The organism is Spongiibacter sp. UBA1325, assembly GCF_002306875.1.
GTDB classification, from domain to species: Bacteria; Pseudomonadota; Gammaproteobacteria; order Pseudomonadales; family Spongiibacteraceae; genus Spongiibacter; species Spongiibacter marinus.
On sequence record NZ_DBTD01000009.1, the window covers coordinates 345,011 to 386,848 of the forward strand.

A 41,838-nucleotide genomic window follows, 5' to 3' on the forward strand; every position below is an offset into this window, starting at 1 on the left:
CAATCGGATATGGCAATGGCGTTGATCGGTGCCATCACGTCGCTGATCTGCTTGTCGCGCTGCCATGACCGTCAGTTGGTGGGTGGCCGATTTGTGTAGTCGCTGGGTGTTGGTTCACTGAGCTTTTCCATTTATAGCAAGTACTTACGTTCACCGCGCTGGTCGCGGTGGGCGGCATTCGTTACCATTCTCCTGTCGCCACGGTATTGAAGGGATCATCGGTGTCTTTAGAAGTCATTATCCTTGCAGCGGGTCAGGGTACTCGTATGCGTTCGGCCTTACCCAAAGTGTTGCACCCATTGGCGGGTAAGCCGATGTTGCAGCACGCCATCGATGCGGCCGCGCAAACTGATCCGGCCGCTATTCATGTGGTGGTGGGACACGGCGCCGAGCAGGTGAAGGCCGGGGTTTCGCACCCCAACTTACAGTGGGCCTTGCAGGCGGAGCAGAAGGGTACGGGTCACGCGGTGGCTCAAGGCTTGGCCTCGGTAGCCGAGGATGCCACGGTGCTGATTACCTACGGCGACGTGCCGCTGGTGCGCCCCGAAACCTTGCAGGCCATGGTTGCCCGCTGCCGCGACACGTTGGTGTTGCTCACCGCCACGCTGGACGACCCCACTGGTTATGGCCGCATTATTCGCAATACCGACGGTGCGGTGCAGGCCATTGTTGAGCAAAAAGATGCCAGCCCCGAGCAATTGGCCGTTCGGGAAGTGAACACCGGCATGATGGCCCTGCCAGCCAAGTATTTGCGGGAGTGGCTGCCCGCGCTGTCGGCCGACAATGCGCAGGGCGAGTACTACCTAACAGATATTATTGCCATGGCGGTGGCGGCGGGAGTTGCCGTTGACGTGGCTCAGCCCGAGGCGCTATGGGAAGTGGAGGGTGTGAACAATCGCCTGCAACTCAATGCGCTGGAGCGCCAGTACCAGCGTTTGATCGCCGAGCAGTTAATGACCGATGGCGCGACTCTGGCCGATGCCCAGCGTATTGATGTGCGCGGCACGCTGACCATTGGTCAGGATGTCAGCATTGATGTGAACTGCGTATTTGAGGGCGAGGTCGCGCTGGGTGATGGCGTCGAGATCGGCCCAAACTGTGTGATCAGCAACAGCCTCGTGGCGGCGGGTACGGTCATCAAGGCCAACTCGGTGTTAGAAGATGCAGTGGTCGGTCAGCAGTGCACCATTGGCCCCTTTGCGCGTTTGCGCCCTGGCACTGTGCTGGCCGATACGGCGCGCATTGGCAATTTTGTGGAAACCAAAAACGCGCAGGTGGGCGAGGGCAGCAAAATCAATCACCTTAGCTATGTTGGCGATGCCAGCCTTGGTGCGGGCGTAAATATTGGTGCGGGAACCATTACCTGCAACTATGATGGAGTGAACAAGTCGCGCACCGAGATTGGCGATGGCGCCTTTGTTGGCTCCAATACCGCGCTGGTCGCGCCGGTGTCGGTGGGCGAGGGCGCGACGGTGGCGGCGGGCTCAACCATCACCGGAAATGTCGCCGACGGCGAACTGGGCGTCGCCCGTGGCCGCCAACGCAATATCAAGGGCTGGAAGCGGCCCGTTAAAACATCCTGATCGCTACTATTTATTAGGGCTCGAATATGTGTGGAATCGTCGGTGCTGTTGCCCAACGAGAAGTTGCTGGAATTCTGCTTGAAGGCTTGCGTCGCCTCGAATACCGGGGCTACGACTCAGCCGGTATGGCGGTTATCTCAGCCAATGGCGACAACGACTGCCGCAAGCGTGTGGGTAAAGTCGAGGCGCTGGCACAGGCGCTGGGCGAGCAGCCGCTGCCGGGCCACACTGGCATTGCCCACACCCGCTGGGCCACCCACGGCGAACCCTCGGAAGCCAATGCCCACCCCCACAATTCCGGCAAGCTGTCGCTGGTACACAACGGCATTATCGAAAACCACGAAGCGCTGCGCAGTAAACTCAAAGCGCTGGGCTATACCTTTTTATCGGCCACTGACACGGAAACCATTGTTCATTTGGTCCACCACTATTACCAGCAGCAGCGCGACCTGCTCGGCGCGGTCAAGCTGGCGGTAACGGAGCTGGAGGGCGCCTATGGTCTGGCCGTTATCCACGCCGACCAACCCGACAAACTGGTGTGCGCGCGCAAGGGCAGCCCGCTGGTGATTGGTATGGGTATTGGCGAGAACTTTATCGCCTCTGACCAACTGGCGCTGCGCCAGGTGACCGATCGCTTTGTGTATCTGGAAGAGGGCGATATTGCCGAAGTGACCGTTGGTCACTACCGCATTTGGAATGCCGACCTGGAGCCGGTCACCCGCGAAGTCAGCCAGATCGATGCCGCCGCGGAATCCGCCGACAAGGGCCATTACCGCCACTACATGCTCAAGGAAATCTACGAGCAGCCCACGGTTATTCAGCGCTCACTGGCTGGGCGACTGGGCAGCAAAAAAGTGCTGGCCGAGGCAATGGGGCCGCGCGCTAACGACATTTTACAGTCGGTGTCCTCGGTGCAGATTGTGGCCTGTGGTACCAGCTATCACGCGGGCATGGTCGCCAAGTATTGGATCGAAGGCATCGCCGGTGTGCCCTGCCGGGTAGAAGTGGCCAGCGAGTTTCGCTACCGCAAATTCAAAGTGCAGGAAAACACCCTGTTCGTCACCATCAGTCAGTCCGGTGAAACGGCCGATACGCTGGCCGCCCTGCGGCTGGCCAAAACCCTTGGTTACAGCGCCAGCCTCACCATCTGCAATGTGGCGCTCAGCTCGCTGGTACGCGAGTCCGATCTCTATTTAATGACCGAGGCCGGCCCGGAAATCGGTGTGGCATCGACCAAAGCCTTCACCACCCAGTTGGTGGCACTGTTGCTGCTTACTGTTGCGCTGGGTCGCCACCACGACCTCACCGAAGAGGAAGAGCAAAGCATTGTTGCCGCCTTGCACCAACTGCCCGCTCGACTGGATGAAACCCTGACCCTGGATGCAGCGATCCAGCAAATGTCAGAAGCCTTTGCCGACAAGCACCACGCCTTATTCCTGGGGCGCGGTGCGCAGTGGCCGGTGGCGATGGAAGGTGCGCTTAAGCTGAAGGAAATTTCCTATATCCACGCCGAAAGTTATCCCGCTGGCGAGCTTAAACACGGTCCGCTGGCGCTGGTGGACAGCGACATGCCGGTTATCGCTGTGGCCCCTAACGACGAGCTGCTGGAAAAGCTGAAATCCAATCTTCAAGAAGTGCAGGCGCGCGGCGGACAGCTCTTCGTATTCGCCGACAAAGCTGCTGGCTTTAGCCCCGAGCCCAGCTTGCAGATTATTGAGCTGCCCCATGTCAGCGATATCGTCGCACCGATTTTGTACACCATTCCCCTGCAACTGCTGAGCTACCATGTGGCGATTTTAAAAGGCACCGATGTCGATCAGCCGAGAAACCTCGCCAAGTCGGTAACGGTGGAGTAAGCGCCCTTAGCGGCGCTCTCGCTCACGGCGCGGTGACCCGCCCGTGCAGTGGGTTGGAGTCACACCGCTTTTTCATATTCACCAGGTGTTTTACAGGCCGCTATGAAAAGAAGATGCCCACACTGCAAAGAGACGTGCATCGCCCCGCAAGACTTTAAAGTGGGCGTCTTATATCGCTGTCCACGCTGTCAGACCGGGGTGGAAGTGGGGAGGTTTTATACGGTGGCGCTATCACTGGTTCTGGCGTTGCTCTGCGCTTACTTTTTCAGTGTGGGTAAGCCAGAGGTGGGATTTTTACTCTTTACCCTAATACTATTCAGAGCGTTTTATTCAAAAGCGGTGGATGCCCTTTTTCTGCCCTTACAAAAAAGTGTGGATAATTAGCATTTGGCTCATTGCCTAAGTTGCTGTTTTTCTGAGCGGCCTCGGCGCTGGTAGGCCGTATTTATCACAGCTAGATAAATACAATAAATGGTAGGGATTTCCTCTGTTTATTGTATTGATGTCGGTACTCGTTATAGTAGCGCCTACCTTGCGACGCCCTGGCGCAGTGCTGGTGGGGCCTGTACGCTACCGTTGACTAAACAGGAGAGAATTTCATGACCCAAGATGTTGTTGTATTGAGCGCGGCCCGTTCGGGCATTGGGACTTACGGTGGCGGCCTGAGCGGTATCGAGCCCCATGAGTTGGGTGGCCAGATTATGAAGGCGGCCATTGATCGTTCTTCTGTTGATCCTCAGAACATTAACTACGTGACAGTGGGTAACTGTATTCCCACTGACTCTCGCTATGCCTACGTGGCGCGTGTGGCGTCAATTCAGGCTGGCCTGCCGATGGATTCTGTGGCGATGGGTGTAAACCGTCTGTGTAGCTCGGGCCTGCAAGCCATTGTCACCACTGCTCAAAACATTATGTTGGGCGATTGCGACTACGGTATTGGCGGTGGTGTGGAAGTCATGTCGCGCAGCGCTTACTTGTCACCCACCATGCGCAACGGTGCGCGCATGGGCAATGTGGAAATGCTCGACGCGATGACCTCGGCGTTGACCGACCCCTTCGGCGTGGGCCACATGGGTATTACCGCTGAAAACCTGGCGGACAAATGGGAGATCAGCCGCGAAGAGCAAGACGCCTTTGCCGCCGAGTCTCACCGCCGCGCTGCCGCTGCCATTGAAGCGGGTTACTTCAAAGAGCAAATCGCGCCGGTGACGCTGAAAACCCGCAAGGGTGAAGTGGTATTCGATACCGACGAGCACGTGAAGCCCGGCACCACCGTCGACACGCTGGCGAAACTGCGCCCCGCCTTTAAAAAGGATGGCACCGTAACCGCTGGTAATGCCTCTGGTCTGAATGACGGCGCTGCCTTTATGGTACTGGCCTCTGCACAGGCTGCTGAGAAAGCGGGTCAGAAGCCCATCGCGCGTATGGTGTCTTATGCGGTAGCAGGTGTGCCCAACCATATTATGGGTGAAGGTCCGATTCCGGCGTCGACTAAAGCGCTGGCCAAGGCCGGTTTGTCGATTGCCGATATGGACGTGATCGAATCCAACGAAGCCTTTGCATCACAAGCCCTGGCAGTGGCGAAAGGTCTGGGTCTGGATTTGAGCAAAACCAACCCCAACGGTGGTGCCATTGCACTGGGTCACCCAGTAGGTTGTTCTGGCGCGTTCATCGCCACTAAGGCGATCTACGAGCTGCAGCGCACCGGTGGTAAATATGCGCTGGTCACCATGTGTATTGGTGGTGGTCAGGGTATCGCGGTTATCTTCGAGCGCGTATAAGCCTTTCAACACCGGCGGCTGCAATAGCCGCCGGTGAATTCCACGCTTACTTCTCTCCGTTCAGTTTCCCCAACACGCTTTTTCAGCAAGCTAGGTGCGTCGTCTTAGTGTGCAAACCAGTGGCGCGTGCGATTCGCAAACCACACCAGCGACAGCATTACCGGCACTTCTACTAACACCCCAACCACTGTGGCGAGGGCGGCACCGGAATGCAGGCCAAACAGCGAGATCGCCACGGCCACTGCCAACTCGAAAAAATTGGAGGTGCCAATCATGCAGGCGGGGGCGGCGACATTGTGCGGCAACTTTAATTGCTTGGCGGCAAAGTAGGCGATGGCAAAGATGCCGTAGGTTTGTATGAGCAGGGGAACAGCGATTAACGCGATCACCATGGGTTTGGCGATAATGGTTTCTGCCTGAAAACCAAACAGCAGCACCACGGTTGCCAGCAAGCCGATAATTGACCAGGGTTTCAGTGTGGCAACAAAGTTATTCAGACGGCTGTGGTCGTTAGCGCTGTCCAGGCGGTGACGGGTAATCGCGCCGGCAATCAGCGGCAATACCACATACAGCACCACCGAAAGCAGCAGCGTTTCCCAGGGCACTTGAATATCGCTAATGCCAAGTAAAAACGCGGTAATCGGTGCGAAAGCGAAGATCATAATAATGTCGTTGATCGACACCTGCACCAGGGTGTAGTTGGCATCCCCTTTTGTGAGCTGGCTCCAGACAAATACCATCGCGGTGCAGGGTGCTACGCCGAGTAAAATCATCCCGGCGATATACTCGCCAGCAGATTGCGGGTCTACCCAGTCGGCGAATATCACCTTGAAGAACAGCCAGCCCAGCATAGCCATGGTAAAGGGCTTGATAAGCCAGTTAACGGTGAGTGTTAGCAGCAGCCCCTTGGGTTTTTTACCCACGTCTTTTAGCGAGGCGAAGTCGATCTGAATCATCATCGGATAGATCATCAGCCAGATCAGCACCGCCACCACCAGGTTGACGTGGGCAAGCTCAAGGGCGGCAACCTGTGCAAATACTCCGGGGATGGTATTGCCCAGTACAACACCGGCGGCGATACACAGCCCAACCCAAAGCGAAAGATAGCGCTCAAAAAGTCCCATGGTTTTTCTCTCTTTATTACAGCTTAATTGCGGCTTAAATAGAGCGTTGGTTAACGCGTTCCATTAATTTTTCGGCGCTTTCCACGCGCTCGGAATAGCGGTCGACCAGGTAGTCGCTGTTATCGCGGGTGAGCAGGGTGAACTTCATCAGTTCCTCCATGACATCCACAATGCGGTTGTAATAGCTGGAAGGCTTCATGCGGTTATTGTCGTCAAACTCGAGAAAGGCCTTGGCCACCGACGACTGGTTGGGGATGGTGATCATCCGCATCCAGCGGCCCAGTACCCGCAGTTGATTCACCACATTAAAAGACTGGGAGCCACCTTCCACCTGCATCACCGCCAGGGTTTTACCTTGGGTGGGCCGCACTGCGCCCTGCGACAGGGGGATCCAGTCGATCTGCGCCTTCATAATGCCGGTCATCGCGCCGTGGCGTTCGGGAGAGCACCACACCTGCCCTTCCGACCAGATGGCCAGTTCACGCAGTTCTTTTACCTTGGGGTGATTCTCGTCAGCGCCGTCAGGCAGTGGCAGGCCCTCGGGGTTGAAGATACGCACTTCGCCGCCCATATGGCTAAGCAGTCGCGCGCATTCTTCGACCACTAAGCGGCTAAAGGAGCGCTCGCGCAGTGAGCCATACAGCAGAAGAAAGCGCGGTTTGTGGCCGGAATAGTTCGCGTTAAATTGCGCTGTGCTCGGGCTGGCGAACTGGCTGTCATCCACATTGGGCAGAGACATATCATCAAGACTCATTACTTTGCTCCCAGGTCTGCCAGCGCGGCAGTCCATTCAGATTTATCGAGGGTGGCAATGGTTTTTAACGCCGCGACACGCTCACTGATCACCGCAATGCTGGCGCGGAATGCCGCGTCGATCTCTTCCTCTGTGCCGGTCAGTTTCGACGGGTCCTCCAGGCCCCAGTGCACTTTCAGTGCCTTGCCGAACCACAGCGGGCAGGACTCGCCAGCAGCGGAATCGCAAACGGTAACCACCAGGTCGGGGGCAAAGCTCTCCAGCTCGTTCCAGGACTGGCTTTGTAGGCCGCTGGTATCAATACCGGCGGCGCGCAGGGCTTTTAGTGAGGTGGGGTGCACTTCACCAGCGGGCTGGCTGCCGGCACTGCGCGCCTCGATAAGGTCGCTGGCAAGGTGGCGAGTGATCGCCTCGGAGAGGATGCTGCGACAGCGGTTGTGGGTGCAGATATATAAAATCTTCATAGTAGCCTCGTGACAATTAGCACTGGGAAGACAGCTCTTCCAGGCGGCTTTTTAGGTAGTTGGCATTGTTGCTAAGGGTGACCTTGAGTATGTCGTGGGCCCACTCAGGCAGTGCCGGATGAAGTTGGTAGTACACCCACTGCCCCTGCCGACGGTCCTGAAGAATGCCGCGCTTTCGCAGCTGCGCGAGATGGCGGGAGATCTTGGGTTGCGACTCGTTAAGTGCTTCCATCAGGTCGCACACGCAGAGCTCGCCGCGCTCGGTAATTAACAGCATTGACAGCAATCGGGTGTCATCCGCCAAGGCCTTAAAAAAGTCCACAGGGCTGAGCGGCGGTGTGCTGACCGTTTTGCTGTTCACCAATAAAAACAGCCGAATGCGTTCGCTGATCTCCTGCAGGGTGTGAGCGAAGGCCTGGGGTTGGTCGCTGGCTTTCGGGTCTGGAAAATCCCAGGCCATGACAACACCAGCACCTGGCCACTGCTGACAGGCATTGTGCGCTTTGTCGCAGAGCGTAATGACATAGTCAAAATGCTGATCGGCGAAGTTCTCCACTGGCTTTGACGACAGCCCAGCCGTGGACACCCCGGCGTCGGCGAGGGCGGACAGCGTTCTCGGGTCGATGGCCTGCGGCGCAGTGCCAGCACTAAAGACCTCTATGCCTTCGACTGCCTGGTGGCGAAGCACCGCTTCGGCCATTTGCGAGCGCACGGAATTGCCCGTGCACAGAAAGAGTACTTTCATGGTGATCTCAAGCTGAGAAATGACGTGATTCACATGCTATCAGCTATATATATGAATTTCCATATATATAGCTTTTGAAATATGGCATGCCAGATTTTGGCATTAGGTTTTGGTTCAGGGAGGGGTAAATGAGAGTTGAATAGTTGAACCAGTCGAAGCCGGGCAAAAATATTTTTTAATGAATTCGCCTTAACTGAAGTGTTTTCTTATTGCGGAGTACGACTCGGTTACAGGTCAGTAACCCGATTTTTCGTGATAGAAGCCAGCTATTTCGCACTAGTTCACGATTGTTAGCGCCTGCTATTACTCAGCATTTTTATTATCGCTGCGGTAACTACGTATCCCATTAAGGGTTACGGATTATTAACTTGTGCGCCGCTGAAAAAGCAAAAACCCATAAAAATTAGAAGTTTAACAACCCACTGACAAAATACTGGCAGGGAGAGTGAAAGTGAAATCTAACGAAAATGATAAGGGGTGGCTGTCGCTAGTGGCATTGCTGGCCGCGCCAATGGCCATGGCACAACCCGGCGACACCCACCGTTACGCATTGGAAGAGGTTGTTGTCACCGCGCAGAAAAAAGCAGAGTCACTGCAAGACGCGCCCATTTCGCTAACCGCGTTTGGCCAACAAGCACTGGAAAATAAGGGCATCAACAGCCTTGCTGATATCGGTGCCAATGTGCCGAGCATGAGTATTGAACCCTTCCCCATTAACAATGCGACCCTGCGTATTTTTATCCGTGGTATTGGTATTTCCGACGCGCAAATCACCCAAGACCCGCCGGTGGGCATCTACATGGACGGTGTGTACATCGCCCGTTCTACAGGCACTGCGCTGGACGTTGCCGACCTGGAGCGCATTGAGATTTTGCGTGGCCCACAGGGCACACTTTATGGCCGCAACACGACCGGCGGCGCTATCAACCTGGTTAGCAAGCAACCAAATACTGAAGCCTTCGAATTCGAGCAAAAATTCACAGTGGGCGACCGAGATCTATTCACCTCAAAAACCTCGGCCAATATCCCTGTGCTAGATAACCTGGCGCTCAAACTGGCCTATATGACGACCGAAAAAAGTGGTTTTGTCGAGAACGAAGGCCCCGGTGGCGACTTTGGCGATCGTGAAGTTCAGGGTTATCGGGTTGATATGCGTTGGGATCTCAGTGATCAACTGACTATGGATTATGCCTTCGATAAATCCAACCTCGCGTATTACAACTCTATGTACCAAGCGATTACGCCGCCGAACGGTGATAAAGGTCAGGCGGAACCTATCAAAGGTCACGCCAGTAAGCGCACGGTATATAGCGAAAGCCGCTTAGACAGCTTAAAAACAACTAAGCCTCTGGAAGAGTCGACCACGGAGATAAGTGGGCACGCTTTAACATTTGCCTATCAGCATGAAGACTTTGACCTCAAATATATTGCCGCATATCGCGAACTGACTGATGAGTCTTATGCAGACCTTGGAGGCGGTAAGGGTCGCTCTAAATTCCGGCTGGATAGTCACAGTTACTCCGGGCCCGAGGGTACAACGCCACTGGTGAAGCCAGTAGTGACACAGAAGCAGCTCTCACATGAACTACAGCTCAGTGGTGACGCTATGGACTCTCGTTTCGAGTACATGGTGGGCCTGTACTACTTTGACGAGTCTGCCGAGGAAGATAACTCGCCCCTTCATCATCAAATGAGTTCGCGAACAGAGGTACCCTGGTATGCGGCAGGGTTTAAGGGCTTTTTGGTTAACTTCTTATCTCAACACTACGAAGTGGATAACCAATCTATGGCCTTTTTCGGTCAAGGTACGTGGACACCCAATATACTTGAGGATCGACTCCATCTGACCTTTGGCGCGCGTCATTCTCGCGATGAGAGGAAAGCAATTAAAAACCAGACTGACATCAATAAAGTAAGTCTTTACGGCCATTTGTTTAACATTCACTACGGCGTCATCGACGCGACTGACCCATCTCGTCAGTTCGACAACGTAAAAGCGGAGAAGGATTTCACCGATAACTCCTTCAGCTTTGTGGCCGAGTATGACCTGAGCGACACCGTGAATATCTACGGCAAAATCAACGAGGCCTATAAGAGCGGCGGCTTTAATACCCGTGACCCACAGCGCGATGGTAACCAGGGGCCGGCCAGTGATGGCGTGAATTACGGCTTTGGTTTTGCTGAAGGCTTTGATGAAGAAAAAGTGCGCTCCATGGAGCTGGGTATTAAGAGCGAGCTGATGGATCGCCGCCTGCGGATCAACGCCGACATCTTCCGCAGTGTGTACAGCGATATGCAGCTGAACTTTATTCTGGCGGGCACCGTGGCGGACACCAAGATCACCAACGCGGGTGAAGCAGAAATGCAGGGCTTTGAAGCCGATATCACCTTCATGGCAACGCGCAATCTGTTGCTGATGCTCAACTACGCTTACCTGGATGCCGAGGTCACAAAAGCTGAAGACGTGTCTGGCAAGGATGTCAGCGACGAATTTGTATTCTTTGCTGCGCCTGAGCAGTCCTATACCGCAGCGGCGGATTGGACACTGGCCGATGCCGACTGGGGCCGTACCTCGTTGAACCTGAGCTACAACTACATGGATGAGCGCAACGGTGGCTCGCGGGCAGAAAATGTGAAAAACACGCGCCTGGAAGCCTACGGTGTGTGGAATGCGCGCTTCGGTGTGAGCGACATGCCCTTTGCGGGTGGCAACCTCAGTGTTGCGGCCTGGGGTAAAAACCTCACCGACGAGGAGTACGCGATTACTGCCATCGACAATCAGCCGCAATCCGACCGCTCGGTATTGTGGGGCGAGCCACGCAGCTACGGCCTCGACCTGATTTACCGCTACTAATCTCCCACCCATCACCCTTCGCCGCCTACGGGCGGCTTTTTTATGCCTGGGTGAAACGCGCGCGTGCATCGCCGCGGTGGCAGTTTAAAAATCTGCGCCCCGGGCGTATTTAGGCGCTGTGCGGCCGTTAAAGGTTTGACGGTGTTCACCATCGAAAATACAGTGCCGTAAGCAGATCAGGAATGGCCGCCCATAACCGAGCTAACTAGCTGAGCTCAATAATAGCTGCGCCAAATAATAATGGAGAATTGCGATGCAACTAGGCTTTACCTCAATGAATACCGTGCACGACCAACGCCCAGCGGAGCTGGCGCGCATTGTGGAAGATGCCGGCTTTGACTCACTTTGGTATGGCGAGCACAGTCATATTCCCATGTCGCGGAAAACACCCTATCCGCCCGGGGGTGAGTTGCCCGAACCCTATAAAGAAATGATGGACCCCTATATTTCCTTAATGGAAGCCGCTTCAGCGACCACAACGCTAAAGCTGGGTACTGGCATCGCCTTGCTTATGGAGCGCGAATTGCTCTCTCAGGCCAAAACCATCGCCACCCTGGATAGGTTGTCGGGTGGCCGGGTGATTATTGGCACCGGGGTTGGTTGGAATGAAGAGGAATTTACCAACGCCACCTCACTGCCCTGGAAAAAACGCTACAGCGGCTTGCGCGAAACCGTTCAAGCGACACGCGCCTTGTTTCGCGACCCTGCGCCGGAATTTCACGGCGACATGATCGACTTCGATCCCGTGTGGTTTGAGCCCAAGCCCGTGCAGGCGGGCGGCCCGAAGTTTCTGTTCGGTGCGATGGGGCCGCTGGGCATTAAACACGCTGCCGAGTGGGCCGACGGCTGGATGCCGGTGGATGTGGTGATGCCCGATGTCGGTGAGGGTATTGCCCAATTTCGCCAAGCCGTGCGCGACAACGGTCGCGATCCCGACCAAATAGACATCACTATGGTGGCCATGGGCGAGCTTAGCGTCGACCTGCTCAAGCGTTATCGCGATATGGGCATCAGCCGAGTGAACATCGGTGTGGGCATGGAAAACTGGAACAAGCCTGAAATTGTTATGCCGATGATCAGCAAGTTCTCAAAGATCATTCCGCAGCTATAAACCCCACGCGGAACGCCGCGGCTCGACAGGTGTCGTAATTCCAACACCAGAGAGAGCCGCCATGACCGTATTCCGCCGACCCTGGTGTGGCGCCGTTATTTTATGGCTGGCCGCACTGTTCTGTATGCTGGGTTTTCAGCAAATTGGCTCCTATGTGGATGAGCAGGGTGTTCTTCGCGAACCCTTTGGCCTGATTCCCCTCGGCTACCTGTTTGCCACTGCCGCACTGTGTTGGACGGTGTGCTTAGTAATCAGCGCGGTGCGGCGCCGCAATTGACGTCAAAACAAGCCAAGTAAATGATTCGGTATTGGCTGAGCACTAGCGGCACAGTTGCTGGTGCAGGGCGCGGCGATAGGCACTGATGCCGGGAATTAGCGCAATAACGACGGTGCTTAATAGTAGTAGCGCCAATACGATCGCGGCGGGTTTTGCCAGCAGCGCATAGTCGATAAACAAACTGAATTTCTCTGCCAGTAGCGGCGCGGCGAGCGCGGTAGTCGCCGTCAACGCGCCGCTCGCCAAAACAAAACCGCTCAGCGCAATCAGCGTGGCCTCGCCTTCAATTAATAGCAGTAAAAACCACGGCGGCGCGCCAATAGCGCGCATAACGGCAATTTCCTGCTGGCGCTCGCGAATGCTGGCAAGCAGCATCGCCGCCAGGCCAAGTAGCGCAGCAAAAAACACCAGTGCGGAAATCAGCCGCAGGGTATTTTCCATCACCGACATTAACTGCCAGAGCTGGCTGAGTGTTACCCCAGGCAAAATGGCCAGCAGTGGCTCCGCCTGAAAGCCGTTAATTTGTCGCTGTAGCGAGAAGGTGGCCATCTTAGATTGCAGCCCCACCATAAAGGCGGTGATGCTCTCGGGGGTAAGGTCAACATGCTGCGGCGCTTGATGTGCACTCAGATGGCGGGGCAATTGAACACCGTTTTGCCAGCCCAGATGAATCGCTTCGATCCCCTCGAGGCTAACGGTCAGCGTTTGGTCGACGGGGGTGCCGGTGGCGTTGAGAATGCCCACGACGGTAAAAGGCTTATCGCTGTGTTTGCTGAAACTGGTACGACCCAGGCCGTGGGCCAGAACAACCTCGTCGCCAAGTGTGTAGCCCAATGTTTTGGCGACTTCGCTGCCTAACACCAGGTCGAAGGTGTCGGCGAAGGCACTGCCTTTTGCAAAAGCCAGCGGCTGTTTTTGGCCATAGCGAAAGTGCTGAAAATAGTCGCTGCTGGTACCCATGACCCGATAGCCTTTGTGCGAGTCGCCCAGGGAGATGGGAATGGTCCAGGCCACTTCGGGCTTGTCGGCGATCTGCCGATAGCTTTCCCAGGAAATAGTATTGGTGGCGTTGCCAAGGTGAAACACCGAGTAAAGAAGAAGGTTGATGTCGCCGGTGCGCGCACCCACGATAAGGTCAATGCCGGAAACCGTATTATAAAAGCTGTTTTTCGCTTGGCCGCGTACCAGCTCGACCCCTAGCAATACGAATACGCTAACGGCGATGGCCAACAGAGTGAGCAGGGCTGACCCTTTGCGATTCCACAAACTGGCGATGGCGAGGCGTACTAGCATTACAGTGCAACCTCGGCGCGGTTGATATCGAGCAGCGACTCCACGCGTTCAAAGGGCTTGGCCAAACGCGGGTCGTGACTGACAAAAATCAGCGCGGTATTGCCCTCGCTCAACTGCTCCATTAATAGCCCCATAAACTTATCGGCATTTTTTTTATCCAGCGCCGAGGTGGGCTCGTCCACAATTAATAGCTCGGGCTGATTGATTAGCGCCCGCGCTATGGCGATGCGTTGTTGCTGACCAATACTCAGGCGGCCCGTGGCGCGGTGCTGATCGGACTCCGCCAAACCGAGTGCGGACAGCAACGCTTTGGCGCGGGCGGTGGTGTTTTTGTTGCCGGCGAAATGCCCGGCAAGCTTGATATTGTCTACCGCGCTAAGAAAGGGAATGAGATTAAACTGTTGAAAGACCACACCGATATGTTTGGCGCGCAGCGTATCGCGTTGGCGGCCGCTAAGCTGTGCGGTGTTGTTACCGAGTATCTCGATGCGGCCCTGACTCGGCAATAATACCCCGGCGATCAGGTTTAGCAGGGTCGATTTGCCGGTACCGGAGGGGCCGTGCAGGAACACCTGCTCACCGCTGGCGAGCTGCCAGTGAGGAATATTAAGAATGGCGGCGTGATCGGCGCGGTAGTGAAAACGCAGATCGTCAATCGTCACGAGCAAGGCCAGACTCCGGTTCTGATCGTTTGGCAAACTATGATATAACATTTCTTTTGTGAGATATCTCGCCACATAGGCCTGCGGTTACGATGCACTGCGCGGCCGGGGCCGAGCTTCGGAGTTACTTTGATAAACACACTGATAAAGATGCTCGCGGCGGTAGTGCTGCTGCCTGGTTTGCTGGCGCCCAACGCCGCCCTGGCGAAGGACTACCGCACCATAGAGTGGACGGATCTCATGCCAGCGGACGATCTGGATGCACTGCTGAACCCGCCGGAGTACCTGAACGAGATTGAAGACGGCTCTGAGGAAGACCGGATTGCCAGCCAAGTGTATTCAGCCGTTAAGCAGGCGAATGACAGTGCTTATCAACGCGCGCTCAGCTCGACCAGGGTCCGGCCCGAATTTGATGGCCAGTCACTGCGGGTGCCGGGGTTTATCGTGCCACTTGAATTTGGCGCCACAGAAAAACACGTAACGCGCTTTTTCTTAGTCCCGTATTTTGGCGCCTGTATTCACGTACCGCCGCCCCCGCCGAACCAGATTATCTACGCCGAATACGACAAGGGCTTTGTGCTGGAGTCGCTTTACGATCCGTATTGGATCTCGGGCGTACTGACGACCAGCCTCACCGAAAACGACACCGCGACCTCCGCTTACTCGATAAAGGTCGAGAGGGCGGCGCCCTATACCGAGTAAAGCGTTGACGGGGCCTGCTCAATAACGCAGTTCAACAGCGCGGCTTCCATGCCCTCAAATACAGCTGGGTCGGCGCTAATGCATTCCACGCGGCTATCCATACACTCATCCAGCGGCACCTCCGTTAGCACGTCGTCGGCTTTGTTGTAGGCGGTGATACCTCGGTCAGTAATAAACACGCCTTTTAGGCGCTCCGCGTTAATACCCAGCAGCAGGTCATAAAGTTGCTGACTGTTGAAGGTCCACTCCGGCTTGAATATCCAGCCGCGACTAAAGAAGCCCTCGCCCTGATTGTCGATACTGAGATAGCCCGCCTCGGGTATTTCCGGATCGATAACCGTCGCTTCGGCTTCATGGTGGTGATGGTGATGAGGGAGCTGATGTTCGCGGGCCGGCGCTGCCAACCACTCCAGCGCCAATTGCCCGTGGCTCACTTGAAAGACCGACTTCGCGTCCAGTCCGATGTCTGCTTCAAGAAAGCTCAGCAGGGCAGGAAAGTCCTCTGCCTGGTATTGGTCGGCCTTGTTGGCAACAATCACGTCGGCAATCGCCAATTGCTGCAAAAATGTCGGGTGTTGGGTGTAGCGCTCATCACTGACTTTGCGCGCATCTACCAGGGTAACGGTGGCGCGAAGATCGAGCAGGTCTTTGTAGTGGTCGGCAGACAACACCGCCAACACCTCTTTGGGGTGACCGAGTCCCGTGGGCTCGATAATGAGTCGATGGGGCCGAGAGCGGGACAGCAGTCGATTCATCGCGATCTGCATGGGCAGCCCCGCTGCACAACACATACAGCCGCCGGGTACTTCGCTGATGAATACGCCGGAGTCCTCCGACTCGCGGCCGCCTAATACACTGCCGTCGATACCGATTTCGCCAAATTCATTGACTAGTACCGCCCAGCGCTCATCGGCGGGTTTTTGCTTAAGCAAATGAAGAATGGCGGTGGACTTGCCCACGCCGAGAAAGCCGGTAATGACATTCGTGGGGATGGCGCTCAGTTTTTCTTTGCGGGAACTCATTACATACCTTTATGGCGGGTTGTCTTCGCGCCGTCGCTACAAAGACCGACCGCAGCATTTTTTGAATTTACGTCCATTGCCGCAGGGGCAGGGGTCGTTGCGGCCAACCTTGGGCTGGGCGCGGCGGCTGGGTTGGCTGGGGCAACAGCTACTAGTGCTGCAGCAAGATTGCGCGTTGGCCCCGTTAGTTTGCGTGTTCATACGTTGCTCGCGTGATGAGTGGTTTTTTGCAGCGGGAAAGTCCTACTCGCCATCGAGGGTGACGCTATTTTTGTGGCGATCAACAGATAAATAAAAACAGTTGGATCGGCCGGTATGACAGGCGGGGCTGACTTGCTCAACGTCGCACAGCAGGGTGTCTCCGTCGCAATCGATGCGCAGCTTGACCAGGCGCTGGTGATTGCCGCTGGTTTCGCCCTTGCGCCAAAGCTGAGCGCGTGAGCGCGACCAGTAAGTGACGTTGCCGCTCGCCAGGGTGTGTTCTAACGCCTCGCGATTCATCCATGCCATCATCAACACCTCGCGGCTGACGTGATCCTGGGCGATCACCGGCAGCAAGCCATCGCGGTTAAACGACAGCTCTGCCAATAAGGTGTCCAGCGGAAACTCAGTGCCTTTGGCAGAGTTCTCAATAGACCGAAAATAGCGGTTCTCCATCAGCTTACTCGCAGGGGCAGTTCTGTTGCTGGCAGAGTCGATGATTTATCCAGTGCCCGACAGCAATAAGTGACGCGCCCAGTAGCGACGCCAGTTTTTCCCCGGTTTCGCCCAGTAGGTCGTGGCCCCACAGCGCGGTGAAGGAAAGAATCAACAAGCCGGGAATACCCCAGCGCAAGGTGCTGAAATTGTGATGCCGGCGGCAGCCAAGGCCAAGTGCCACCACACTGATCGGCAACACGGCGATCAGTAGCCATTGGTGGAAAGCTTCGCTGGCAAAACCGGAGGCAGCCAGCGTTGGTGCCATTACCAGTGCTACAGGTAATAACAGGCAATGTATGGCGCAAAATAAAGAAAGGCCAATGGCCGTTTTATCCAAGGTGACAGCGGGTGTCTTCACATGGTCTCCAAAATCACGGGTAGAGGTATTTCGTATTCCCTTGCCACATCGTAGGTTGGGCTACTTAAATACAATGTGTTGTTGGTTGTGGTTTATGTTGGCCGCTCCCTGACGATGATTCAGTACCCACTGAACGTTCAGCGAATGTATGCTGGGAAAGACGCGTTGGATGCCGGTAGAAAGCGACTGCAATGTCTCGGCGCGCTTGCACTGATACACATAGCTTGCGACAACATCGTTGTGACGCTGATGGGCGCTGTCGTTTGACGAGCCCGCGATGTCGATCGACACCGTTGCGAGTTGGCAAGCCCCGCCTTCTAAGCGAAAAAGTGAACCGCTGTCAGACAGTTTTGCCCGCGCTTGCTCGGCGGCCTGCAAGTAGTCGGCGTGCTCTACCGGGTGTTCAAATCCCAAGATGTTCAGCGCTGGCGAGCGCAGCTCGATACTCAGCATTTCGCAATCTTGTAGTAGCTGAAGTTCCGCCACACCGTGAACGTGGGCATGGTGCTGAGCATGCAGCGGACTACCCGCTAGGGCGCAGACAGCAATGGCGAGATACGCGGTGTATCTCGCCACGCGTGTTGCTAACCGGGAGCCCGCCGGCCTCACTTAGAAGCTACCCCGAACGCCGAGGCTAAAGCCGCGGCCTGGCAGTGGTGCGCGATCCTTCAGGAAGGAGGAGTGCACGCGCGCTTCTTCATCAGTCAGGTTGCTGCCCTTTACGTAGACAGTGACGTCGCCGGGGTATACCGCAAAGGTATAGGCGAGCTCCGCATCGATCATGGTGTAGGCGCCGGTAACGGTTTCCAGCTCAGCCACTTGGTCTTGTTCCAGATAACGCGTGGCGCTGATCTCTGCATCCCAGCCATTGCTGCTGTAAGCCAACTGGCTGCCGAGTCGCGCGGGCGGAATGCGGGGCAGGTCGCCGCCGTCGTCGAGTTCACCCCAGGTGCGGTCCGCCCACAGGCTCAGTTTAAAGGGTGACGCGAGTTGCCATGCCAGCTGAGCTTCCATGCCGTACAGTGTGGCATCGGCCTGTTCAAATACGTAAAGGGGTAGCTCGCTGTGCGCGTGCTCTTCCTCTGCGCCGGCGTCGTGCTCGTCATGCTCATGGCCTTCAATATCTTCGCTGCTTAGGCCGGTATTGCGCTCGTAATAAAAGTTATCCACTTCGTTGTAGAACACATTCAGCACCCAGGCGACATTGCCGGTGTGTTTGCGAAGGCTTAGGTCAATGTTGTTTGAGGTTTCTTCTTCCACATCGTTTAGGTAGTGGAAGTGCGGATCGTCGCCTTCGTGTAAGCGCAGCAGGGCGCCGACTTCAAAATTGCCGGTGGCTATGTGCGGGCCGTAGGAAAACAACTCCGCAGCACTCGGCGCGCGCTGGGCATGGGTAAGCGAGATACCGGCGTTGTAGTCAGGTGCGAAGTCCCACACTACGCCAGCGGAAACACTGTAGGGCGTGAAGTCGAGGTCGTCGAAGTGCAGTAACTCGTGGTCATGCTCTTCTTCCTCCATTGCCTCTTCGCCGTGGTGGTGCTCCTCCCATTCAATGGGGTCGGCTTCAATGCTGACTTTCTCGACGCGTGCACCCAGTTGCCAGAGGAAGTTGCCGACATGTTTTTCTTGCATCACCGCAATGGCAAAGCTCTCGGTGCGGCTCGGTGGCGTAAAGGCTTCCTCGCCAATTGCTTCGAAGTCAGTGCTTTTTGCTTCAAATGACAGCGCGCCTTTCCAGCCGGAAAATTCCTGCAGCAATAAATCAATGCGGGCTTGCAGCGTTTCGTTTTTAAATACGGTGCCGGTTTCGCCGCCTTCAATTTCAGCGTGCTCGTAGTCGGTGTAACCAAGGCGGGTGTTAATACCGCTCAGTAGTGCGTTGTCCAGCGACAGTTCGCTGATCAACTGCCAGCGATCTTGTGTAAGGTCGGAGAGCACGCCTTCATCGTCGTGGTGCTCTTCGTCATGGTGCTCGTCTTCGTGAGCGTCTTCATGGCCTTCCTCTTCATGGTGTTCCTCTTCGTGCCCACCATGACTGTGACCCGGTACGCCATTCAGGCGCTCAAGGCGACCGTAGGAAATACCCACATAGCCGTTGTCCAGCAGTAGGCTACCGCCGATATTGAAGCCTTCGCTCTCTGATGCGCTGTCTTCAAGTACACCTTCGCGGTGCTCCTCGTGACCTTCTTCCTCGTGCTCTTCTTCGGTTTCCAGAACAGCGATGCCGGGGATCTCGTAGTCGTTACCCTCGCGCCAGAAGCCATCAACATGAAAGGCGAAGAACTCATTGCCGCCGGTAAAGGCCAGAGACGCTTCGTTTTCGTCGGCGACCGTATTGTGGCCAATCGAGAATGCGCCAGTGGGCTCGCTGGAGGAGGGCACGCGGTCATCGACGATGTTGACGACACCGCCAATGGCGCCAGAGCCGTAAAACAGGGTGGCCGGGCCGCGCAGAATTTCAATTTGCTGGGCGGTCATCGCCTCGGTGGCAACCACGTGATCCGGGCCAACCCGGGATGCATCGCTGACATCCAGGCTGTTTTGGGTGATCAACACCCGTGGGCCGTTAAGGCCGCGAATAATCGGGGTGCTGGATACCGGGCCGAAGTAGCTGGAGTGAACACCCACTTCGTTTTTCAGCGTTTCGCCGAGGGTGGATGCCTGCTTACGGCGCAGTTCTTCGCCGCTGACAACGGTAACCGGCTGAGCCGATTCCATTACCGAGATGTGCAGTGGCAAACCCACAACATCAACCTGCTCAATGGGTGAGCGACGCAGGGTAATACTCAGCTCGTCGCTGCCGGCATCCAGGTGCAGTGTCTGGTGGCTAAAGCCAGGCGCGCTGATGTGAATCTCTTCAGGCAGTTCCGCGCCGGTATCGAGGTTGAAGCGACCATCGGCAGACGTGCTGGCGGTTTGCTTGCTACCCACCGCATCAATGGTTGCCCCGTAGACGGGTTTACCCTGGGTATCGCTGACCTGGCCGGTCAACGCATGGGCGGCGCTGGACAGCGCCAGCCCCGAAATGCCGATCAGGGCGCAGTGCCCCAAAACTACTTTCATTGTCCGCTCCTATTGGTATTGGGTTTTGCCTGTATGTTCAGGCTTATAAAAAGTCGAGAGTTAACAGTAAGCGCTGTTGGCCCGGCGCGACGGCGGGTGAACGGTGAACCAGGCCAGCGCCTTCGTTCCCCTCCCAGTTTTCGCCTTTTAGCAGGGCCACATGGTGTGTTTGCAAGGTATTGATGTCGCTTGCCGCGGGATACAAACCGCTATCGGCATCGCTGAGGCCGCGGCTACCTGCGCCCAATTTGCTGCGGTCTACGCAGTGGTGCGGCAGCCATTGGGTGCCGGGGCCGCTGTAGCTGGTTACCAGCCGACAAGCCACGTTGTCGATGTGGAATTTGGGGCACATCTTGCCGCTCAGGGGCGTGAGCCGCAGGCCGACGGCGTCCAGTTCAAATAGCAGGCTAAACATGTCGGCCAGAAGCTGGATGTCGCTGCTTAGTGCTGGATACGCTTTTAATACTGGCTCGGCCTCGCTCAGTGTACTGAGCTGGCTTGTTGGCAAAGAGAGACTGCAGCCGCGAAAGCGGCCTTCGTTTAATAAGGCGTCGCACTCGGCGTTAAGCGCCGGTCTAACGGCGCGCTGCCAAACCGCCATATTGACGTCGGCCCGGTAGATATCGCCGAAGATTTCCGCGGTGTCACCGGCGACGGTGTACACCTCGTGCATCGATGTTTGCAGTGGGATAGCCATATTGTCGCGCCTCCGCGGTGGTCACGCCTATCAGCCTGTTGTGGTCACCCGTTGTTTTCTCGTGGTGTTCTGCAACGCCGGACAAACAAAACGGGTTCTGCCAGTGAGTAATTCGGACAAAATGATATGTTATAACATGTCTAAAGAAAAGAGGGAGGTGACATTTCTCAGATCGGGTATGGGTATTGCTTGCTTAAGAGGAGAGTGGCCGGGTCTATCAATAGCGGCTGTGAACAGAGCCGAGGGGCCGCGAGTTGACCAAACGGTTGTTGGGCCGCCCTCTAAATTGGGGATTCATCTGCCGTTGAGCGCTGCTAAGATGATCCGCGCCGCCGAAAACTTTCTCTGGGAGCCGCCATGACTTGCATAAATACCTTGTTCTCCAAAGGCTTACTCGCCCTTTGCTGCGTACTGCTCTCTGCCTGTGCCAGCTTCTCGGACTACACCACCGCTGCAAACCAGGGCGATATGGCTTTTATCGACAGCTACCTTGCCGAGGGTGGCGCGGTCGATGAGCGCGATGGCATGGGCTACACCGCCCTGCACCGCGCTGCACAAAGCGGCCGCCTGGCGGTAGTGACGCGTTTGCTTGATGCCGGTGCGAACCCCAATGTGGAAATGGGCGAAAGCCGGGAAAATGCCCTGATTGCGGCCGCGGGTGCCAGTGCCAATAGTGCTGACATGGTGGCGGCTCTGCTGCGCAGTGGTGGCGACCCCAATCAGGCCAATGCATTTGGTAAAACGCCGCTGTGGGCCGCGGTGAGCATGAATAATGTTGAGGCCGCCCGCCAGCTGATGGATGCCGGTGCCGACCCCGACACGCAAGTGACCGGCTATACCCCCCTGATGTTGGCCGCCCATAACAAGTACAGCGAATTGGTGCGCTTGCTGCTGGTGCGCGGCGCCGATGTTGAGGCCGTGAGCAATGGCGTTGTAGCTGGTTACAACGCGCTGTACTTCGGTGTTGAACGCCGCAACTGGAACCAAAAAAGTGGCTGGCAGAGTGCGACCCGCCTCGGCCCGGTGGCCGCCTCTCATCGCGGTGTAAACGGTGTTAATGAAGCCTTTTTGCACAGTGAGCAGCAAAAAGTCGTGGATATGTTGCTGGCTGCCGGTAGCGACCCCAATATCAGCGGCAAGTGGACGCCGCTGACACGAGCGGCACGTCAGGGCGCGGATGCAGGAGTTGTTGAGTCGCTGTTGCTGGCAGGTGCCGAGGCGGATAATAAAACCCCCGACGATTACAGCGCCCTGTATCTCGCTGCGGGCTGGAACCGCGACGAGCAGGTCGGCCTGTTATTGGCGGCGGGCGCCGATGTGAACCTGGGCAATGACAACGAATTTGAGACCGCCTTATTCAACGCGGCAAATAACGGCCATGTTGGCCCGGTAAAACGCCTGCTGGCGGCTGGGGCAAATGTCGAGCTAGCCGATACGGAAGGCTTCACGCCGCTTTATTTGGCCAGCTATGAAGGCTATGCAGAAGTGGTTCGACTTCTGCTGGCGGCGGGTGCGAATACTGATACACGCAATGGCAAAGGCGACTGGAGCCCCCTGCAAACGGCAGCGGAAAAAGGCCATACCGACGTGGTTCGTGAGTTGGTGGCCGCAGGTGCCGATGTGAATCAACGAAGTAAGCGGGGTTCGACAGCGGTTTACTTTGCGGCGAAGTCCGGTAAGAAGGCCGCAGGCGATATTATCAAGATGCTGGTGGTGGCGGGCGCCGATGTTAACGCGCGCTGTGACGGCTATTACGCGTTGCATATTGCCGCTGACAACGGTTACTACGACACCGTAAAAACCCTGCTTTCCTTAGGTGCCAATCCCAACCTGCGCGACAAAGACAATGAGTCGGCGCTGGATATTGCCATGCGCCACGGTTACAAAAATACCACGGCCTATATTCAGCAGTACGGTGGCCAGACTAACTCCTATAAAAAGTCTAACAGCGGCGATATGTTCGGCAAAATCTTCGCCACGGTGGCGATTGGCGCCATTGCCGGCAGTGCCGATATTCCCATCGAAAACTCGCTGGATGTGATGGGGGCGGCCGTTGGTGATATTTGGGTAGACGATGGCAAGGGCACGCGCCTGGCGCAAATGCAGCAACAGGTTGCTCAGGGCACTTACCAAATTAAAGACCCTGCGCTACGCCGTTTGGCGGAAACCCGCGTGCAACTTGAGCAGCAGAATCGCGAAATTCAACAGCAGGTTGCGGCCTATAACGCCGAACAAAAGCGTCGCCAGGAAGAACAGCGGGCGCAAATCGCAATGAAGCAGGCCCAGTACGCCGAACAAAAAGCGGCGTATGAACAACGCCAACGAGAAGCCGCAATAGCACGCCAGGAAGCTGCTCGCGCGGCAGAGCAGGCACGCCGCGAAGCGGAGCAGCGCCGCCGAGAGCAACAAGCCCAACAGCAAGCCCAGCAACAGCAGGAGGCCGCGCAGGCACGCGAGCGTGAGGCCGCCAAGCGCGCGGCAGAAGCGGCGCGACCTAAACCGCGCTCGGGCAGTATTAACAGCGGCCGCATGAATACCGCAGAGAAGGCGAATTGTGATTGTGAGGGAACACTGACCAAGCAGAACTTCTCTGTTGGCGCGTGCCAAGTGGCCTCGTTGAAGGTGGCCTACGAGGTGAGCCACTTCTTTGGTGAGCCCTTGGTGAAAGGCGACTACAAATGGCAGAAGGGCGGCGCAGAAGATGACTGCCTGCCGAGCGACTTCACCCTATGGCTGAAAATCCAAAATGGCGATGCCTTTGGCTATGTGGAAATCGACCCCGCGATCCCTCGCGCGGGCCAGGTGTCTTTTTCTGGTACCGCCAGCAGCCCCGACTGGGACAGCTTCATCTGCGGTTACCAGGGTGGAACACGCACCGCCTGCTTCGACGCGGAAACCGCGAAAACCCTCTACAAGCAGGGCCGAGTGGTTGGCTTTGAGGTGTCCCACCAATGATCGCCCCCTATGAACCCCGCGACTGCCAGTATCTGGATACATGGCAGCTTGGGGATTGGCGCATGAAGGCCTATGGCATTCGCTATGGCATTCGCTATGGCGACGCGCCAATCCAGCCGCAGTTGTTGCGCGCAGCAAAACAACTAACTGCAGATAGGCTGGCAGAGAGCGCCGATGTTAGTGCTCACTATCACGTGGGTTATGTCGGCGTTCATCAGGGTAAAACGGCGCACTTTATCTTCGTTGATTGGTGGGCCGATGAAAACGAGCTTCACCACCATGTGTACGTGGCACCGCTGGAAGACCCAACTGCCTTTCGCTATACCACGCCCTCGGGTTTAATCGCCTGTGTGTGGGATATGAAACTGATGGCCTTTGAGCGCGACGCCTGGGTGGGAACGGTATTGGCAAACCCGGCGGGCAGCGTTGAGGACTACCTGGCTCGACACATGAACGGGCCGCTTTAACGGGAGCACGCGGTAATGGAACACCCCTTTGCAGAACATATCGGCTTGCAGGTGCTGGAGCAGCGCGACGGATACAGCGAATGTGAACTGACCCTGGACCCCGCCCGTCACATGAACCCCCATCAGGTGGTGCACGGCGCCGTGCTGTATGCGCTGGCCGACACCGGCATGGGGGCCGCGGTATACCCCGGTTTGGCGGCAGACGAGTACTGCGCCACCGTCGAGATCAAAATTAACTACTTTCGCCCAGCAACGGCAGGCACCGTGCGTTGTGTAACGGAAATGGTTAATCGTGGGCGCAGCCTTGCTAACCTTGAGTCGCGACTCTACTGCGGCGATAAGCTATTGGCGCAGGCAAACGGCAACTTCGCCATTATTCCCCGCCGCTGAAATTCCCCGCGCGCCCAGGGTGTACGGCCCACAGCAACCGGGCCACCAGCGTAGACAGTACCAGGCCGAGTGAACTCAGCAGCCACACCAACACCGCGATATCGCGAATGGCGTGTTGGGAGAGGGTTGCCTGCACATTTATCGCAAAGGCCACGGCCGCGATGGGCGCCAGCGCGGCGGCGATGGCGACGGTGGTATAGGGCTTGTGAAATAAAGAACGGCTGCGGAAGTAGGGCTTGATGGCCACCGCCAGCACCAGGCCGATCAGGCTGAGCAATACGCCGCATACCCAGGGCGTGATCGCGAGCAGGGAATCTGAGGGCATCCACAAACAGGCTGCCGCGCCGAGAAGCCCCCAGCTGGGCAGTAGTGTGCGGCAGGCAATGGTAAACACGATCTCTCCAAACCTTGGCGGTTAAACCACGTTTTACGGTATATCGCGTTGGGGAGATTTTTCGCCGCAAACCGGCGGGCTGGAGCCATTCCCTGAGAGTAAGCGGGCCCTAGGTTCTTACCTTGGAGAACTCTTCATCCATTCGCATAAACATATACACGCCCATGCGGTTCTCGTCGTCGTTGAAGTTGTCGGTGATATTGCGAATCACCTCGCAGGCACTGGCGATCATATCCTCGCAGTGCTGCTTGCCCGCCGGGGTCATGGTAATCAGCTTTTCGCGACCGGAGTTGGGGTCTTCGGTTAGCTCAATATACTCCAAGGGGGCTTTCGCGAGTGCGCGAAGAGCCTTGGACACACTGCTGCTGGTAATGTCATACCAGTTGGTCATCAGCCGCACAATTTCCTTGCGATTGATCGACTGCTTACCGCTGCGCTGCATCTCTGAGCGCAGAATCCACATAATCACGGTTTGGTGTCTATCCAGCTGGCCACAGCTCATTAGGCCCGCTTCAATTCGCATGCCTATAGAGAAGTGAATCGGATAGAAATAATCCAAAAACATCCTCGGTGCATTGCTGCTGTTGGCTGGCACATCTTCAAATTTTTGCCATTCCTTGTCCAAGTTGACCTCCAACATGCTGATTTATAAGGGCATTCTCTTCCTGGAAACAATTTTTGTCAAGAATAATAACCAATAGAAATATTATTAAATAATTAATAGTGTCCAGTTGACACTATTTCCAAAAGAAAATAATATCGCCCCAACAATAACAAACAGAGACGGATATTCAGGTGGATATGTCTTCGCTTAACCAGGCTTTCGCTGGCCTGCGCGAAGGGGCCCTGGCTTTGCCACACCCCTGCGCGGCACAACGCCGAGATCGCTTGCGTCGCCTAAAGCAACTTTTGTTAGAGAACGAGACCCGCTTTTGCGAGGCCCTGTCGGAAGACTTTGGCTATCGCTCGGCAGATCAGACGCGCTTTGCCGATATCACCACAACCATCAAGTCGGTGAATCATGCGCTGGATAACCTTGGTTTTTGGATGCAGCCACAGCGTCGCGCGGCGGATTTGAGCTTGCGCATGGGCGGTGGCCGCGCACGCGTTCACTTTCAGCCCAAGGGCGTGGTGGGCATTGTTAGCCCCTGGAATTTTCCGGTGAACCTGGCGCTGTCGCCGCTGGTGAGCGCCCTTGCAGCGGGCAACGTTGCCTTTATCAAGCCCTCGGAGCTCACCCCGCGCTGCGCTGAGGTACTGCGCGAAGGGGTTGAGAAATGGTTTTCGCCCCAGGAAGTCAATGTCGCCTGCGGCGATGCCGAGTTGGCCCGCGCCTTCGTTAACCTGCCTTTTAATCACTTGATCTACACCGGCGGCGAACGTATTGCCAAATCGATAATGCGCGATGCATCCGAAAAGTTAACGCCACTTACCTTGGAGCTGGGCGGTAAGTCACCGGTGATTGCCGGGCGCGGCACCAACTTGAGTGAGCTCGCGGAAAAACTCATCTTCGGTAAGTTTTTCAATGCCGGGCAGGTGTGCATTGCCCCCGACTATCTGATGATCACCGAGGAGCAATTGCCGCGCCTTATTGCCGAGCTGCGCCGCGCGCTGGACGCGATGGACAGTAATACCGGCCGCGATGCTGTGCAGGTGATCAACGACAACCACCGCCAGCGCCTGCAGCGGCTTTGCGAAGATGCCGAGTTCTACGGCGGCAGCATTCACCATCTGGCGGTAGATGGCTCCCCCTATGCGCTGACCCTGGTGGTAAACCCCGGCGAAGATGCGCTGATCCAGCGTGAGGAAATTTTTGGCCCCGTGCTGTTGGTGAATACCCACGACGACTTTAGCGACATGGTAGATGACCTTCGGCATCGGGAATCGCCCCTGGTGTCTTACTACTTTGGCCGCAGCAACGATGAATTTACCCAGTTGCGCGAATCGACCCGCTCCGGCGCGCTGGTAAAAAACGATGTGGTGTTTCAGTACGCCAACGACGATCTGCCATTTGGCGGTGTCGGCAACTCCGGAATGGGTCGTTACCGGGGCATTGACGGTTTCCGCGAATTCTCCCATGCGCGCGCAGAGTTCCACGCGCCAATTCTCGATGTGGCTGCAATGGTGACACCGCCATTTACCGGCCTTTTCTCAACAATAAATAAGATGATGAGGTGGCTATGAGCGCTATCACTGCTGCGCCGCAAAATGCGGCCGACATTCTCGACAATATGTTGTCGCCTGAATGTATCCAAAACCCCTATCCGGTTTACAAGCAACTTCGCGAGCTGGGCTTGGTATTTGGTTTGCGAGACTTCCCTCCCGGCACGGTACCGGGTGTGGATACACCGTTTCCGGCCTGGGTGGTGACCCGTTATAACGACGTCGATTTTGTATTGAAAAACGCCGACCTGTTTTCATCAGAAGACCCAATGCAGGCAAACTCCAGCGCCCCGAGCTTGATGCTGGTGAATCACGACCGACCACGCCATACCTCACTGCGTAATCTGGCCAAGGCGGCCTTCACGCCGAAACGCATTCACGACGATATCGTCGATCGTCTGCGCGACGATGTCGCCGGAATCATTGGCGGTATTCAGGGCAAAGAAGTCGACTATATGGAGGCCGTCGCCGGTGTCATTCCCGCACTGGTTATGACCTATCTGTTCGGCTTGCCGAGAGAAGACTACAAAAAGCTCGTCAACTGGGCCAACGCCTTTATGGTGTCGTCAGACTTTACCCCCGAGCAGCGCCTGGCCTGTAACGAAGAGCTGTTCCACTACTTTGTGAATAAGGTCGAACTGCGCGACCGCGCGATCGCCAACGGTGAAGAGGTGCCGGATGATTTGATGTCGGCCTTTATTCGCGCCGAATGCGATGGCGATGTGTTGACCAAAGATGAAGTGGTGTTGTTCTGCATTACGCTGGTTGTGGCCGGTGCAGAAACCACTACCTACTTCCTCGGCAACCTGATGGGCGTGCTGCTGGAAGACAAGTCATGGTTCGACAAGCTCAAGCAGGATCGCAGCTTAATTCGTCCGTTTATGGAGGAATGCCTGCGTCGTGATGGCCCGCCGCAGCGTCTGTTCCGCGTGGTGAAAGAAGACTGCGAAATTGCCGGACAGCCAATTAAGGCCGGTGAGTGGATCGCTTTCTTTATGGCCGCGGCGAACCACGATGAAAGCATGTTCCCCGAGCCTGAAAAATTCATTATCAACCGCCCCAATATTTCCCGTCACCTGACTTTTGGTCGCGGTATTCACCACTGCCTGGGTGCGCCGCTGGCACGGGTAGAGGGCGAAATTCTGCTCAACACACTGCTGGATACCTGCGCGGGCATTGGTGGCTCATTGGATGACTCTCGCCGTCAGTCCGGCGGTTTATTGGCCTACGGATTTGCCTCATTACCTGTGCGCCTGCTCACGGAGGCCGAGGCATGAGCGACTGGCAGAATTTTTCCCTGAGCACTGAGGGCGGTCTCTACCGCCTCACGCTGGATACCCAGTGCAAGGGCAATGCCTATAACCGCTTGTTCTGGCAGGAGCTTGACGCGTTGTTGCGTGAGCTCAAGCAAGATCGCGACTGCCGAGTGCTGATACTCGATGCCGAGGGCCGCCATTTTGGCGGCGGTATGAATGTGGATTACCTCGCCGAACTCAATGTGAGCAAAGGCGATGATCCCGCCCGCTACAACCATTGGGTACGAGAAAAAGTGCTCTATTTGCAGGCGGTTATCAGCCGTCTCGAAGCGTTGCCGATGCCGGTTATTGGTGTGGCGCGCGGCGCTTGTATTGGAGGCTCGCTGGCGATATTTGCGGCCTGCGATCTGCGCCTTGCCGACAGCAGCGCGTTCTTCTCCATCCATGAAACCAACATCGGCATTATGTGCGACCTGGGCACTATCCAGCGCCTGACCTACCTCTGTGGTGAATCGGCATCGGCGCGCCTATCGCTGACCGGCGAACGTATCGACGCTGCCGAAGCCAAGCAATTGCAATTGCTGAGTGCCGCACCTAGCGCCCCCGAGGAATTGGACGCCACCGCGCAGGCAATGGCACAGCGTTTATTAAACCTGTCGCCGCTGGCCTTGAGTGGTGTGAAGCGCACCTTGATAGAAGGTCGCGATATGCACTTCTCGTCATCGCTGGCGATGTCCGCCACCTGGAATGCCGGTATGTACACCAGCAGTGAAATTAGCGAAGCCATTGATGCCCAGCGTCAACGCCAGCCAATGCGCTACCGCCCGCTGTACGGAGAGCTTGAGTAATGAGAATAGAAGTAAAAGATCGCCAGCAGCAGAGCGCCGAATACCTGGTGGAGGATTTTCAGGAGTTGTTTGACGAGCTGTCATCGCAAATGAAGATCGACGCCCTGTGTGGCGGCTGTTGTTCCTGTGCTACCTGCCACGTGTATGTCGATAAGCCCGACGCCGTTGCGCCCGTGCAGGACGCCGAACAAGAAGTATTGGAAGGCCTGATTCACTACCGTGAAAACAGCCGACTACTGTGCCAGCTGGAAGCGGCGCAAGACATTAACGAGCTAAATATTGAAATCGCCCCCGCTGAATAAGGAGATAATAATGAATAATCTTGAGGTCACCCAGGAAATCTTTGCGCGCTTTGGCGCTCACGATGTCGACGGCATTGTCGAGTTGCTGCACGAGCAGTGCGTCATCGATTTCTACGGCCCGGAAGTGATTCCCTATGCCGGTCACTATGAGGGTTTGGCTGAGTGTCGCGGCTTCTTCGATACGGTGCTGTCGTCGGTGGATATTCATGTGTTCGACGCCGACCAGTTTATCTGTGAAGGGGATCACGTTGTCGTGGTTGGTAAGTTGCGTTTAACCACCAAGCGCGACGGTCGCGAGATAAAATCTCCCTTCGTTCACGTTATTCATTTGCAGGACGGCAAGTGGAAACACTTCCGCGACTTTATGAATACGGCGGTTGCTCAGGAGGCATTTCGTGAGCTTTGAAAACCGCCATCGCCTGGTTTACCACGCTGACTTAGGCCTGTTTCTTGTGCTTGCTGCGCCATGGGTGAACGCGCAGCTACTGACGCTGATATTTTCCTTCGGTAATACCGAGGTCTATCAGGGTAATTCGGCACTGGCAATCAATGCTTTTGTTGGTTTGATGGGCGTACTGGGATTTGGATTAAGTTATTTGCGCCTGAGCATAGACGATAGTCGCGTCGTCGTTGCTCGCAGTGCACTGGTTAAGGCACTGGCAGCCATGTGGCTGTTCTACGCCTATGCGTGTGGACTGTCGCCGCTGTTTCTTGTGTTGGCGTTGATGGATGCAGGCGCACTGCTGTTACTGCTAAGTAGTTTGCGCCGGCGGTAGCACCGGCTCGAATTGCAAAATAACTAACGATAAAAAAATAACTAGGGTGAATGAAAAATGAAACAACAGCCCAGAAAACTGGCCTTGTCGCTGTTGGTCGCCGCGGTTACCGCCGCGCAATCAACACAGGCTGCTGAAGGTAATACAACGCGTGGTAGTCGCCTGTTGGAAGAAGTCATGGTGACGGCGCAAAAGCGTGAAGAAGATTCGCAAGACATTCCTATTATGATCAGCGCCTTCGGCGCAGATAAACTCGATGCCTTCGGTATAGAGGCGACTGCCGACCTGCAAAAAATCACTCCGGGACTGACCTTTACTTACGCCTATGGCTACACGGTTATTTACCTGCGCGGTGTGGGGACGGACGCCTTTCTACCCAATGCCGACCCGAGTATCGCTACCTATATAGACGGTATTAACATTGGCCCCAGTCAGGGTAAGCAAGACACCCTCGGCGCCGTTCAGCGGGTAGAGGTACTTAAGGGGCCACAGGGCACCCTGTTTGGTCGCAACGCGACGGGTGGTGCGATCAGCATCGTGACTGAAGATCCACCGGAGGAGTTTGTCGGCACCCTGAAAACGGAGTTCGGTAACTACAATGCCGAGTCCTACCAGTTGTATATGGGTATGCCGATTACCGACAATATCGGTGCCACGGTATCGCTGTTTAAAAGTCATCAGGACCTCTACGGCCGCAACGAGGTGTTCGGTGAGCCGGGGCCAATGCGCGACGAGTTCGCCGAAGGCGCGCGGGTTAAAATTCGCTGGGATATCAGCGACACCTTTAACGCCACCCTGATCGGTTCCTACGGTAACCAGTTCACCAGTAACTCACTGTCGCAGGAAAATACGCGGCCATCGCCCGTGTTGTTGGCTGGTGTTGAGCCCGACGAGCGCGACCGTGTTTGGCACAACAACAAGCTCGGTGGTAACTCCACCATGAACGAGCTTTACGGCGGTATTTTTGAGTGGCTGCCGGGCCCGGTTGATGTGAAGTTCATCTACTCTGAAAACTACGCCGATGTTGATGAGGCGCACTACGACCTGGACTCCACCGAAAAGTCGGAGGCCTACTTCTACAGCGCGGACCAGTTCAACAATCAGAAAACCTACGAATTGCAGGTGCTTTCTAACGAAGACACCTGGCTGTCTGAGCATGTTGAATGGGTAGCGGGCTTGTACCGCTTGGAAGGCGAGGGCGGCTTTGGCAGTTTGTACCTAACGCTTAACCCGCTGGGTTTAGGGACTAACCTGGTGGGCTTGCCACTGCCTGATTTACTCGAGCCAATCCTCGGGCCGATTATCAACCAAAGCCCGGATGTGGTGCTGGGTAATGGCGGTATCCTGACCACCGAGTCCAACTCGGCCTATATGCAGGCGACGTGGTTTACCACCAGCTGGTTGAACCTGACCGCCGGTGTGCGCTACCAGGAAGAGACACGCGGTATCACCAATAGCTATCTCGATGTTGTGAACCCGCTGGTGGGTAACCCCCCCAACGAGTACTACAAGTCGGGTGATCAGTCGCAGAATATTCGCCTGGCGGATTTCAGCGCGCCCGATCTGGAAGAAAAAACCTTGTCGCCCCGTTTGGCTGTGCAGCTTTTCCCCACTGAAAATCTGCAAATTTTCGCCTCGGCGCAGCGCGGCTATAAGAGCCCGACTTACAATATCGTTAACTTCTTCACCAACCCCAACCCGGTGGAGCGCGAAGAAGTTACCGCCTTTGAACTCGGCTTTAAGTCCGACCTGCTCGATGGCGCGCTGCGTTTGAACGGCGCAGTGTTTAAAACGAAAACAGAGGGACTGCTGACCGCCTTGGTGGCCATTCCTTCGGGCGGTATTGTAAGTTTCCGCAACGCCGGAACCGCTGAAATTGAAGGTGCAGAAGTCGACTTCCAGTGGCAGCCAATGCCTAACTGGAATGAAGGGCTGGTAATCACCGGTGGCGCGACCTACCTGGATGCGTACTACACCGAGTACAAAGACGGTGCGGGTTTCGACGACGACACCGGCTTGTACTTCGGCCCCGACAGTCTGCTAGGGGATACCTCGCGCGACTTCTCGGGTAACCGCATTGTGCGCACACCGCGTTTGACCTCAAGCTTGTCGTTGAACCAGTTCATTCACGCTGGCGACTGGGGTGCCTTTGAAGTGGGCGTGGATTACTACTTCAACAGCGGTTTTAACACCACCGCGCAAAACTCTCCCCACTATGAGCAGGATCAGTACGAGCTCTGGGATGCGCGTCTGTCTTATTTCTACGACCCATTGGGCATTCAAATCACCGGCTTTGTTCGCAATGCCAAAGACAAAGAATATGCCCAAGCCATTATTCAGCAGGACTTTGGTCGCACCGAAACACTGGCGCCACCCAAAACCTATGGCGTGAAACTGAAGTGGGACTTCGACACCTTGTTCTAAGCATGTTGTAGGGCGTGTGCCCAACTAGCGTTTTGCCGGGATCCCTGCTTGCACATCCCGGATTTTTCCACCATCCAATAACAAGAGGAATCGCTATGAAAACGTTAACTACCCACCTTGCGGGTTTGCTCGCTGGCGCGACATTGTGTGTAGCCAGCGCATCGGCGCAAGCGCAGCAGGGCCTGTTGGCGATCTTGCCGATCGGTGGCGGAGCGCCGTCGCTGTCTGCACTCGATCCGGTAATTATGCCGCTGACCGATGCCGGCGTGCTGCCACGCGGTTTGCAGAACATGGACCTGTTAATCGGTGTGGGCATGGAAGTGCTCACTAATGAAAACGGCCCTATGGATACGCTGGGCGGCCTTGGCGGCCCCATCACTGCCCAGTTTGTGCCAGTGTTGGATGTGCTGATGACTGACCCCGGCAATACACCCAACTATTTGTTCTTTGAGGGCGGCACCATCATTGGCCCCAATCTCGCTATTCCGTTTGATATTCCCTTGGTTAACGCGCCGCTGTAAGCGGCGATAACCACCCCTCCACTCCAGTGTGACCTTTGCCAGCGCTGACCCCGCTGGCCTTTTTTTGCCTGCTATTTTCTCCGTCACGCCTATTGAGGCGCTGTGCGTTCTGCGTTTCACTAAGCGCAGCACGGTGTCGGGGTGGGCAAATGATCATTGCGCGAAAAACAGCTTACTTGATTGCTACGGGCACTCTGATTGCTGCGGCTGCGCTTTACCTGGGGCGCGGCGCTGATACCTCTCCCAGTGCGGTAACGCCCACTCCAACTGGCCAACAACGCGGCGAGAAAAGCGTACGTCACCAGGCGCTGGTGCAAAGCCCAAGGGGGGATGCCAGCCAAGCAACTGAGGGTTTGACCGACATGCAGCGTCGAGCCCAGCAGCGCGAGCAGGCATTCACGGCGGCGTTTACGGGGTGGTATCAACCACCCGCCGAGTGCGAAGACATCCAGTCGGACGCGCAAATGCTGAAATGCGCCAGCGATAAATTGGCCGCCAAGCGCCGTTTCCGCCAACACTATGAGGCCGCGGAGCCCTAGGCTGCGTGGAAGGCAAGTCAATATGGATTACTCATTGATCAAGGCGCTACACATCAGCGCGGCGCTGAGCAGCTTTGCATTCTTTTTGCTGCGCGCCACGTGGTCACTGCGTGCCTCGCCTATGATGCAGCGGCGGTGGGTGCGGGTGTTGCCCCATGTGCTCGACACCGGCCTGTTGGCGCTGGGTGTCAGCCTGATGATTATGCTCAGTGCCTGGCCGCAGCAAACGCCCTGGCTGGCGGCAAAGCTCTCTGCCTTGCTGCTGTACATCGTACTGGGCAGTGTTGCGATAAAGCGCGGCCGCAGCCCTCCGCAAAAGGCGGTTTTCGCTGCGTTGGCGGCGCTGGTCTTTCTCTATATGCTCAGTGTGGCCTTTAGCCATAACCCACTGGGGTTCCTGGCGCTGCGCTAGTAGCGCTTTTATGCCACGCGTTGCAGCCGTCGCGGCGGCCTACTGGGGTAGTTGGGGCCGGTGGGTTCGGAGTGCTCCAGCAGATAGGCCTGCACCGCATCGCGTACCGCGCGTCCGCCACCCTCAACACCGTGATGCCCAAACAGCCGATTAAACTCCAATACATAGGGATGGTTGCCCACCATGGCAATATCGAACCCTGCGTGATTGATATCCAGGCTGCGGGCTAAGTGCAGGGCGAGCTGAGTGGCCGCCTCGGGAACGGCGCCGTGGTCGCACAAGCCGCCCTTGGCGACATTGTTGTAAAAGCCCTGTTCAGATTGCAGACGCCAGTACGCCGAGAGTACCTTGTCGCCGATCACTACCACGCGAATATCGCGGTCGATCGGCAGGTACTCCTGAACGTAGATCACGTCACTGCGTTGCAGGTAGCGCTCCCAATCGGCGCGATCGCCGATCAGCCATACCCCGTCGCCCTGGGAGGCCTTGGGTAATTTGGCCACAAAGGGCAGCAACATGTCGTGCCATACCCGCCGCGCGTTTTCAGGCGTGTTCGCCAGGATAAGCGTTTGCGGGCAATGCCCGGGGGCGATAATTTCAAAGGCGCGCGTCATCTCAATTTTATTGTGGCCGAGCCGATAACTGGCCTCGCTGGGGAAAACCCGCGCGTTCAGGCCATAAACCAGTGCATTGAGCTGCCAGTACTCCGGGTAAAGCACCCAGTCGGCATTGCTTATATCTTCGCGACAACGAAAAATATCGTCGGGTTTGAGGACTTGTGTATCGGCGAAGCCGAGGCTGCGAAACACATCGAAAGAGATCCAGGCCATGGTATAACACACGCAATTGAACGGCGGGTTTTTACGGTGAAATGCCCGGTCCGTCAATAGTAGTAAAACGGAATTTTTAGCAGTTTTTTCAAGGAGTGATCGGCAGTGAAACAATGGTTATTCAAAGGGGTGATTGTCGTCACCGGGGTGGCGTTGCTGTGGATGTTTCGCGTGGCAATTATCGAGCAGTTTGGTCAGCGCATGATGAATAACGTCCAGCAGTTACAAACGCAAAATCTGGAGCGCATCGCCGCGCACCAGGCGGCCCAGCAAGCGCAGCGGGACGCCGAGCAACAGCGCATTCTCCAGCGAAAAGCGGCGGCGCGGGCAAAGGCAGAGCGGCAGGCGAAATTAGAGCGGGCTTTCGAGCAGCAGTACACGGCGCCGGGCGGCTGCCATAACTGGCAATCCGATCGGCACATGGTTGAGTGCGTTAATCACCGCATGCGCGCCAGGCGGGCATTTTACGAGGCGCAGGATAAGCGCCTGCCGCTAACGCAACGTGACGGGGCGAGCGTGCGCAGCGCCGGCTGACGGCGAGCACGATATACCGCCGCCTAAGCCGTTTGTGCCTTGCGACGCTCCAGGTAGCAGGGCAGCATAACGAACCACTCTCACCGGACGAGCGCCGCAATGACCGCCTTTACCGACAGCAGCTACTACTCACAGACCTTCTCAGAGCTTGAGATGCAGGATCAATGCATCGAGGGTGTGGAGTTTGAGGGCTGTCACTTCAAACAGTGCAATTTCTCTCAGGCCAGTTTTCAGCGCTGCAATTTTGTCGACTGCGAATTTGAACAGTGCGACCTCAACTTACTGGACCTTGGCTACAGCAAATTTTCAGACAGCCTGTTTCGCGACTGTAAAATGCGCGGCGTGGATTGGTCGAAAGTTTCCTGGCCACGGGTATTGTTTGCCGCGCCGGTGCAGTTCTTTCAGTGCCTGTTAGACGACGCCTCGTTTTACGGCCTGCAATTACCGGAATTGATCGTGGAAGACTGCCGGGCCTGTCGCGCAGATTTTCGTGAGGCAGATCTGAGTCAGGCCAGTTTTCAACGCAGTGATTTAAGCGGTGCGCAGTTTTCAAAAACCGTTCTTGAGCGCGCAGATTTTCGCGACGCACAGAATTATCACATTGATATTTTTCACAATCGCATTAGCGGCGCAAAATTTACCCGCTACGAAGCGCTTAGCCTGCTCGACAGTTTGGAAATTGAACTGAGTGACTAGCATTTTTCGCTAAAAAATCCGCTTTTTTCCGCGCATTGATTCACCGTCTCAATACTAATTATTGCTGCGCTGAATGCGTAAAATGTATGTATGATCGCGACATAAATAATGCGGTAGAATTTGTCCGTTTTTCCCTTGCGATCCGCTTTTTCAATCTATATCGTGCCCGACAAATTTGCTGTCGATAGGTGACGCGCGGTGTGTTTCACGCTCTGCATAAACTATCGAACAGCGTGTTCATTCCCTGGCGATGTAGAAGGAAAACACCATGCGTAACACATTCTCTGCTTTGGTTCTGGCGAGCGGTATTGCTGCAGCGTGCCCAGCGCTTGCTGAAGAAGACCGTTATTTTGGCGCCGCGGCGGGACAGTTCTCCGTAACCGAAAGCGGTGAAGAAGCGGAGCCGGCCTTTGCCTTTTTGCGCTATGGCATGGAATTTAACGACTACCTGGCGGCCGAGTTCCGCGCAGGTATGGGGCTGGGCGATGACAGCGTCAATATCGAGGGAATGGCAGTGGAAACTGAGCTCAAGCAACTGCTCGGCGCCTACCTGAAAGTGGGTTACCCCGTAACAGAAAGCATTTATCCCTATGTATTGCTCGGCGCGTCGCACACCAAATTTAATGCCTCAGTGGCGCAGCGCCTCGGCCGAGTCACGGTTAGTGAAAAGCGCGACAGTGTTTCCTACGGCCTGGGCGTCGCGTTTGAAGTGAGCGACCTGCTGGCGATTACCGTTGAGCAAACCCGCTACACCGATAAAGACGAGCTGGAAATGGACGGCTTGAGCATCGGTTTTAGCCGCAACTTCTAACGCAAGGCGGGCCTCGTGCCCGCTTACTGCCGCGTTTTCAGCAGGTAGTCAAAAATCGGCAGGGTGATGTTGAAATTGCACGCGGCCATTTTATCGCGCTGATGATGAACGCGGTGGCTGTGTCGCAGAGAGCGCCAGCCAGGAATACAGGCAAATACCCGTTCGGCCGCCGCGCCCTCGGGAATGTGATAGCTAAAGTGCAGCACCTCGTACAGCAGGTAGCCGCCGATCGCGGCGATCACATAGAGGTAGGCGATGTTTGGGTTGGCGATCTGGTTTAACACCAGCGCGCCGGGTATTGCCAAGCCGACAATAAACGCCACGATCAAATAGCTGGGAAACAGCACCACGCGCCAGTCCCGCGAGTTGGCGTAGTCCATATCGTCGTGCAGAAAAAAGCTGTGATGATCGCCGGTGTGGCGTTTGTAAAATAATCCGCCCAGTCGGGTTTTGCGGTGCCCCAGCCAGCGATGGGCGTAGTACTCGGCAAAGTTCACCACTATTAAGGTAATCGGCAGCGCCAGGTACTCGGCAGGCGAGGGCTGCTCGGTTTGCATAACGGCGTAGGCGATCACGGCTAGCCCCATCGCCGCCACAATAAACATGTGCAGCCAGCCGGAATAGTAGGGGCTGATGTCGCGGCGGTAGCGCTCTCTAAACGCCAGCATGGCATCGCGTTGCATGGTGTCTCCTCCTGTAAAGCTGCCCAGAGCATAGCTATTGAAGTGGGTCTTGGGTAGTGGCTTACGAGAGTTGTTTGAAGCACCGACTTTCAATCTTGAGCGTGGCGCGAGCCGGGCGGTAGTGGAAGTGGCGGCAGGCCGTTACTATAAGCGCTACATATTTATCGCCATGGACCCTGCCAGTGCCGAGCCAACCTGCTGATACCCCGTCGCCTGCCAGCACTCTGCGCCGCGTTGCGCTGCTACTCGGCCCTGGCTTGCTGGTTGGTGCGATGCTGCTGCCTGCACCGGCGGGTATGAGCGACTCCGCCTGGCTGTGTGCGGCGCTGGCGTTGTGGATGGCGCTTTGGTGGGGCACCGAGGCCATTGCCATTCCCGCTACGGCGCTGCTGCCGCTGCTGTTCGCACCCATCATCGGTCTGTCGCCCCTCAAGGCGGTGGCGGCGGCCTATGCCCATCCGATTGTGTTTCTGTTTATGGGCGGCTTTATGCTCGGCCTGGCCATGCAGCGCTGGCAGTTGCACCGGCGTTTGGCGCTGACCATATTGTGCCGCGTGGGCGCGGAGCCGCGTCGGCAAATTGCCGGCTTTATGGTCGCTACCGCCTTTCTAAGTATGTGGGTAAGTAATACTGCCACCTCGGTAATGATGCTGCCGATAGCGATGTCGGTAATTGGTCTGTTGCCTGAGTCCCTGGGCGCCGCAAGGCGCAATTACGCTATCGCGTTGCTGTTAGCCATTGCCTACAGTGCCAGTATTGGCGGCATGGCTACCCTGATTGGCACGCCTCCCAATGCCCTGCTCGCCGCCTACTTGCAAAGCAGCCACGGCATTGAGGTGGGTTTTGCCCAGTGGATGGGCTTGGCGCTGCCGCTGTCGCTTGCAATGTTAGCAATCTGCTGGCGGCTATTATGTCGCCGCGACTTTAGCGGCGTTGCCGACTACAGCAATGCCGATATCAGCCGCCAAGCGCTGAGGGAAATGGGGCCAATCACCACTGCCGAGCGCCGCGTGGCCATTGTTTTTTGCATGGCCGCTGCGGCCTGGATCGGCCGCCCCTTTGCCGAGCAACTGCTGCCGGGCTTAAGTGATACCGGTATTGCACTGGCGGCGGCGCTGAGCTTGTTTGTGATTCGCTCCGGTGTGCCGGGCAGCGCACTACTGGACTGGAAAACCACCGAAAAGCTGCCCTGGGGTGTGCTGCTGTTGTTCGGTGGCGGGCTTGCGCTGGCAGCGCTGATTGGCAGCTCGGGGCTGGCCGAGTGGATCGCCAGCCGTTTTGAACAACTGGCGGCGCTGCCACTGGCGCTCATATTACTGTTGATCGTGAGCGTAATGATTTTCCTCACCGAGCTAACCAGTAACACCGCCACCACGGCGGCGTTTTTGCCACTGCTCGGTGCGCTGGCGGTGGCTCAGGGGATATCGCCCCTGTTGTTTTGCTGCGCGGCGGCGTTGGCGGCCTCCTGCGCGTTTATGATGCCGGTGGCGACACCGCCCAATGCCGTGATCTTTGGCAGTGGCGAGCTGGAAATTCGCGATATGATGCGCGCCGGTTTCGCCCTGAATCTGCTGGGTATTGCGCTGGTGTCACTGTGTAGTTACGGTGTCATCACGCTGCTATGGCTGGCTTAGGAAAGCGCTGATGACGCGCACACTAACAACAACGATAACGAGGTAAACATGAATATTCCGATGATCTGCATCGCGGTACTGGGGCTGCTGTGTTTTGTGCTGGGTTTAAACGTCAGTATTGCGCGCACCAAGGCCAAGCGCGGTAGCGGCTGCCCAGACGACCCGAAAGACCCACTGCACAAAGCCATTCGCGCCCACGCCAACACGGTTGAATACGCGCCGGCGCTAATGGTGTTGATCTACATTGCCAGCCAGGCACAAATGGCCCTGTGGGTGATGTGGACCATGGTGGCCGTTACCGCCTGCCGCGTGCTGTTTGTGCTGGGCATTCTCACCACGCGCACCATGGCGCGCCCCAACCCCATGCGGTTTATCGGCGCACTCGGCACTTATGCGGGCGGTATTGCGCTAGCGGTAGAGGTGCTGTTTCAGGCGATGGGCTGGCGGGTAATGTAAGCCTGCCCTAGTCATCAAAGCGCGGCGGCCGTTTCTCAAAAAAGGCCGCTGCTGCCTCTTCAACATCCCCGCTTAAACCGTTCAAAATCTGATTGCGATTCTCCAGTTGCAGCGCCTGCTGCAGTGACTGGGCGTTAAGGTTTTCCCACATTGCCTGCTTGGTCGAAATCACGCCATAGGGACTGAATTCAGTGAGCGAGCGCGCCAGTGCCCGGGCGTCTTCGGCCAGTGCAACATCGCTGGTCAGGCGGGTGACTAAGCCCCATTGCTCGGCGCGCTCGGCATCGACCACACGGGCGGTCAACATCATGTCGTGGGCGCGACTGGCACCGATCAAACGCGGCAGGGTATAGCTCACGCCAAAGTCGCAACCGGAAACCCCCAGGCGAATAAACTGGCTGCAAAAGCGCGCTGAGCTTGCCGCTATGCGCAGGTCGCAGGCCAGTACCAAGGCCAGTCCGCCACCGTAGGCGTGGCCGTGCACGGCGGCAATAATCGGCTGCTGAATGCGGCGCATCAGCAGCGCAATATCGGCCATGTATTCCTGGGCGCGCATACCCGCGCGGCTTCCGGCTTTGATCTCGCCAATGGTGTCGCGCAGGCTGTCCGGGTTGTTTTGGTCGAGTAAATCCAGGCCAGCGCAAAAGGACTTGCCCGCGCCGCTGAGAATAATCACTCGCACGCGGTTGTCCTGATCAAGCAGGTGCAAAGCGGCCTTTAATTCGCGCATCAGTTCCCAGCTCAGCGCATTGCGGGACTGCGGGCGGTGCAGTTGCAGCTCGACAACCTGGCCTTCCAGCGGCGTGATGCGCAGGCAGTTAAAGTCGGGGTAATTGCTCATCGTATTAGTCCTTTTACGCCGCCTTACAGCACCATAAAGCCGCCGTCGGCGACGACGGTACTGCCCGTGGTGTAGCGCCCCAGGTCGCTGGCCAAATACAGTACCGGGCCGAGAATTTCGTCCGCGTCGGCAATACGTTTTTGTAAATTGCTCTGCAGAGTGGCCTCTTCAAAGCCCGGTACCTGGAAGCTGTTTTTCACCATGTCGGTCAGGTAGGTGCCGGGGGCCAGCGCGTTAACGCGAATGTTCTTATCGGCCCACTCGGCAGCCATCACTTTTGTCATGGCATTCAGTGCGGCTTTGGTGGTGGCGTAAAAGCCCATCAGTGCCGAGGGCTTTAAACCGCTAACAGAGATGACATTAATAATGCTGCCGCCGCCGCTTTTTGCCATATGGGGCGCCAGCCGCGAAGCCAAATACCAAGGCCCTTTCAAGTTCACATCCACCATTTTGTCGAACATGGCGGGTTCCAGTGCCGACAGCTCGCCAAAGGCCGGATTGATGCCAGCGTTGTTGATCAAAATATCCACCTTGCCCATCGCCTCCAGTGCTTGGCTGATTAAGGCGTCGAGGCTGGCGCAGTCGCCAGCGTGGGCAGCAATGGCCACGGCGCGGCGGCCGCAGGCGCGCACTTCCTCGCAAACGGCTTCGCAGGCCTCCAGCTTGCGACTGGCCACAATAATATCGGCGCCGGCTTTCGCCAGGCCGAGGCTCATGGCGCGCCCCAGGCCGCGACTGCCGCCGGTAATTAACGCGACTTTGCCGCTGAGGTCGATGTTATGCATGGTGATGGCTCCCTGTTTTTATCGTTGGTGGGCTGCGACCATAGTAGGTGGCAAAGTGGCGGCCCGCCAATGGCAG

Annotated in this window: 46 protein-coding genes and 1 pseudogene (1 of these 47 running past the window's edge); 27 read left to right on the top strand and 20 right to left on the bottom strand. The window is 56.4% G+C overall.

Features of this window, described 5'->3' with window-relative positions; all coding sequences use genetic code 11:
- From B3K78_RS10140 to B3K78_RS10155, 4 genes are all read left to right on the top strand, one after another.
- Window positions 1-99, top strand: the 3' portion of a protein-coding gene (locus B3K78_RS10140; protein ID WP_286695341.1) for a DUF2238 domain-containing protein. It extends 507 nt beyond the left edge of the window; 99 of the gene's 606 nt are visible here — the last part of the coding sequence; its start codon lies beyond the left edge, outside the window; the stop codon is at window positions 97-99.
- 122 nt (window positions 100-221) lie between these two features.
- A complete protein-coding gene (glmU, locus tag B3K78_RS10145; protein WP_286695342.1) occupies window positions 222-1,583 on the top strand; it encodes a bifunctional UDP-N-acetylglucosamine diphosphorylase/glucosamine-1-phosphate N-acetyltransferase GlmU in 1,362 nt (453 codons plus the stop codon).
- A gap of 26 nt (window positions 1,584-1,609) precedes the next feature.
- Entirely contained in the window at window positions 1,610-3,439 is a 1,830-nt protein-coding gene (gene glmS, locus B3K78_RS10150; protein WP_204994950.1) for a glutamine--fructose-6-phosphate transaminase (isomerizing), read from the top strand.
- A gap of 599 nt (window positions 3,440-4,038) precedes the next feature.
- On the top strand, window positions 4,039-5,220 hold the full coding sequence (locus B3K78_RS10155; protein ID WP_286695343.1) for an acetyl-CoA C-acyltransferase family protein: 1,182 nt from the start codon (window positions 4,039-4,041) through the stop codon (window positions 5,218-5,220).
- Between the two features lie 104 nt (window positions 5,221-5,324).
- Here the strand turns inward: B3K78_RS10155 and arsB are convergent, their stop codons facing one another.
- From arsB to B3K78_RS10180, 5 genes and pseudogenes are all read right to left on the bottom strand, one after another.
- The gene (gene arsB, locus B3K78_RS10160) at window positions 5,325-6,344 is read right to left on the bottom strand and encodes an ACR3 family arsenite efflux transporter (protein ID WP_286695344.1); all 1,020 of its coding nucleotides are present in this window, start codon (window positions 6,342-6,344) and stop codon (window positions 5,325-5,327) included.
- A 34-nt stretch (window positions 6,345-6,378) separates the two neighbouring features.
- Window positions 6,379-7,098, bottom strand: a complete 720-nt coding sequence (gene arsH / locus B3K78_RS10165) for an arsenical resistance protein ArsH (RefSeq protein WP_286695345.1) — start codon at window positions 7,096-7,098, stop codon at window positions 6,379-6,381.
- Window positions 7,098-7,562, bottom strand: coding sequence for an arsenate reductase ArsC (locus B3K78_RS10170; RefSeq protein ID WP_286695346.1), 465 nt, complete (start codon window positions 7,560-7,562; stop codon window positions 7,098-7,100). Before B3K78_RS10170 ends, arsH begins: the two co-directional genes overlap by 1 nt.
- Window positions 7,563-7,578: 16 nt before the next feature.
- Window positions 7,579-7,839: a metalloregulator ArsR/SmtB family transcription factor gene (locus tag B3K78_RS10175; RefSeq protein WP_239547535.1), complete on the bottom strand. Its 261-nt coding sequence runs from the start codon at window positions 7,837-7,839 to the stop codon at window positions 7,579-7,581.
- Between the two features lie 99 nt (window positions 7,840-7,938).
- Window positions 7,939-8,307 (bottom strand): annotated as a pseudogene (locus tag B3K78_RS10180) (arsenate reductase ArsC); the annotation flags it as partial.
- Window positions 8,308-8,758: 451 nt separating this feature from the next.
- Between B3K78_RS10180 and B3K78_RS10185 the strand changes: the two are divergent.
- The 3 genes from B3K78_RS10185 to B3K78_RS10195 all read left to right on the top strand — a co-directional run bounded on the left by B3K78_RS10185 (window position 8,759) and on the right by B3K78_RS10195 (window position 12,549).
- Window positions 8,759-11,161 (top strand): TonB-dependent receptor, encoded by a 2,403-nt coding sequence (locus B3K78_RS10185; protein ID WP_286695347.1) that lies wholly within the window; start codon window positions 8,759-8,761, stop codon window positions 11,159-11,161.
- Between the two features lie 253 nt (window positions 11,162-11,414).
- Window positions 11,415-12,272, top strand: coding sequence for a TIGR03619 family F420-dependent LLM class oxidoreductase (locus tag B3K78_RS10190; protein ID WP_204994955.1), 858 nt, complete (start codon window positions 11,415-11,417; stop codon window positions 12,270-12,272).
- Window positions 12,273-12,333: 61 nt separating this feature from the next.
- Window positions 12,334-12,549 carry a DUF3955 domain-containing protein gene (locus B3K78_RS10195; protein WP_286695348.1) on the top strand — a complete coding sequence of 72 codons (216 nt, stop codon included), beginning with the start codon at window positions 12,334-12,336 and terminating at the stop codon, window positions 12,547-12,549.
- Window positions 12,550-12,591: 42 nt separating this feature from the next.
- On the opposite strand, the gene B3K78_RS10200 is transcribed toward B3K78_RS10195, so the two are convergent.
- Both B3K78_RS10200 and B3K78_RS10205 read right to left on the bottom strand, forming a co-directional pair.
- Complete coding sequence (locus B3K78_RS10200) at window positions 12,592-13,842, bottom strand: ABC transporter permease (RefSeq protein WP_286695349.1); 1,251 nt, start codon at window positions 13,840-13,842, stop codon at window positions 12,592-12,594.
- Window positions 13,842-14,504 carry an ABC transporter ATP-binding protein gene (locus B3K78_RS10205; protein ID WP_286695350.1) on the bottom strand — a complete coding sequence of 221 codons (663 nt, stop codon included), beginning with the start codon at window positions 14,502-14,504 and terminating at the stop codon, window positions 13,842-13,844. The genes B3K78_RS10200 and B3K78_RS10205 overlap by 1 nt, the downstream gene beginning before the upstream one ends.
- Before the next feature lie 129 nt (window positions 14,505-14,633).
- Here B3K78_RS10205 and B3K78_RS10210 point away from each other — a divergent pair, with 129 nt between their 5' ends.
- On the top strand, window positions 14,634-15,206 hold the full coding sequence (locus B3K78_RS10210) for a DUF3299 domain-containing protein (protein ID WP_286695351.1): 573 nt from the start codon (window positions 14,634-14,636) through the stop codon (window positions 15,204-15,206).
- Here B3K78_RS10210 and B3K78_RS10215 read toward each other — a convergent pair.
- The 7 genes from B3K78_RS10215 to B3K78_RS10240 are packed head-to-tail and all read right to left on the bottom strand — an operon-like array spanning window position 15,194 to window position 21,045.
- The gene (locus B3K78_RS10215; protein WP_286695352.1) at window positions 15,194-16,228 is read right to left on the bottom strand and encodes a CobW family GTP-binding protein; all 1,035 of its coding nucleotides are present in this window, start codon (window positions 16,226-16,228) and stop codon (window positions 15,194-15,196) included. The two genes, B3K78_RS10210 and B3K78_RS10215, sit on opposite strands and share 13 nt — an antisense overlap.
- Before the next feature lie 36 nt (window positions 16,229-16,264).
- The gene (locus tag B3K78_RS16845) at window positions 16,265-16,429 is read right to left on the bottom strand and encodes an SEC-C metal-binding domain-containing protein (RefSeq protein WP_349676117.1); all 165 of its coding nucleotides are present in this window, start codon (window positions 16,427-16,429) and stop codon (window positions 16,265-16,267) included.
- A gap of 42 nt (window positions 16,430-16,471) precedes the next feature.
- Complete coding sequence (gene hisI, locus B3K78_RS10220) at window positions 16,472-16,885, bottom strand: phosphoribosyl-AMP cyclohydrolase (protein WP_286695353.1); 414 nt, start codon at window positions 16,883-16,885, stop codon at window positions 16,472-16,474.
- A 4-nt stretch (window positions 16,886-16,889) separates the two neighbouring features.
- A complete protein-coding gene (locus tag B3K78_RS10225) occupies window positions 16,890-17,285 on the bottom strand; it encodes a MerC domain-containing protein (protein WP_286695354.1) in 396 nt (131 codons plus the stop codon).
- A 60-nt stretch (window positions 17,286-17,345) separates the two neighbouring features.
- Window positions 17,346-17,861 (bottom strand): ZrgA family zinc uptake protein, encoded by a 516-nt coding sequence (locus B3K78_RS10230; RefSeq protein ID WP_286695355.1) that lies wholly within the window; start codon window positions 17,859-17,861, stop codon window positions 17,346-17,348.
- Between the two features lie 33 nt (window positions 17,862-17,894).
- A complete protein-coding gene (locus B3K78_RS10235; protein WP_286695356.1) occupies window positions 17,895-20,348 on the bottom strand; it encodes a TonB-dependent receptor in 2,454 nt (817 codons plus the stop codon).
- A gap of 43 nt (window positions 20,349-20,391) precedes the next feature.
- Window positions 20,392-21,045 carry a DUF1826 domain-containing protein gene (locus tag B3K78_RS10240; RefSeq protein WP_286695357.1) on the bottom strand — a complete coding sequence of 218 codons (654 nt, stop codon included), beginning with the start codon at window positions 21,043-21,045 and terminating at the stop codon, window positions 20,392-20,394.
- A gap of 357 nt (window positions 21,046-21,402) precedes the next feature.
- On the opposite strand from B3K78_RS10240, the gene B3K78_RS10245 reads away from it, so the two are divergent.
- The 3 genes from B3K78_RS10245 to B3K78_RS10255 are packed head-to-tail and all read left to right on the top strand — an operon-like array spanning window position 21,403 to window position 24,857.
- Entirely contained in the window at window positions 21,403-24,000 is a 2,598-nt protein-coding gene (locus B3K78_RS10245; protein ID WP_286695358.1) for an ankyrin repeat domain-containing protein, read from the top strand.
- Window positions 23,997-24,467 (top strand): hypothetical protein, encoded by a 471-nt coding sequence (locus B3K78_RS10250; RefSeq protein WP_286695359.1) that lies wholly within the window; start codon window positions 23,997-23,999, stop codon window positions 24,465-24,467. The genes B3K78_RS10245 and B3K78_RS10250 overlap by 4 nt, the downstream gene beginning before the upstream one ends.
- A 15-nt stretch (window positions 24,468-24,482) precedes the next feature.
- Window positions 24,483-24,857 carry a PaaI family thioesterase gene (locus B3K78_RS10255; protein WP_286695360.1) on the top strand — a complete coding sequence of 125 codons (375 nt, stop codon included), beginning with the start codon at window positions 24,483-24,485 and terminating at the stop codon, window positions 24,855-24,857.
- Here the strand turns inward: B3K78_RS10255 and B3K78_RS10260 are convergent.
- A complete protein-coding gene (locus tag B3K78_RS10260) occupies window positions 24,841-25,251 on the bottom strand; it encodes a hypothetical protein (RefSeq protein WP_286695361.1) in 411 nt (136 codons plus the stop codon). The genes B3K78_RS10255 and B3K78_RS10260 overlap by 17 nt on opposite strands.
- A 109-nt stretch (window positions 25,252-25,360) precedes the next feature.
- Window positions 25,361-25,876: a winged helix DNA-binding protein gene (locus tag B3K78_RS10265; protein WP_286695362.1), complete on the bottom strand. Its 516-nt coding sequence runs from the start codon at window positions 25,874-25,876 to the stop codon at window positions 25,361-25,363.
- Window positions 25,877-26,052: 176 nt separating this feature from the next.
- Between B3K78_RS10265 and B3K78_RS10270 the strand changes: the two genes are divergently transcribed.
- The 10 genes from B3K78_RS10270 (at window position 26,053) to B3K78_RS10315 (ending at window position 34,492) form a co-directional block, all read left to right on the top strand.
- Window positions 26,053-27,435 carry an aldehyde dehydrogenase family protein gene (locus B3K78_RS10270; RefSeq protein WP_286695363.1) on the top strand — a complete coding sequence of 461 codons (1,383 nt, stop codon included), beginning with the start codon at window positions 26,053-26,055 and terminating at the stop codon, window positions 27,433-27,435.
- Window positions 27,432-28,691 (top strand): cytochrome P450, encoded by a 1,260-nt coding sequence (locus B3K78_RS10275; RefSeq protein ID WP_286695364.1) that lies wholly within the window; start codon window positions 27,432-27,434, stop codon window positions 28,689-28,691. The genes B3K78_RS10270 and B3K78_RS10275 overlap by 4 nt, the downstream gene beginning before the upstream one ends.
- On the top strand, window positions 28,688-29,518 hold the full coding sequence (locus B3K78_RS10280; protein WP_286695365.1) for an enoyl-CoA hydratase-related protein: 831 nt from the start codon (window positions 28,688-28,690) through the stop codon (window positions 29,516-29,518). Before B3K78_RS10275 ends, B3K78_RS10280 begins: the two co-directional genes overlap by 4 nt.
- On the top strand, window positions 29,518-29,820 hold the full coding sequence (locus B3K78_RS10285) for a 2Fe-2S iron-sulfur cluster-binding protein (protein ID WP_286695366.1): 303 nt from the start codon (window positions 29,518-29,520) through the stop codon (window positions 29,818-29,820). The genes B3K78_RS10280 and B3K78_RS10285 overlap by 1 nt, the downstream gene beginning before the upstream one ends.
- A gap of 10 nt (window positions 29,821-29,830) precedes the next feature.
- The gene (locus B3K78_RS10290; protein ID WP_051171351.1) at window positions 29,831-30,226 is read left to right on the top strand and encodes a nuclear transport factor 2 family protein; all 396 of its coding nucleotides are present in this window, start codon (window positions 29,831-29,833) and stop codon (window positions 30,224-30,226) included.
- A complete protein-coding gene (locus B3K78_RS10295; RefSeq protein ID WP_027874956.1) occupies window positions 30,216-30,596 on the top strand; it encodes a hypothetical protein in 381 nt (126 codons plus the stop codon). Before B3K78_RS10290 ends, B3K78_RS10295 begins: the two co-directional genes overlap by 11 nt.
- A 57-nt stretch (window positions 30,597-30,653) precedes the next feature.
- Window positions 30,654-33,020, top strand: a complete 2,367-nt coding sequence (locus tag B3K78_RS10300; protein ID WP_286695367.1) for a TonB-dependent receptor — start codon at window positions 30,654-30,656, stop codon at window positions 33,018-33,020.
- A gap of 95 nt (window positions 33,021-33,115) precedes the next feature.
- Window positions 33,116-33,541, top strand: coding sequence for a hypothetical protein (locus tag B3K78_RS10305; RefSeq protein WP_286695368.1), 426 nt, complete (start codon window positions 33,116-33,118; stop codon window positions 33,539-33,541).
- Window positions 33,542-33,690: 149 nt separating this feature from the next.
- On the top strand, window positions 33,691-34,080 hold the full coding sequence (locus tag B3K78_RS10310; protein WP_286695369.1) for a hypothetical protein: 390 nt from the start codon (window positions 33,691-33,693) through the stop codon (window positions 34,078-34,080).
- A 22-nt stretch (window positions 34,081-34,102) separates the two neighbouring features.
- Window positions 34,103-34,492, top strand: a complete 390-nt coding sequence (locus tag B3K78_RS10315; RefSeq protein ID WP_286695370.1) for a SirB2 family protein — start codon at window positions 34,103-34,105, stop codon at window positions 34,490-34,492.
- An 8-nt stretch (window positions 34,493-34,500) separates the two neighbouring features.
- Here the strand turns inward: B3K78_RS10315 and B3K78_RS10320 are convergent, their stop codons facing one another.
- Window positions 34,501-35,322: an ATP-grasp domain-containing protein gene (locus B3K78_RS10320; RefSeq protein ID WP_286695371.1), complete on the bottom strand. Its 822-nt coding sequence runs from the start codon at window positions 35,320-35,322 to the stop codon at window positions 34,501-34,503.
- Window positions 35,323-35,427: 105 nt separating this feature from the next.
- On the opposite strand from B3K78_RS10320, the gene B3K78_RS10325 reads away from it, so the two are divergent.
- From B3K78_RS10325 to B3K78_RS10335, 3 genes are all read left to right on the top strand, one after another.
- On the top strand, window positions 35,428-35,856 hold the full coding sequence (locus B3K78_RS10325) for a hypothetical protein (protein WP_286695372.1): 429 nt from the start codon (window positions 35,428-35,430) through the stop codon (window positions 35,854-35,856).
- Between the two features lie 99 nt (window positions 35,857-35,955).
- Entirely contained in the window at window positions 35,956-36,552 is a 597-nt protein-coding gene (locus B3K78_RS10330; RefSeq protein ID WP_286695373.1) for a pentapeptide repeat-containing protein, read from the top strand.
- A gap of 268 nt (window positions 36,553-36,820) precedes the next feature.
- Window positions 36,821-37,363: a porin family protein gene (locus B3K78_RS10335; protein WP_286695374.1), complete on the top strand. Its 543-nt coding sequence runs from the start codon at window positions 36,821-36,823 to the stop codon at window positions 37,361-37,363.
- Between the two features lie 23 nt (window positions 37,364-37,386).
- Here the strand turns inward: B3K78_RS10335 and B3K78_RS10340 are convergent, their stop codons facing one another.
- Entirely contained in the window at window positions 37,387-38,046 is a 660-nt protein-coding gene (locus tag B3K78_RS10340) for a sterol desaturase family protein (protein ID WP_286695375.1), read from the bottom strand.
- 37 nt (window positions 38,047-38,083) lie between these two features.
- Between B3K78_RS10340 and B3K78_RS10345 the strand changes: the two genes are divergently transcribed.
- Genes B3K78_RS10345 through B3K78_RS10355 form a run of 3 tightly spaced genes read left to right on the top strand, consistent with a single transcriptional unit; the run spans window position 38,084 to window position 40,136 of the window.
- Window positions 38,084-38,248 (top strand): hypothetical protein, encoded by a 165-nt coding sequence (locus tag B3K78_RS10345; RefSeq protein WP_286695376.1) that lies wholly within the window; start codon window positions 38,084-38,086, stop codon window positions 38,246-38,248.
- Window positions 38,229-39,680 carry an SLC13 family permease gene (locus B3K78_RS10350; protein WP_286695377.1) on the top strand — a complete coding sequence of 484 codons (1,452 nt, stop codon included), beginning with the start codon at window positions 38,229-38,231 and terminating at the stop codon, window positions 39,678-39,680. The genes B3K78_RS10345 and B3K78_RS10350 overlap by 20 nt, the downstream gene beginning before the upstream one ends.
- Before the next feature lie 48 nt (window positions 39,681-39,728).
- Window positions 39,729-40,136, top strand: a complete 408-nt coding sequence (locus B3K78_RS10355; RefSeq protein WP_204994977.1) for an MAPEG family protein — start codon at window positions 39,729-39,731, stop codon at window positions 40,134-40,136.
- 7 nt (window positions 40,137-40,143) lie between these two features.
- On the opposite strand, the gene B3K78_RS10360 is transcribed toward B3K78_RS10355, so the two are convergent.
- Entirely contained in the window at window positions 40,144-40,977 is an 834-nt protein-coding gene (locus tag B3K78_RS10360; protein WP_286695378.1) for an enoyl-CoA hydratase/isomerase family protein, read from the bottom strand.
- Between the two features lie 23 nt (window positions 40,978-41,000).
- Window positions 41,001-41,762 (bottom strand): SDR family NAD(P)-dependent oxidoreductase, encoded by a 762-nt coding sequence (locus tag B3K78_RS10365; protein ID WP_286695379.1) that lies wholly within the window; start codon window positions 41,760-41,762, stop codon window positions 41,001-41,003.
- Between the last annotated feature and the right edge of the window lie 76 nt (window positions 41,763-41,838).

Bases quoted from the DNA above. Each gene is read 5' to 3' on its own strand.
- B3K78_RS10245 (WP_286695358.1), top strand. From the start codon at position 21,403: ATGACTTGCATAAATACCTTGTTCTCCAAAGGCTTACTCGCCCTTTGC.
- glmS (WP_204994950.1), top strand. From the start codon at position 1,610: ATGTGTGGAATCGTCGGTGCTGTTGCCCAACGAGAAGTTGCTGGAATT.
- B3K78_RS16845 (WP_349676117.1), bottom strand. From the start codon at position 16,429: ATGAACACGCAAACTAACGGGGCCAACGCGCAATCTTGCTGCAGCACT.
- B3K78_RS10235 (WP_286695356.1), bottom strand. From the start codon at position 20,348: ATGAAAGTAGTTTTGGGGCACTGCGCCCTGATCGGCATTTCGGGGCTG.
- B3K78_RS10290 (WP_051171351.1), top strand. From the start codon at position 29,831: ATGAATAATCTTGAGGTCACCCAGGAAATCTTTGCGCGCTTTGGCGCT.
- B3K78_RS10170 (WP_286695346.1), bottom strand. From the start codon at position 7,562: ATGAAGATTTTATATATCTGCACCCACAACCGCTGTCGCAGCATCCTC.
- B3K78_RS10215 (WP_286695352.1), bottom strand. From the start codon at position 16,228: ATGAGTTCCCGCAAAGAAAAACTGAGCGCCATCCCCACGAATGTCATT.
- B3K78_RS10275 (WP_286695364.1), top strand. From the start codon at position 27,432: ATGAGCGCTATCACTGCTGCGCCGCAAAATGCGGCCGACATTCTCGAC.
- B3K78_RS10195 (WP_286695348.1), top strand. From the start codon at position 12,334: ATGACCGTATTCCGCCGACCCTGGTGTGGCGCCGTTATTTTATGGCTG.
- B3K78_RS10335 (WP_286695374.1), top strand. From the start codon at position 36,821: ATGCGTAACACATTCTCTGCTTTGGTTCTGGCGAGCGGTATTGCTGCA.
- hisI (WP_286695353.1), bottom strand. From the start codon at position 16,885: ATGGAGAACCGCTATTTTCGGTCTATTGAGAACTCTGCCAAAGGCACT.
- B3K78_RS10200 (WP_286695349.1), bottom strand. From the start codon at position 13,842: ATGCTAGTACGCCTCGCCATCGCCAGTTTGTGGAATCGCAAAGGGTCA.
- B3K78_RS10155 (WP_286695343.1), top strand. From the start codon at position 4,039: ATGACCCAAGATGTTGTTGTATTGAGCGCGGCCCGTTCGGGCATTGGG.
- B3K78_RS10365 (WP_286695379.1), bottom strand. From the start codon at position 41,762: ATGCATAACATCGACCTCAGCGGCAAAGTCGCGTTAATTACCGGCGGC.
- arsH (WP_286695345.1), bottom strand. From the start codon at position 7,098: ATGAGTCTTGATGATATGTCTCTGCCCAATGTGGATGACAGCCAGTTC.
- B3K78_RS10330 (WP_286695373.1), top strand. From the start codon at position 35,956: ATGACCGCCTTTACCGACAGCAGCTACTACTCACAGACCTTCTCAGAG.
- B3K78_RS10270 (WP_286695363.1), top strand. From the start codon at position 26,053: ATGTCTTCGCTTAACCAGGCTTTCGCTGGCCTGCGCGAAGGGGCCCTG.
- B3K78_RS10255 (WP_286695360.1), top strand. From the start codon at position 24,483: ATGGAACACCCCTTTGCAGAACATATCGGCTTGCAGGTGCTGGAGCAG.
- B3K78_RS10310 (WP_286695369.1), top strand. From the start codon at position 33,691: ATGATCATTGCGCGAAAAACAGCTTACTTGATTGCTACGGGCACTCTG.
- arsB (WP_286695344.1), bottom strand. From the start codon at position 6,344: ATGGGACTTTTTGAGCGCTATCTTTCGCTTTGGGTTGGGCTGTGTATC.
- B3K78_RS10355 (WP_204994977.1), top strand. From the start codon at position 39,729: ATGAATATTCCGATGATCTGCATCGCGGTACTGGGGCTGCTGTGTTTT.
- B3K78_RS10175 (WP_239547535.1), bottom strand. From the start codon at position 7,839: ATGCTGTTAATTACCGAGCGCGGCGAGCTCTGCGTGTGCGACCTGATG.
- B3K78_RS10300 (WP_286695367.1), top strand. From the start codon at position 30,654: ATGAAACAACAGCCCAGAAAACTGGCCTTGTCGCTGTTGGTCGCCGCG.
- B3K78_RS10360 (WP_286695378.1), bottom strand. From the start codon at position 40,977: ATGAGCAATTACCCCGACTTTAACTGCCTGCGCATCACGCCGCTGGAA.
- B3K78_RS10250 (WP_286695359.1), top strand. From the start codon at position 23,997: ATGATCGCCCCCTATGAACCCCGCGACTGCCAGTATCTGGATACATGG.
- B3K78_RS10280 (WP_286695365.1), top strand. From the start codon at position 28,688: ATGAGCGACTGGCAGAATTTTTCCCTGAGCACTGAGGGCGGTCTCTAC.
- B3K78_RS10340 (WP_286695375.1), bottom strand. From the start codon at position 38,046: ATGCAACGCGATGCCATGCTGGCGTTTAGAGAGCGCTACCGCCGCGAC.
- B3K78_RS10240 (WP_286695357.1), bottom strand. From the start codon at position 21,045: ATGGCTATCCCACTGCAAACATCGATGCACGAGGTGTACACCGTCGCC.
- B3K78_RS10305 (WP_286695368.1), top strand. From the start codon at position 33,116: ATGAAAACGTTAACTACCCACCTTGCGGGTTTGCTCGCTGGCGCGACA.
- B3K78_RS10285 (WP_286695366.1), top strand. From the start codon at position 29,518: ATGAGAATAGAAGTAAAAGATCGCCAGCAGCAGAGCGCCGAATACCTG.
- B3K78_RS10190 (WP_204994955.1), top strand. From the start codon at position 11,415: ATGCAACTAGGCTTTACCTCAATGAATACCGTGCACGACCAACGCCCA.
- B3K78_RS10320 (WP_286695371.1), bottom strand. From the start codon at position 35,322: ATGGCCTGGATCTCTTTCGATGTGTTTCGCAGCCTCGGCTTCGCCGAT.
- B3K78_RS10315 (WP_286695370.1), top strand. From the start codon at position 34,103: ATGGATTACTCATTGATCAAGGCGCTACACATCAGCGCGGCGCTGAGC.